This is a genomic window from Chitinophaga costaii (genome assembly GCF_900094705.1).
GTDB classification, from domain to species: Bacteria; Bacteroidota; Bacteroidia; order Chitinophagales; family Chitinophagaceae; genus Chitinophaga; species Chitinophaga costaii.
Genome location: NZ_FMAR01000005.1, coordinates 230,686 through 288,356, shown reverse-complemented (window position 1 = coordinate 288,356; position 57,671 = coordinate 230,686). Strand labels below are relative to the sequence as shown.

37 protein-coding genes (2 of these 37 only partly in view) are annotated in these 57,671 nt (G+C 48.5%); 22 read left to right on the top strand and 15 right to left on the bottom strand.

All coding sequences use genetic code 11. The features are described from left to right. The 4 genes from GA0116948_RS09860 to GA0116948_RS09845 all read left to right on the top strand — a co-directional run. Positions 1-299, top strand: the 3' end of a protein-coding gene (locus GA0116948_RS09860; RefSeq protein WP_089711588.1) for a hypothetical protein. Its footprint begins 568 nt before the window's first position; 299 of the gene's 867 nt are visible here — the last part of the coding sequence; the start codon falls outside the window, past its left edge; its stop codon occupies positions 297-299. A gap of 728 nt (positions 300-1,027) precedes the next feature. Further along, positions 1,028-2,383 carry a TlpA family protein disulfide reductase gene (locus GA0116948_RS09855; RefSeq protein WP_089711586.1) on the top strand — a complete coding sequence of 452 codons (1,356 nt, stop codon included), beginning with the start codon at positions 1,028-1,030 and terminating at the stop codon, positions 2,381-2,383. A gap of 77 nt (positions 2,384-2,460) precedes the next feature. Continuing rightward, positions 2,461-5,946, top strand: a complete 3,486-nt coding sequence (locus GA0116948_RS09850; protein WP_165798427.1) for a SusC/RagA family TonB-linked outer membrane protein — start codon at positions 2,461-2,463, stop codon at positions 5,944-5,946. A gap of 18 nt (positions 5,947-5,964) precedes the next feature. After that, positions 5,965-7,320 carry a RagB/SusD family nutrient uptake outer membrane protein gene (locus GA0116948_RS09845; RefSeq protein ID WP_089711581.1) on the top strand — a complete coding sequence of 452 codons (1,356 nt, stop codon included), beginning with the start codon at positions 5,965-5,967 and terminating at the stop codon, positions 7,318-7,320. A 167-nt stretch (positions 7,321-7,487) separates the two neighbouring features. On the opposite strand, the gene GA0116948_RS09840 is transcribed toward GA0116948_RS09845, so the two are convergent. The 3 genes from GA0116948_RS09840 to GA0116948_RS09835 form a co-directional block, all read right to left on the bottom strand. Next, positions 7,488-7,859 carry a hypothetical protein gene (locus tag GA0116948_RS09840; protein WP_089711579.1) on the bottom strand — a complete coding sequence of 124 codons (372 nt, stop codon included), beginning with the start codon at positions 7,857-7,859 and terminating at the stop codon, positions 7,488-7,490. Positions 7,860-7,990: 131 nt separating this feature from the next. Next, on the bottom strand, positions 7,991-8,452 hold the full coding sequence (locus tag GA0116948_RS21050; RefSeq protein ID WP_108675038.1) for a MauE/DoxX family redox-associated membrane protein: 462 nt from the start codon (positions 8,450-8,452) through the stop codon (positions 7,991-7,993). A 1,020-nt stretch (positions 8,453-9,472) separates the two neighbouring features. Then, on the bottom strand, positions 9,473-9,850 hold the full coding sequence (locus tag GA0116948_RS09835; protein ID WP_089711577.1) for a hypothetical protein: 378 nt from the start codon (positions 9,848-9,850) through the stop codon (positions 9,473-9,475). 347 nt (positions 9,851-10,197) lie between these two features. Here GA0116948_RS09835 and GA0116948_RS09830 point away from each other — a divergent pair, with 347 nt between their 5' ends. Then, positions 10,198-12,771: a lanthionine synthetase LanC family protein gene (locus GA0116948_RS09830; RefSeq protein WP_165798426.1), complete on the top strand. Its 2,574-nt coding sequence runs from the start codon at positions 10,198-10,200 to the stop codon at positions 12,769-12,771. A gap of 26 nt (positions 12,772-12,797) precedes the next feature. On the opposite strand, the gene GA0116948_RS09825 is transcribed toward GA0116948_RS09830, so the two are convergent. From GA0116948_RS09825 to GA0116948_RS09815, 3 genes are all read right to left on the bottom strand, one after another. Then, complete coding sequence (locus GA0116948_RS09825; protein WP_165798425.1) at positions 12,798-13,769, bottom strand: helix-turn-helix transcriptional regulator; 972 nt, start codon at positions 13,767-13,769, stop codon at positions 12,798-12,800. A 246-nt stretch (positions 13,770-14,015) separates the two neighbouring features. Further along, entirely contained in the window at positions 14,016-15,011 is a 996-nt protein-coding gene (locus tag GA0116948_RS09820) for an alpha/beta hydrolase (RefSeq protein ID WP_089711571.1), read from the bottom strand. A gap of 48 nt (positions 15,012-15,059) precedes the next feature. After that, positions 15,060-16,022: an alpha/beta hydrolase gene (locus tag GA0116948_RS09815; RefSeq protein WP_165798424.1), complete on the bottom strand. Its 963-nt coding sequence runs from the start codon at positions 16,020-16,022 to the stop codon at positions 15,060-15,062. A 724-nt stretch (positions 16,023-16,746) separates the two neighbouring features. On the opposite strand from GA0116948_RS09815, the gene GA0116948_RS09800 reads away from it, so the two are divergent. Together GA0116948_RS09800 and GA0116948_RS09790 are read left to right on the top strand one after the other, a co-directional pair. Beyond that, the gene (locus GA0116948_RS09800; protein WP_089711563.1) at positions 16,747-19,392 is read left to right on the top strand and encodes an outer membrane beta-barrel family protein; all 2,646 of its coding nucleotides are present in this window, start codon (positions 16,747-16,749) and stop codon (positions 19,390-19,392) included. Between the two features lie 1,459 nt (positions 19,393-20,851). Further along, a complete protein-coding gene (locus GA0116948_RS09790) occupies positions 20,852-24,085 on the top strand; it encodes a S41 family peptidase (RefSeq protein ID WP_089711558.1) in 3,234 nt (1,077 codons plus the stop codon). A gap of 1,086 nt (positions 24,086-25,171) precedes the next feature. Here GA0116948_RS09790 and GA0116948_RS09785 read toward each other — a convergent pair. The 4 genes from GA0116948_RS09785 to proB form a co-directional block, all read right to left on the bottom strand. Continuing rightward, positions 25,172-25,927 carry an MBL fold metallo-hydrolase gene (locus tag GA0116948_RS09785; protein WP_089711556.1) on the bottom strand — a complete coding sequence of 252 codons (756 nt, stop codon included), beginning with the start codon at positions 25,925-25,927 and terminating at the stop codon, positions 25,172-25,174. A gap of 142 nt (positions 25,928-26,069) precedes the next feature. Continuing rightward, positions 26,070-27,176: a DUF6515 family protein gene (locus GA0116948_RS09780; RefSeq protein WP_089711554.1), complete on the bottom strand. Its 1,107-nt coding sequence runs from the start codon at positions 27,174-27,176 to the stop codon at positions 26,070-26,072. Between the two features lie 386 nt (positions 27,177-27,562). Continuing rightward, positions 27,563-28,825, bottom strand: a complete 1,263-nt coding sequence (locus GA0116948_RS09775; RefSeq protein ID WP_089711774.1) for a glutamate-5-semialdehyde dehydrogenase — start codon at positions 28,823-28,825, stop codon at positions 27,563-27,565. A gap of 29 nt (positions 28,826-28,854) precedes the next feature. Continuing rightward, positions 28,855-29,886 carry a glutamate 5-kinase gene (gene proB, locus GA0116948_RS09770; protein WP_089711552.1) on the bottom strand — a complete coding sequence of 344 codons (1,032 nt, stop codon included), beginning with the start codon at positions 29,884-29,886 and terminating at the stop codon, positions 28,855-28,857. Between the two features lie 161 nt (positions 29,887-30,047). Between proB and GA0116948_RS09765 the strand changes: the two genes are divergently transcribed. The 6 genes from GA0116948_RS09765 to GA0116948_RS09740 all read left to right on the top strand — a co-directional run bounded on the left by GA0116948_RS09765 (position 30,048) and on the right by GA0116948_RS09740 (position 36,327). Then, positions 30,048-31,376 carry a TolC family protein gene (locus GA0116948_RS09765; protein WP_089711550.1) on the top strand — a complete coding sequence of 443 codons (1,329 nt, stop codon included), beginning with the start codon at positions 30,048-30,050 and terminating at the stop codon, positions 31,374-31,376. Positions 31,377-31,388: 12 nt separating this feature from the next. Further along, entirely contained in the window at positions 31,389-32,669 is a 1,281-nt protein-coding gene (locus GA0116948_RS09760) for an efflux RND transporter periplasmic adaptor subunit (RefSeq protein WP_089711547.1), read from the top strand. Continuing rightward, the gene (locus GA0116948_RS09755; RefSeq protein ID WP_089711545.1) at positions 32,666-33,415 is read left to right on the top strand and encodes an ABC transporter ATP-binding protein; all 750 of its coding nucleotides are present in this window, start codon (positions 32,666-32,668) and stop codon (positions 33,413-33,415) included. Before GA0116948_RS09760 ends, GA0116948_RS09755 begins: the two co-directional genes overlap by 4 nt. A gap of 19 nt (positions 33,416-33,434) precedes the next feature. Beyond that, positions 33,435-34,655, top strand: a complete 1,221-nt coding sequence (locus GA0116948_RS09750) for an ABC transporter permease (RefSeq protein WP_089711543.1) — start codon at positions 33,435-33,437, stop codon at positions 34,653-34,655. 156 nt (positions 34,656-34,811) lie between these two features. Further along, positions 34,812-35,204, top strand: a complete 393-nt coding sequence (locus GA0116948_RS09745; RefSeq protein WP_165798423.1) for a response regulator — start codon at positions 34,812-34,814, stop codon at positions 35,202-35,204. 229 nt (positions 35,205-35,433) lie between these two features. Next, positions 35,434-36,327 carry a hypothetical protein gene (locus tag GA0116948_RS09740; protein WP_089711539.1) on the top strand — a complete coding sequence of 298 codons (894 nt, stop codon included), beginning with the start codon at positions 35,434-35,436 and terminating at the stop codon, positions 36,325-36,327. Between the two features lie 1,164 nt (positions 36,328-37,491). On the opposite strand, the gene GA0116948_RS09730 is transcribed toward GA0116948_RS09740, so the two are convergent. Next, positions 37,492-38,403, bottom strand: a complete 912-nt coding sequence (locus tag GA0116948_RS09730; protein ID WP_089711535.1) for a ribonuclease Z — start codon at positions 38,401-38,403, stop codon at positions 37,492-37,494. Between the two features lie 453 nt (positions 38,404-38,856). Continuing rightward, positions 38,857-39,252, bottom strand: a complete 396-nt coding sequence (locus GA0116948_RS21445; RefSeq protein ID WP_089711533.1) for a hypothetical protein — start codon at positions 39,250-39,252, stop codon at positions 38,857-38,859. Positions 39,253-39,469: 217 nt separating this feature from the next. Here GA0116948_RS21445 and GA0116948_RS09720 point away from each other — a divergent pair, with 217 nt between their 5' ends. The 4 genes from GA0116948_RS09720 (at position 39,470) to GA0116948_RS09705 (ending at position 46,210) form a co-directional block, all read left to right on the top strand. Further along, positions 39,470-42,001 carry an ATP-dependent Clp protease ATP-binding subunit gene (locus tag GA0116948_RS09720; RefSeq protein WP_089711531.1) on the top strand — a complete coding sequence of 844 codons (2,532 nt, stop codon included), beginning with the start codon at positions 39,470-39,472 and terminating at the stop codon, positions 41,999-42,001. Between the two features lie 137 nt (positions 42,002-42,138). Continuing rightward, positions 42,139-42,828 carry a (d)CMP kinase gene (gene cmk / locus GA0116948_RS09715; protein WP_089711529.1) on the top strand — a complete coding sequence of 230 codons (690 nt, stop codon included), beginning with the start codon at positions 42,139-42,141 and terminating at the stop codon, positions 42,826-42,828. Between the two features lie 647 nt (positions 42,829-43,475). Continuing rightward, a complete protein-coding gene (locus GA0116948_RS09710) occupies positions 43,476-45,422 on the top strand; it encodes a tetratricopeptide repeat-containing sensor histidine kinase (RefSeq protein WP_165798422.1) in 1,947 nt (648 codons plus the stop codon). A gap of 20 nt (positions 45,423-45,442) precedes the next feature. Beyond that, the gene (locus tag GA0116948_RS09705) at positions 45,443-46,210 is read left to right on the top strand and encodes a LytR/AlgR family response regulator transcription factor (RefSeq protein ID WP_089711525.1); all 768 of its coding nucleotides are present in this window, start codon (positions 45,443-45,445) and stop codon (positions 46,208-46,210) included. Positions 46,211-46,425: 215 nt separating this feature from the next. Here the strand turns inward: GA0116948_RS09705 and GA0116948_RS09700 are convergent, their stop codons facing one another. Continuing rightward, a complete protein-coding gene (locus GA0116948_RS09700) occupies positions 46,426-47,640 on the bottom strand; it encodes a 4-hydroxy-3-methylbut-2-enyl diphosphate reductase (RefSeq protein ID WP_089711524.1) in 1,215 nt (404 codons plus the stop codon). A gap of 133 nt (positions 47,641-47,773) precedes the next feature. Further along, positions 47,774-48,691: a rhomboid family intramembrane serine protease gene (locus GA0116948_RS09695; protein WP_089711522.1), complete on the bottom strand. Its 918-nt coding sequence runs from the start codon at positions 48,689-48,691 to the stop codon at positions 47,774-47,776. A gap of 501 nt (positions 48,692-49,192) precedes the next feature. On the opposite strand from GA0116948_RS09695, the gene rpsA reads away from it, so the two are divergent. Together rpsA and GA0116948_RS09685 are read left to right on the top strand one after the other, a co-directional pair. After that, a complete protein-coding gene (gene rpsA, locus GA0116948_RS09690; protein WP_089711520.1) occupies positions 49,193-51,121 on the top strand; it encodes a 30S ribosomal protein S1 in 1,929 nt (642 codons plus the stop codon). Positions 51,122-51,261: 140 nt separating this feature from the next. Next, positions 51,262-52,749 (top strand): hypothetical protein, encoded by a 1,488-nt coding sequence (locus tag GA0116948_RS09685; protein ID WP_089711518.1) that lies wholly within the window; start codon positions 51,262-51,264, stop codon positions 52,747-52,749. Positions 52,750-52,952: 203 nt separating this feature from the next. On the opposite strand, the gene hxpB is transcribed toward GA0116948_RS09685, so the two are convergent. Beyond that, positions 52,953-53,672 carry a hexitol phosphatase HxpB gene (hxpB, locus tag GA0116948_RS09680; protein ID WP_205686109.1) on the bottom strand — a complete coding sequence of 240 codons (720 nt, stop codon included), beginning with the start codon at positions 53,670-53,672 and terminating at the stop codon, positions 52,953-52,955. Between the two features lie 409 nt (positions 53,673-54,081). Here hxpB and GA0116948_RS09675 point away from each other — a divergent pair, with 409 nt between their 5' ends. From GA0116948_RS09675 to GA0116948_RS09665, 3 genes are all read left to right on the top strand, one after another. Further along, positions 54,082-56,196 (top strand): nitrite/sulfite reductase, encoded by a 2,115-nt coding sequence (locus GA0116948_RS09675; RefSeq protein WP_089711513.1) that lies wholly within the window; start codon positions 54,082-54,084, stop codon positions 56,194-56,196. 97 nt (positions 56,197-56,293) lie between these two features. Then, entirely contained in the window at positions 56,294-57,058 is a 765-nt protein-coding gene (cobA, locus tag GA0116948_RS09670; protein ID WP_089711512.1) for a uroporphyrinogen-III C-methyltransferase, read from the top strand. 70 nt (positions 57,059-57,128) lie between these two features. Then, positions 57,129-57,671 carry the 5' portion of a precorrin-2 dehydrogenase/sirohydrochlorin ferrochelatase family protein gene (locus GA0116948_RS09665; protein WP_089711511.1) on the top strand. It continues 51 nt past the right edge of the window, so only the first 543 of its 594 coding nucleotides appear in the window; it begins with the start codon at positions 57,129-57,131; its stop codon lies off the right edge, out of view.

The window sequence follows — 57,671 nt, the reverse complement described above, 5'->3', positions numbered from 1 at the left end:
TGATCACGGAGCCAATGGCCCAGCTCCTGGCCCTGCTGCAACGCCTGCCCTTGCAGGATGAGGGGCAGGAACAGGTGATCTTCAATAAAACGGTGGCCCTGGTGGAAGAAGCCATTACCCAGGCCGGCAGGGGCAACGCCCACATCCCACCGGTAAGCCACGGGATGGACGAGCTGTTTACCGGCGCGGAAGCCGGCTACCGGGAGCAGTTGCGCCAGGAAGCCCTGATGGCCTGGTGCCCGGCCTGGGTGCTGGCCGGGTGGAGATACATGCGCAAATTGAAGGGAATGCATTGGTAGTGAGGCGACTATTTTCTAGCGGGTGTTTGCTGCTGGAAATAGTGATGCATTTGTTGAAAGTTTTTTTGAAAATGGATGTTACCTTTTTGCGCATCGATTGTAAAGTACTCGAAGGGTCGGGAATGCAAAATTACGGCACCTGCCTCCGGAACGTTTCCCCGGAGTGATGATAATACTGCTACATCCGGAAGATGAAGCAGTGTTTACTTTCTCTTTTGATTGTTAATACCAAGCTTGATTTCGTTTTTCACTATCCTATAAGATCCCGGGATATGGATCGGAGGTGTTTTTTGCTGGCATTATAAGGTTTTATGATGAACGTTTTTACTTGTCAGTAAGGACATACATTGATCCATATGCCGATCTTGGCCTTTCTAGGCCAGGATGATTTTTTAAAATAGATGCTCAGATTTTATTTTGTACGGGTTAGTGGAAGGAATGCTTAGATGAGTATGTTTTAGTCTTATTGATAAGCTCAATATTATTTACAGAGGAAAATTTATTTTTTCCTGTAAAAGGGAAGCACGTGGAGTAACTATTTTTTGTATGGCGGATTACAATTGATTTATCCATCATGGGTGACCGGGATGATACCCTAGTTTTTTTAGCGTAATCTTTATAAAGTCTTTTCTATATGTTAATACTAAACGCCGCCCTGGCGTTTATTCATCCTGGTGTGATGTGATGCCCTGAATTAAACCATCATTACTAACTAACATCTGATTGTCATGAAGCTTTCCTTCTGCTGTTTGCTGCGCGCGAACTGCCTTGTGCTGTGGCTACCCCTTACGTTGGCAGCATCTTTTTTGTGTGAAAATCTTCATGCGGCTGCTGCTACGGATACTACGAAGGATAAGCCGGCAGCAAGTGTTGTGGTGGCTGGGCCCCAGCAGGTAAAGCCCCTGCAGGTGGGTGACAAGGTGCCGGACATGACGTTCCAGATGATGAATTATCCCTCGCCTACCGCACGGCTTTCTGATTTTAAGGGAAAGCTGGTGATATTGGATTTTTGGGCTACTTGGTGTACTACGTGTATTGGACACTTTCCGGAGAATGAAAGATTGCAGAAAGAATTTGGAGATAAGATCCAGATATTGCTGGTGAATGCTTCCAATACAGGAGATAAGCAAGAAAAGATTGAAAGCTTTTTAGCCAAGCAGCGCTCGATACACGGTAAAAATCTTTCATTGCCGATCGTGGTAAGCGATACCATGGCCAATAACTATTTCCCTCATAAATTTATTCCCCACTATGCCTGGATTGGGGAAGACGGAAATGTAATGGCCATTACGGCACCGGGTGATGTGAACGATAAAAATATTCAAGCCGTACTGGTTGGAAAGGCGGTGGACATGTTCACCAAAGATGATAAAAAAATAGTAGATGATTTTAGCACTCCTTTCCTGGTAAAGGATGTGGGTTTAATCAACGATTTACAAACTTTTTCCATTTTTACCGGCAAGCTGAATATGGATTTGCCCGTGCAAATCAATAAAATGGACGCGGATGCCCGGCTTTGTATGGGTACAAGAATGTTTAATACCCCACTAATTTCCTATTTTTCTACTGCTTATCCTGAAATGAATCCTATTCCATATAATAGGCTAATTGTAAATGTTTCGGATAGTTTGTTGAACAGAGATTTAACAGACTTCCAGCAATCCCGTGTTTTTTGTTATGAATTTATTACCAAAAAGGGACAGCCGCTGGATGTGGTATTGCACAAATATTTGAGGGAGGATCTATCCAGGACCTTTCATTGCCACGGTTATGTAGAAAACCGGACGGTTACCTGTTATGTGATATCTGGTATAGCCGCAAAAATAGCCGCTGGAAAAAAGAAAGATCCGGATAGTACGGCTCCGGGGGAATTAATGTTGTCTGATTTTTTGAACAAGGTAAATTATAATTGGAAAACCCCCATTGTCAGTGATATAACGATGCCTGATCGTGCTATCAACAAAATAAGGGTGCCGGAAAAGGTGGATGATTTTGCGGCCCTAAAGCGAAACTTGAATCTTGCAGGCTATGATATTACAGCCGATAAAAGAAGCCTCCCTTATTTTGTTATTGCAGATAATTAACCCCCATCCCTATCAGTAGACTCTATTTTTTTTAACGTATTATAGAAATAGCTGTAATGAATGTAAGCAAGAATTATTTGAGATGCTTTCTATGGAACGCGTTTCAGACTGCCATCCTATTCTTTGCCTTGCCGCTGTATGCCTTGGCCGCTGATAACGCCGATCCCAGGGTTACAATTATCGCGAAGCATATCGCCTTGCGGGAGGTCATAAAAAAGATAGAACAACAATCCAACCTGCGCTTCCAGGTAAATGTTAGCGCAGGAGAGTTAAGTGACCCGGTGAATTGCAATTTCAGCAATGCCCCCTTGTCTATCGTCATGGATTCCATATTTGGCACTAGGGGATATACCTGGAAGTATCTGAAGGAGGTGATCTATCTCCGGAAAACGGTGCCGGTGGCGGATGCCTTCCCTTCCACCCATCTTTTAGGGAATGATACAACCGCTACAACACTGGCATTGCAGGTGGTAGACGAAAAGGGCAATCCCGTTCCTGCTGCCACTATTGCGGTGCCTGGAAAAAATAGGGGCACTATTACAGACTCTTATGGAAGGGCGGTAATAAGCAACCTGGCAATGGGAGAAACGATCTGGGTCACCAGCCTGGGGTTCGAAAAATTTAAAATAGCCTTCAACGGCCAGCAATTTTTAAGCGTGCGTTTAAGGATTGCGTCCAATGCATTGAACGAGGTAAAGGTAGTATCCAATGGGTTCCAGGATATACCCAAAGAACGTTCAACGGGTTCCTTTGAGAAAATTGATACCAAGTTATTAAACCAGCAGGTAGGCACTAATATCCTGGACCGGCTGAACGGGGTGGCCAGCGGGGTGCTGTTTGATCCCGTTCATGCCAGTGGGGCTCAGGCCAATATTATGGTGCGGGGGTTAAGTACCATCAATGCCTCCAGGGATCCGTTAATCGTGGTAGACAATTTCGTGTATGCAGGTGATATTAACTCCATTAATCCCAACGATGTACTGTCTATTACCATCTTAAAGGACGCCGCTGCGTCTTCTATCTGGGGAGCGCGTGCAGGCAACGGGGTGATTGTGATCACGACTAAAAAGGGGGAATATAATCATGGCTTAAAAGTAGAACTAAATTCCAATATCGCGATCGGCAACAAGCCAGATCTTTATTCTATACCGCAAATGGCTTCTTCCGATATGGTAGACGTGCAAACCATGCTTTTTAATAACGGGGTGTACGCGGGTCCGGAACAGAGTCGTTCCCGGCCGGTACTACCGCCTGCCGTAGAAATATTGATCGCCCAAAGGGATGGCAAAATTACCGCAGACCAGGCGAATGCGCAACTAGATGTGTTAAGGGGGCATGATGGACGGAGCGATTACAATAAATATGTATACCAACCTTCCGTTAACCAGCAATATGCGTTGAGTGTAAGTGGCGGAAACGAGCGTGCCAATTATTATGTATCAGGAGGATATGATCATGGCCTGAGTACTTTAAAAGCACTGTCTGACCGGGTAAGTTTCCGATCAGGGTATGGATTTAAGGTGTTTAAAAAGGTAGATGTAAAGTTGAATATGAATTATACTACCAGTCGTTCCCAAAATGGGGAAATTGGCTACTCTGCAAGTGACTATCCTTACAGAATGCTGAAAGACGCATCCGGCAAGGAATTGCCTGTTTACAAGTATAGGGCGCCCTATATTGATACAGTGGGAGGAGGGAAGTTATTGGACTGGAATTATTATCCCCTGGAAGACTGGAAACATTCTACTTCCACGCAAAAAAATAATGATTTGGTATTGGGTGCTTCGCTGAGCTATAAGATATGGCGGGGTTTGGGCGTAAGCCTTTCCTATCAGTATGAAAGCCAGCAGGGAATTTCAAGAAGCCTGGATGATGTACAGAGTTTCAGTACACGGGATTTAATTAACCGATTTACGCAAATAGATCTGGGAACTGGAGTTATAAAGTATATTGTACCAAGGGGAGGGGTATTATCCTCCAGCAATAGTAATCTGGTGGCACAAAATATCCGGGGGCAGCTCAACTATACCAATGAATGGAATCAGAATGCGGTATCTGCGATCGTGGGTGCTGAAATTTCTAATGCGCGCACGGGGGGGGACCAATCCCGTATTTATGGCTACACGGAAGATCCGCTTCAGTTCACCACCGTGGACATTCTAAATCCTTATCCCACTTTTATCAACGGAAGGTATAGTTATATTGCTTCCTACTTATCCAGTGTATCGCCCTATAATATCACCCGGTTTTTATCCTTTTATGGCAATGCTTCCTATACCTATCATGAAAAATATACAGTTTCTATCAGTGGGCGAAAGGATGCTTCCAATATTTTTGGCGTAAATACCAATAATAAGTGGAAGCCATTGTGGTCAGCGGGCCTGAGCTGGAACCTGGGCAAGGAAAACTTTTATCACTGGGATTTCCTACCGGTATTAAGGCCCCGGGTTACCTACGGTTTTAGCGGCAACGTAAACACTGGCCTGGTGGCCAAGACGGTGACTCAATATCAAACAGGGGCCTATTATACAAATCTTCCTTATGTAACGGTGTCTCAATTTGGCGACCCTTCTTTGCGGTGGGAGACGGTGGGGATGTTGAATATTGGGTTGGATTTTGAAATTAAACGTCAAATATTGTCTGGTAGTATGGAGTATTATAGAAAGAAGGCTACAGACCTGTATGGGCCTGACCAGATAGACGCTACTGCAGGTTTAATGAAATCAACGATCACCAGGAATGTAGCGAACATGCGGGCGAATGGGGTGGATGTTACGCTGAACAGCCAGAATATCAGGGGGGTGTTTTCCTGGACCACTCGTTATTTGTTTAACTTTTACACGGATAAAATTACGAAATATAACAACCCGGTATATGCCAGCAGCAATTATGTAGGCGGAGGCAGTGTTACACCTATTGTGGGAAGGCCCGTGTATGCGGTTACCTCTTATAAATCGGCCGGCTTGGATCCGCAGACAGGTGATCCGAGGGGTATTTTAAATGGGAAACCCAGTGAGGACTACCGGGCCATTGCAAACGATAGTTCGCTGAAAAGTATTGCTTTTAACGGTACGAGCCTGCCACGCTTTAATGGTAGCCTGAGTAATTCTTTCACTTATAAAGGGATTAGCCTGGATGTGAACTTAGTGTACAAGGCGGGCTACAAATTTATCAGGAGTTCCATTGATTATGATCAATTGTTTAACGGGGGTGCCGGGCATGCAGATTTTTCCAAACGATGGCAAAAACCAGGAGATGAGTTAAAAACCACCGTGCCCTCCATGGTGTATCCTAATACTGCTGTTGGTAGGGCAACGTTTTATAATGTATCCTCTGATTTACTGACAAGTGGTGCCTTTATCCGGCTTCAATATATTAATCTTAATTACGACCTGATGTACAGCCTGATCAGGAAAAGCAGTCTTTCCCAGCTACAGCTTTATTTCAATGCCAGCAATCTAGGCCTCGTTTGGAAGGCAAATAAACAACATATTGATCCCGATTTTCCATCCGGTATGCCAACACCTGCTTCTTTTGCATGTGGTGTAAGAGCTGCTTTTTAAAAGAAAACAATACGACGTATGAAAAAAAAATATATTGCTGCCGGAATACTGTTTGTATGGATTTTTACAGGATGTACTGATTTTTTGAACCAAAAAAGCAATGGTAGTCTGACGGTTCCTAACGCTATATCTGACGCACAAGGACTCTTGGATGATGTTCTAAACATTAACTTAAGAATGCCCTCTTTCGGAGAAGCTTCTGCGGATAACTATTACCTTACTACAACGATATTCGATAGTTTTTCGGGGTCAGATTATGTCAATCTTTATACTTGGGGGCCGGACCTCTTTTTTACTCACACTAGTAATGATGAGTGGACTTTGGTATATGGCGCGGTTGAAAAAGTAAATATAGCGCTGGAAACATTGGCCAAGAACAAGAGAACGGATAAAAATGCAAAAGAATTTGATAACGCCAGGGGGTGTGCCCTGTTTTTCAGGGGATTTATTTTCTGGAAAATTGCCTGTATTTGGGCAAAGGCATATAGTGAAGCAACAAAGGACCAGGATCTAGGCATTCCGCTGCGGCTATCTTCCGATTATAATATAGTGTCGGTTAGAGGAACGGTTTCGGATACGTATAGCCAGGTATTGAAGGATCTTACCGAAGCCGTCTCTTTATTGCCAGCACAGGGTTTATTTGTACAACGGCCCTCTAAGGCCGCTGCATATGGCGCCTTAGCGGAGGTGTATTTATCTATGCGTCAATATGAAAGAGCGGGTAAATATGCAGATTCCTGTTTGCAATTGTCTAACGGGTTGATAGACTATAATACGATCAGCATATCGGAATCTACGCCTTTTCCTGCTGATAATAAAGAAGTAATAATGTACCTAGTGAGTCTGGGTATTATAACTAATCCTTACTATATGAGTGTTGATAGTACACTTTACAGGTCTTATAAAACCGGGGATCTGAGAAAAGATATTTTTTTTCAGCGGACATCTGATACAACCTTCACATTTAAAGGGAGTTATGGCTTAGATGGGGCTGGGTTTTCGGGAATTGCTACGGACGAAATGTACCTGGTAAGAGCGGAATGTTATGCAAGGGATGGGAAAATAGATATGGCAATAGAAGATCTGAATACGTTACTCAGCAAACGTTTTACACCTAGTACATTTGTTCCGGTTGTAGCGGATAATGCTCAAATAGCCATTAATCTTGTACTTGCAGAAAGGAGAAAAGAACTTCCCTTCAGGGACCTCAGATGGATTGATATTAAAAGGTTAAATCTTGAAGGGGCTAATATAGCACTCAAACGAGTGGAACATGGTATATCTTATGATTTGCCTCCAAATGACAATAGATTTGCGCTTCCGCTGCCGTTTTCAGTGGTAAATATATCCGGTATGAAGCAAAATCCGAGATGACGGATTCCTAGACATCAACTTGCGATCAGTCTATCAATTATGATACAAATGGATATAATTTCAAAAGATTGATTCGTTTCCTGATAAATGAATATGGTTTCAGAATTTTTATATTTGTTTCAGAGGTTACATTTTAGTAACCTCTGAAACAAATTGAGTTTTAAAGGCTATAAATCCTTGCTATGTGAGGCGATTACGTTAGTGCCAGGGTCTCCTGCTCCGGAAGGGAAAGAGCCAGTATTAGCAGTGAAATGCGTAGCATCTGTAGCAATGGCCGGTATTTTCTCTGTTGGTTTGTTTGAAGCGGATACTATAGTGGTGGTTATGCCACAAGCTTGAACGCTACCGATACATGAACTAGGTGTTGAAACCAAAGTCCAGTTATTCACATTAGTTACAAGAGATGCACTTGTTACTGGGGTGGTGCCAATATATCTGTACAGGTAAACGGCACGGTGAGTCTTGGTGTTAGCTTTAGTAGCGGCAACACCGGCAATGGCTGCAGTTACGGCCAGTGCGGAATAGATCACTTTTTTCATTTTAGTTTGTTTTAAAAGTTAAAAAATAATTGATGATTTGCCATTGATCGGATGGCACGTGCTGTTAACTGATCAGGTCAACAGTTCGGTATTCGCGAATCTTTTTTGTACGTCAATTGTCCGTGTTAAAATTATTCAGCCAGGCTTATGTTAAAGTCGTTTAATGGTATGTCTTTTTTGTTTAACCTTTTTTCAGTGTAAATACCCCAAATGGAAATAATAAGAAAGGCCATGTTAAAAAAGATATGTTGTGTCCACGTTAAGTATTTAATAATTCCGCCACAAGAGCAGGGGAGATGCTTTCCAGAAGTTACGAGTGCCGTTAAATAGATTTCAAAAGCTACCAGCAGTAATCCGCTAAACCAAAACCCTAATTTTCTGTATTTAGGTATTATTAACAGTATGCAGATTAAAACTTCCCCTATTGGTAATGCCCATGTAAACCAACTGCTGTTGTCTGCCAGCAATTTCCAAGGGGATTCCCTCAATTGAGAGATGAATCGTGCATGTTCTACTAGCTTAGAAAGACCTGTATACAAGAATAAAAAAATTAATAATGCGGATAGGATATCGGATACTTTTTGGGTGAACATATGATTACTTATTTTCCGTTTTAATTTAATACATCTGTTAATTTTTATTTTATGACATATATTAATCTGTTGTGTATATGTTGCCAAATCTGCGTGGTAATGCCTAAGCTGGTTAAACTAAAACTGTAGAATATTTAGGAAAATGGTGTGTCTTTAATTGCTAATTGCTTTTGTAAAGATGCATTGATTTTTGAACTGTTAATGATCTTATTGGTTTACTATACTGATCATTATGAAATGCGATGAAATTGAGATCTTATATGATAATACTGTAACGTGTATAATGGGTAGTTATACAACACATTAAGTTCCCCAGTTTGGCTAAGTGATATAGATGCTCTTTTTACCTGAAAAAATGAAAATATATCTGTATTAGACAATGAAAAGGCTGGCCTTGTTTTTAACATTGGCTATGGCAACAACTGCAATAGCCATTACAATTGCTAGTGCCGGATAAGGTACCTTTTTCATTGTTGTCTGATTTAATGAAATGAATGATTTAAAATATGCCTCAACGCATTATTATTGTCCATGTCTTTTAGAAATTACCAATTTCTAAAGATCCTCACTATAGCTAGCAATTACGTTAGTGCCAGAAGCGCCTATTGTTCCTGATGGGAAGCTGCCAGTGTTAGCCGTATAGTAAAAGGCTCCTGTAAAGATAGGGGGTATTTTAGCTGATGGATGGTTTGATGTGGCAGAGGGTGGTATAGTGGTAGTTACACCGCATGGCTGAAGAGTGCCTGTGCACCACAAAGCAGTTGTTGTCACAGTCCAGTTAGTCACGTTAGTTACCTGAGATGCGGTTGTTACTGGACGACTTCCAATATACCTGTACAGATAAACGGAGCGGTGAGTATTGTTGTTAGCTTTGGAAGCGGCAATACCAGCAATGGCTGTGGTTACTGCCAGCGCGGAATAAAATACCTTTTTCATTTTTTTTGTTTTAATGAGTGGATGAATATCATAATGATTCCTTATCAGGAGATTTAGTACAATTAGGCTCCATGTTCAAAAAATTCAATCATTTACATACGAAGCACTATATACTTCTGTAATGCCTTTATCCCAGTCGGGTGATACGGTAAACCTGGGAGAAGGACCACTAATTGTTTGCAGGGCAGGTAATTTCCTGGTAGGTCTTTTACCGAAAGGCCAGGTGTTCGTGATCGTTGTGTTTACTTCGCAGGCCTGTATTACATCCACGCAATCCTCTGAAGGTGGCCCTGCCACGTAGGTCCAATTATTAACATTGGTCACCAAAGACGCCGCACTGACCGGGTAAGCCCCTATATATTTGTACACATAGCTAAGCCTGTTATGGGTGGTGGCGCGGGCGCTGTGGCCGGCATAAACGGCTAATGCTGCCGCCAGGGTGGAATAGATGCTTATTTTCATGGTTTTTGTTTTTATTGTTTAGAGGTAATGTGTAAGGATAAAAAAGGAATGAGATCGCAATTTCTACGCAGATCAAAATACCGGTTTCTAATTTTCTTACCTGGCATAACATGTAAAAGTTTGCTACTTGCATCTTATTACCCTACATGGAATCGTTGTGCTGATGGCCTCTATAAATTTCTTCTACTAATGTATAAATACTAACTGCAATGTTATTTCAGTAGTTAGGTGTTTCCGGGATACCGGGATAAACCCTTTTTGGTGGCCAGTTTAGCTTTTTAAAACCACCTTCCAACACTGCAGCTGCATTGCAGTACACCATGCTTACTTTATCCGTAAAATACTTTATGGAAGCCTACTTAACCCGCACCGGCAATCCTTTCCTGGATTTGCTACATACCCATGCGCTTGTTGCAGAACAGATAGATCCTTATTTTATAGTAGGCGATCTGCCCGCGCGTGGTTGGGTGTTACATATATCCGTTGTTACGGCGGATGCGTATGAATTGTTGGCTGCTGTATTGCCTTTCTTAAAAGAGGCCGGTGTTGCATTTGCGATGCCTGTGGAACCCCTGCAAGTGATGAATATGTGTTCTGGCCTGTATGGCAATGCCAATATTGGTAAAGTGATCAGCATATACCCGGTGGAGGATGCACAGGCATTGGCCCTGGCGGAGCAACTGGTGGCCATGACCAAAGGAGTGGGCGGGCCACGGGTGCCTACAGGCATCTACCTGGGTGGAACAGTCTATGCATCAACGGAGCGGTTAGTCGCAGCAGATGCATCCAATCCGGTTAAGGACACCGGCCATCCGTCGTTATTGCCGGATGGCGTAACCTGGCCCTTTGCAAGCCTTGCTTCGCCCATCCGCCCAAAACGGCCCCGTAAATTAAAAGGGAAATATGTAGCCTTCGATGTGCTGAAACAAGATCCGAAAGGCAGTGTGATCAAAGCAATCCGCCGGAGGCATGTGTTAGACTTCAAGTGGGTGATTGTAAAAATGGGCAATAAACACATGTGTTCCGATTCGGCCAAGCAGGATATACGCACCCGGCTGCGTTGGCAACAAACGATAGCCGGCAGGGTAGGGAAACACATGCACACGCCGGCCGTATATGAGTATTTTGAAATAGACGACGACGGTTACCTGGTGATGGAATACATTAAAGGAACACCCTTGCGGCAGTTTGTGCTGGATTTTTATAAACGGAACATCTGGTTGCAGCTTCCCACCCCGGTGCATACCTCCCTGATCGATAAATTGATAGAAATCGTAGGCATAGCCCGCGCACTGCATGCGCTGGGATTGGTGCACCGGGACCTGACCACCATGAATTTTATGATGAAGAAAGGGCAGTTATACCTGCTGGACATGGAACTGGTGTATTCTTTGACAGACAACTATCCCATGCCGGTATTTGGTGTAGGCAGCAAAGGTTATATGTCGCCGGAGCAGGAAGCCCGGGCAGTACCCACCGTGAAAGAAGATATTTTCGCGATAGGCGGCATCATGCAGAAGTTCTTTACCGGCCTGGATTCTTATCGCCTCTGGACGCCTGATAAAGTGGCCTTGCAACAGCGCATGTACTTCTTCCTGCAGGATGAGGAGATGGCTGCCCTGGTGGCTGCCTGCCTGCAGGTAGATCCGCTGCAAAGGCCCACCCTCGACACGATAGAAGCAGGGTTGCAACAGTTTAAAACCCGCCTGCTGCAAAAAACATACAGTAATCCTGGCAGCAAAGCAGATGTGTCCACGATCCGTACTACCATTCAGGCTGCCATCACCGGGTTAAGTGGGGTACTCACTAACAACGGCTATTGGGCCTCCAAGAGCCAGGAGCAGGCCGTACTGAACCCGAATGAGCAAAGCGACTACCTGCTGTATGGAGGCCTGCATCATGGGGCGATGGGCGTTCTTTATTTGCTATCCAGGGTACAGGAAATGGGATTCGATATCAGCCCCTGCAAAGAAGTAATGCAAACAAGTTGGGCCCTCATCTCGGAACACTACCTGCAGCAGGCAGACCGGCAGGCACCCGGCCTGGGCGATGGCATGGCAGGCATTGCGGTGGCCCTCCTCGTTACGGCCAAAGCAGGATTGTTGCCCCCTGGATGGGATGCCCCGGCACTAATGCTGGCCTGCTTTCAAACCGTAGCGGCGGGGCTGGAATTGATGAAAGGGCTGTCTGGCCTGGGCCTGGGGGTGGCCTTGCTCGCACCCGCGCAACCCAAATTGCTGGTGCTTATACCCGAAATACTAGGCCCTATTCTTAACCAGCAAACCACAGCAGGTAACTGGCTTTTTCCCAACGCCGTTGCGGGAGATAGGCCCATGAGTTACCCAGGCCTTATGAATGGCAATGCAGGCATCACTTATTTCCTCTTGCTATATTGGGAAGCCACCCATGATGCAGCTGTGGAGCTACCCATCCGCAACGCCCTGCGTTACCAAAGGAATGATTTTAAGATGAAGCAGGGAAAGTTAATAAGCCATGAAGATCCCCCGCTCACGCTTTTTTATGGCATCAGCGGCGTGGCACTCACCTTCATCAAAGCCTTCGAAATTTTTAAAGACCCGGCAGATCGTAAAATGGCAGAAGACCTGCTGGGCTTTATGCCAGAGAAAGTTTTAGTGGATAACCTCACCACCTCCTACGGCATCACCGGCATCGGAGAAGTGTACCTGGAGGCTTACCGGATATTCGGCGATGAGCAGTGGTTGAACCGGGCAGATTACATTGCCCAGGCCCTCTTGCACATGACCAAAACCAGCGACGATGGCGGCAAGTACTGGCTTACCGACCCAAGCCTGGAACAATACCCCGTACCAGACCTGATGATTGGCAATGCCGGCATTGTACACTTTTTGTTGCGCTACCTGGAACCCGCAAAATATGGCTTCCCGATGTTGAGTATTTGATGAACAAAAAAAAATGGCGGTGCTTTTCACACCGCCATTTTCCTTTCATCACTCGGCAAATGATGAAAATACTTCTTATACTCCCGTGTAAAATTAGTAGGCTCCTCATACCCCACCTTAAACGCAATAAGCCCAATGGGCAGGTTCGTGGTGCGCAGCAACTCCCTCGCCTTCTCCATCCTTTTCCGGATCAGGTACTCCGAAAAATTCTCTCCTGTCAGCGCCTTAAACTGTTGTTTGATGCAGGACTCACTCAGCGCATAACCTTTCGCAATACGCGATAAAGTAAGCAGTTCATCCAAATGGGTATCAATATAAGCCTTGATCGTGGCCATCAGTTGTTGGGTGCGGGGCACTGGCTTATCCGGCTGGTACAGCGATTCCAGCACAATAGTGAGCAGTTGCAGTATCCGGCCCTGCAACCGGATCTGGGCCAGCACTCCTTTGTGGGGACACTGGCGGATGGCTTCAATTTCCTGGTAGATCTCCGGTAACAAAATACCGGCATCCGGCAGTACCGGCGAGCTTTCTACCTGCAAGGCTTTTTCCAGGAGGGTTTGCAACGCCGTGGCGGCAGGGGCTATTTTTTCCAACAGGTGCTGGGAAAGGTCTATGTGAAAAGACACATAACGTCCTGGCTTCACAAAAATGCGGTGGGGGGCGGGGGTGATCTCGAAGAAATTAAACTGTCCCTGTACCAGTTCCACGGGCATATCCGGTGCCAGCACGCAAGCCAGGTTGCCCTGCAGCATACAGTGCAAGGTAGCAATAGGCTCCACCACCACCGGATGCAGCACGGCATCCAGCTTCCCGATAATCGTATGCGAAGCAATGGTACATCCTTCGATCACAATTTGCTGGTCGATGATGTCCACGCCGGGAGAGCGCGTGCAGGTAGCTTTCGCAAATGGGTATAGCAATGACTGGTAATGTTTGGGCACATCGGGCGTGACATGGATCAACTTTGCCGGCACGTCCAGGATTTCAAATGTCATCATGGTTAACGGGTCTCTCGTGATGGTAAAATATGGAACGTTGTTATCTCCTGCTAATTTATTGTGCATCACTGCAATACCGCCACATCCTGCAATTTTTACCAACAATTTGGGAAATACTTTTTATACCGCGGTGGCTTGTTTTATTTGGGAGCAAACCTATTGTATGCCGGAGCAGGCAGGCCATGAAAAAGCCCGTGGGGGATAGTCCACGGGCAATGTAGGCGTACGAATGCGAAAATCAAAAAACTACAGCGCCACCTCCTTCGCCGAAATCGTGGCTGGCACCACGGCGGGTGCGCTGGGGGTGTACTCTGGCTCTATATCCTCCGGTGCCATATCCAGTATCCACCCGCTTTGCCGCATCCAGGCAAACAGGTTCTTCGTCCACTGTTCCGTAGGGATGGTACCGGCAAATGCATGGCCTACATTATCCAGTCCTTCTATGTGGGCATCCACCCCATGCATTTTCAGTTGATTGTAAAACACGATACTGTTGCGCGGCGATACGATCGAATCGTTCTTCGCATAGATCAGGTAAGTAGGCGGTGTTTGATCCGTAACATGGAGTTCATTGGAAAACTGCGCCTCTAGCGCCGCCGTGGGCGCGGTGCCCAGCAGTCGCTCCCGCGTGGCGGCGGGTGCCAATGGGTCTTTCATACTGATCACCGGGCATACCAGGATCATAAAATCTGGTCGCACGCTGTTGTTGTTCATGCGGGGTACGTACGCAGTATCGAACTGGGTGCCGGCCATGGCGGCCAGGTGTCCACCCGCGGAGAAGCCCATCACCCCAATGCGGTCTGGGTCCACCAGCAGGTCTTTGGCAGCCGAACGGGCCAGTTGAATGGCTTGCTGTGCATCCTGGATGGGGCCAATGCTGGGGTCTTTCATCGTAGTGCTGTCGGGCAGGCGATACCGCACAATAAACGCCGTAACATTCTGTTTCACCAGCTCCATGCCAATGGCCTTGCCTTCGCGTTCATACTCCTCATAGTTATACCCATCGCCGGGAAAAATAATCACCGCGCTGGTGCGCAGTTTGTGTTGTTTGGGGGTGAGGATAAGCAGGTATGGTTTGGACACCTGCCTAACCTGGGCGTAGTTATTACTCCAGGTCTCGTCCGTAAAATGCCCGGTAGAATTAGGGATGCCGGCTTCATACAGGGGCGTGTCAAAACCTTGTGCGTGGAGGTGCAGGGATGTGCATAGCAGTAACAGCCATGCACCGGATTGGAGTTGCATGAAAATAGGGTTTTAGAAAATGAAGATACGTAAAATAGCCAGCGCTCCCTACAGCGCCACTTCCTTGGCCGGTGTAGTAGCCGGTACCTGGGGTGGGGTGGGGGCTGCATCCGGCTCTAAGTCTTCCGGTGCCATGTCCAGTATCCACCCGCTTTGCCGCATCCAGGCAAACAGGTTCTTCATCCACTGCTCCGCGGGTATCCTCCCGGCAAACCCATGCCCGCCGTGTTCCAGCGCTTCGATGTGGGCATCTACCCCATGCATTTTTAATTGCTGGTAAAACACCGTACTGTTGCGCGGCGATACCATGTCATCGTCCTTCGCATAAATGAGATAGGTGGGCGGCGTTTTATCCGTAACATGCAATTCGTTGGAGAACTGCGCCTCCAGCGCCTCCGAAGGCGAGGCCCCCAGCAATCTTTTCCGCGAATCGGCATGTGCCAGCGGGTCTTTCATACTGATCACAGGGTATACCAGTATCATAAAATCGGGGCGCACGCTGCTGCCATCCAGGCGGGGGGCATACACCGAATCGAACTGGGTACCGGCCATGGCAGCCAGGTGTCCGCCGGCAGAGAAGCCCATCACCCCAATGCGGTCTGGGTCCAGCAGCAGGTTTTTGGCCTCCGCGCGTACCAGTTGCACTGCCTGTTGGGCGTCCTGTATGGGGCCAATGGCGGGGTTTAGCATCGTAGCGCTATCCGGCAGGCGGTAGCGCACAATAAAGGCTGTTACGTTTTGCTTTACCAGTTCCATCCCAATGGCTTTGCCCTCGCGTTCAAACACCTCGCTGCTATAACCGCCGCCCGGGAAAATAATCACGGCGCTGGTGAGCATCTTGTGTTGTTTCGGCGAGAGGATCAGCATGTAGGGTTTGGATACCATCCTTACTTCGCTGTAATCTTTGGTCCAGGAATCTGCTGTATAATGGCCGGTAGCATTAGGGATGCCGGTGGTGTACAGCGGGGTGTCAAAAATTTGTGCATGGATTTTCAGGGATGTGCAAAGCATGAACAGCAATGCACAGGTTTTAGGATACATTGTGTCGTGGTTTGTTCGGGGATGAAGATACGGCAAAAACCCTTTATACGCAGCATCATACGCCGCCGGATGCTAAAATGTAGCAGCCCGCGGTAGGGGATTTAAAAACTAAAGGGCCAGCTAAAAAGCCGGCCCTTGTTCCATGTGTGTTTCTATTTACTAACAAAAATTAAAATCGGTGTTGATGATGATCTTGCCGCCTGCACATGACCGCCAAAGCGGGATGTAAAGGGAAAAGCCAGTGGGAAGGTGGTGATTGGATCGTTCCTGTGGCGGTGGGCCACTGGAAACATAAGTTCAGCATAACGTTGAAATTTATCCAAATATTGCCGGCCCGGCTTGTTGGCAGATCGCTTGCTTCCTTGTTCCAACCACCGGCAAAGTGCTGAGTGTAACCTTTACTTCCGTCTGGTTGGAGAATCGGCGCCCCAAATTTACCATTCTGAACGTTAATTACGAAATAATATGCAATACCCCGGTGGCTAAGGCCTTTCCGCGGGATGAGCGGGCGCAGGGGGCTGTTGACGGGGTGTATAGGGCTGTCAGGCGGGGCATAAAAGGCCTATTGTGTCCAAGCGACGTAAAGGGCTGGATCATTCCTGCCTTTCGTCGTTACATTTTTACCTATCCTCTATTTCCCATGGGGTTTACAAAAATGGCGTACTAACTTTGGCGCTGTAAGTAAAAGACCTATATGAAAAGATTGTCGTTGCTGCTTGGCATGCTCTTGATCTGTTACGCTGCGTTCGCGCAATTTGGCGCCTTGCCCGGCGGGGGCAAAGGGGCGCAGGCGCCGCCCAAGATAGGCCATGTATTTGGCCGCGTGGTAGACCAGGACGGCAAACCCGTTCCTGAAGTGGCCGTCATCCTCCTGCAAAACCGCTACGATTCCATCACCAAAAAGAGAAAAGATTTCCTGTTTAAAGGCGTTAATACCACCGGCAAAGGCGAGTTTTCCTTTGAAGAGCTGCCCATCATGGGGCCGCCCATGAAACTGAAGATCTCCCTCATCGGTTACAAAACCATAGAACTGCCGGTGGCCTTCCAGTTAAAAATGCCCGCCGGCGGGATGAAGGCCCCCCAGGACCCTGCCAAGGCCATGGCCGCCGCCAGCGATGCACTCAGCCAGTTTGAAAAAGACCTGGGCGTCATCAAAATGGAAACCGACAGCCATACCCTGGAGGGCGTTACTGTAACCGGCAGTAAGCCACTCATGCAAATGGACATCGACAAAAAGGTGTTCAACGTAGAAAAAAACATCGTGAGCGTAGGCGGTACCGCGGTAGACGTGATGCGCAATGTGCCTTCCGTGCAGGTGGATATTGATGGCAATGTGAAACTGCGCAACGCCGTTCCCCAGATCTACGTAGAAGGTCGTCCCACCACCCTTTCCCTGGACCAGATCCCGGCAGACGCCATCGAAAGCGTGGAGGTGATCACCAACCCTTCCGCCAAGTACGACGCTTCTGGCGGTAATGCGGGCATCCTCAACATCATCCTTAAAAAGAACCGCAAGACCGGCTATAACGGCAACGTCATGGCCGGGGCAGATATCCGCGGCGGCTACAACGGAGGCGGTAGTTTTAACGTGCGCCAGGGTAAATTTAACGTCACCGCCACGGCCATGGTCAATGCCATGCGCAACAAAACTACCGGCACCACCGACCGGACCAACTTTGGCGATACTGCTGTACACATAGACCAGGAAAATAACAACAAGACCAACGGCCAGTTTGTTTTCGGTAACCTGGGCCTGGATTATTTTGCCACCAACCATACCTCCTTTTCCATCGCCGGCATTAAAGTGCATGGCAAGTTTAAACCAGGAGAGGTGATCGACATCAACACCGACAGCCTGCTGCCCAGCGGTACGGTGAACAACTTCAGCCAGCGCCTCACCCACAGCGCCCGCGAGTTCAATGCCAACGGCCTGCAAGCAGGCTTCAAACATTCTTTCGCCAAAGAAGGAGAGGAGTGGACGGCAGACCTTAACTATTTTTCCGGCCGCAGCAAGTTCAACGCAGATTATAATACCAATTACTACGATGCTTCCCACACCCTCGACGGCACCCAGTTGCAGCAGCAAATAGGCACCGGCAAAAATAAGTTCCTCACCATACAGACGGACTACGTAAAGCCATTTACCGCCAAAACCAAGCTGGAAGCAGGTTTGCGCGCACAGATACGCAACACCGAAAACTATAACGATACCTACGTGCAATACAACGGCATGGGCACCCCCGTACTCCTGGCCGGCGCCACCAGCGATTATAAGAACCACGACAACGTGTACGCCGCCTATGCATCCGTAACCAGTGGATTCGGGAACTTCGGCTACCAACTGGGCCTGCGGGGAGAAAGTTCTAACTACGATGGTAAGCTCACTAACACCGGTCAAAAATTCAGTAACCGCTATCCCATTAGCCTGTTTCCCTCCGTGTTCCTGAGCCAGAAACTGAAACACGACCAGGAGTTGCAACTGAGTTACACCCGCCGCGTGAACCGGCCCAATTTCTTCCAGTTGATCCCGTACACCGATTTCACCGACAGCCTCAATATCACCCGTGGTAATCCCGACCTGGTGCCGGAATTTACCAACAGCGTGGAAGGCTCTTACAGCAAGACGTTCAAGGGAAACCACAACATCCTTTTTTCCTTGTATTACAAACATACCAACGACCTGATCACCCGCTACCTGCAAGCTGGCATCAACCCCGGCACTGGCAAAAGTGATATCATCAATACCTACATCAACGCCAGTTCCAGCTACACCACCGGTGCAGAATTTACCTCCACAAACCCCGTGACCAAGTGGCTGGACATCACCACCAATGTGAACGTGTACAACGGCAAGATCAACGCCCCCGACAGCCTGGCCTCTGTAGAACAGGATGCGATGTGGAGCTGGTTTGGTAAATTCAACAGCAATGTGAAATTGCCGAAGAACTTTTCCGTACAAATATCGGCCGACTACCAGTCCAAGACTAACCTGCCTATCAACAACAACCAGCAGCAGTTTGGCCCGCCCAGCTCCGCGCAAAGTGCTTCCCAGGGTTACATCCGTTCCTTCTGGGGCATGGACGCCGCCGTGAAGAAAACCTTCCTGAAAAACAATGCCGCAGCGGTAACGCTTAGTATCAGTGACATCTTCCGCACCCGTTTAAACAGCCAATTTTCCCAAAGCGAGTACTTCGTTCAGAACTACGCCCGCCTGGCCAACCCCCAGCTCGTGAAGCTGAACTTCACCTACCGCTTTGGTAAAATCGACACCGCCGTATTTAAGCGCAAGAACATGAAGATGCAAGGAGAGGGCATGCAGGGGGCTTCTATGGGGCAGTAAGGGGGAGGCTGTAGCGGAGCCTAATTGCTATGGCTTCGGCTTGCGCCGGGAGTTACATTCCGCTGCCGCGGGGGCCTTCTTTTTTGCTGGTGCAAAAGCAGTAACCTGGAGTTACATAAAATGTTTTTCATTATCCTCCGCTAACATCTTTTGTGGTAATCCGGCTTGCGCCGGGAGGGTATTCCGCTGCCGCGGGGGCCTTCTTTTTTGCTGGTGCAAAAAAGAAGCAAATGAGCGTAAGCGAATTCATAAGGCCCCGTAAAAAATAAAAATGACCCGAATAAAAAAGCACCTGCGGCTGCGGAAAATGGCTAAAATTTACTGCGCTTCGCTACGGCAAACGAAGCTTACTATTAAGCGTTGGATTTCTATTGAGCGAATGTGCGCTTGGGCTGCTGTGCTATCTTCTGCCCGTTTGCCGCTTTACGCTCCGCTGCGTAAATTTCTTCACGCCATTTTCCTAAGGCCGCTAAATGCTTTGCATACTAGCGGCTTCCATCTTGCTGCTATCCTGCATCAACATGAATCCTTTGAAATCCGGCATGGTGGCTCCGCTGCATTTGTTCCCTTTTGAAGGGGGTAGGGGGATGACCTTCGCGCCTATCACGCATATATCAGCCGCTACCATCAATAAAGTGCATGCAGTATACACCAGGAGATGTATTCCGAGGCTGCGAAGACTTATCATCTTGCTGGTACATAGCGTAGCAAATAAGCGTAAGAAAATTCATGGGGAGTTGTAAAAAGATAAAATGATCAGCATAAAAATTCTGAGAAAGTGGATAACTTTTTTTTATATATCAACAGGTTGTCTGCTGTATCGAAACGTTAGTATTTAAATAAATAGAAAAGATCAAAGCGGATGATCAGTGCGCGTGATAAGCGCGAAGGTCATCCCCCTACCCCCTTCAAAGGGGAACAAATGCAGCGGAGCCACCATGCCGGATTTCAAAGGATTCATGTTGATGCAGGATAGCAGCAAGATGGAAGCCGCTAGTATGCAAAGCATTTAGCGGCCTTAGGAAAATGGCGTCAAGAAATTTACGCAGTGGAGCGTAAAGCGGCAAACGGGCAGAAGAAAGAACAGCGGCCCAGCCGCACTATCGCAAAATAGAAAACGAAACGCTAAATAGTAAGCTTCGTTTGCCGTAGCGAAGCGCAGTAAATTTTAGCCATTTTCCGCAGCCGCAGGTGCTTTTTTGCTTCTTTTTTGCACCAGCAAAAAAGAAGGCCCCCGCGGCAGCGGAATGTAACTCCCGGCGCAAGCCGGATTACCCACAAAGTATGTGGATAATCTCCCCAAAGAAAAACCCCCACAAGATAATCTCCATAACCCCTCTCTCCCCACAAACAAAATTCCCATCACCACTCATCCCAAAACCCCTCCTATTTCTAACACAAAACAATAGATTTACGACTTACCCAATACAGTCAACTAAAATCTTGCTCAAAACCGCTCATGAAAAAAGTAATATTGCTACTGGCCGGATGGGCCATAGCCACGGGTGCCTATGCCCAGGATAACGCGCTGTGGCTGCGCCACCCCGCCATTTCCCCCGATGGTCAAACCATTGCCGTAGGCTTCAAAGGAGACATCTATTTGGTGCCGGTAGCTGGTGGCACCGCTGTACCTCTTACCGTACATCCCGCCATGGACATGACACCCGTGTGGAGCCACGATGGTAAAAGCATCGCCTTTGCCAGCGATCGTTTTGGCAACTTCGATGTATTTGTCATCCCGGTAACCGGCGGTACGCCCAAGCGGCTCACCTACAACAGTATGCCGGATTACCCCTACGACTTTACCCCGGATAATAAAGCCGTGTTATTTGGCAGTCCGCGTACCACTACGGCGGCCAGCATCCGTTTCAACAACCGTATCTTCAACAACCTGTACACCGTGCCGGTAACGGGGGGCAGTCCGCAGTTGCTCAGCGCTGCCGGTGCGGAACTGGCGCATTACAATGCCAGCGGCACCCAGGTGATTTTCCAAGACCGCAAGGGCTATGAAGATGCCTACCGCAAACATCACCTTTCCGCCGTAACCCGTGATATCTGGGTGTACGACCTGAATAAAAAATCCTACACGCAGATATCTTCTTATGCGGGGGAAGACCGGGAGCCGGTATTTTCCGGCAAGGAAAGCGCGTATTACCTGAGCGAACGCAATGGCATTTCCCAAAACATCTATAAAGTATCCCTCGCCGATACCAGCAAAATAACACAGCTCACCCACTTCGATAAACATCCTGTGCGTGACTTGTCGGTATCCGCCAACAACACAATATGTTTCACCTATAACGGGGAAGTATACACGCTTCAACCCGGTGCCCAGCCACAGAAGCTATCCATCCGGGTGCAGAACGATGGCGGTGATATGGTAGAGAAAAACATTCCCGTGACCGGCAACCTTACCGAATTTGCGTTGAGTCCTAATGGCAAAGAGATCGCCTTCGTATCGCGGGGAGAAGTGTATGTGACCAACGTAGAAGGTTCGCTCACCAAAAGGATTACCAACACGCCGCAACAGGAGCGCATGGTGGCCTGGAGCCCTGATGGGAAGTCGTTGGTCTATGCGGCAGAGCGCCGGCACAACTGGGATATCTATCGTGCTACCCTGGCCCGCGCCGATGAGCCTTATTTTTATGCCTCCACGGTGATCCACGAAGAACCGCTTATTGCCACCAAAGCGGAAGAATTTCAACCTTCGTTTTCGCCGGATGGCAAGGAACTGGCCTATGTGGAAGACCGCAACGTACTGCGCGTGTACAACCTGGCCAGCAAACAAACCCGCACTGTATTGCCCAAAGGACATAATCACTCTTACTCCGATGGCGATTGGGATTTCAGTTGGAGTCCCGATGGTAAGTGGCTGCTGGCCGATGACCAGCAGGATCGCTTTGGCAACAGCAATGCCGCCCTCATTCCCGCAGACGGCAAAGGCAGCATCAATTACCCAGTAAACAGTGGCTTTGGAGAAGGCAATGCCAAGTGGAGTGCCGATGGTAAAGTACTAACCTGGGAAAGCGCCCGCGAAGGCCGTAAATCCCTGGCCATCCAGGGCAGCCGCGAAGTAGATATTTACGCCGCATTTTTTGATAAAGAGGCCTACGACCGGTTCAATTTATCCAAAGATGAATTTAACCTGCTGTTGGAAAAAGAAGAGCAGGCCAAAAAATCCGGCAACGCCGATTCCCTCCGTAAAGTGAAAACGGATACCACCGCTAAAAAGAGTACACCGCTGGATCTGGAACACCTGGACGACCGCCAATTGCGTTTCACCATCAACAGCGCCAGCATCAGCGATTATGTGCTGAATAAAGATGCCAGTAAAGTTTTTTACCTGGCCGCTTTTGAGAAAGGCTTCGACCTATGGGTCACCGAGCCGCGTACGCATGAAACAAAAATCCTCGCCAAATTGGGTGGCACCGGCACCAGCCTTGCACTGAGCAAAGACGGCAAAACCCTCTACGCCAGCAACCACGGTTCGTTGGTAAAAGTAGATGTAGAATCGGGCAAGATAACCCCCATTGCTACCAATGCGGAAATGGTGTTGAATGCTGCCGAAGAACGCGCCTATATATTTGAACACGCCTGGCGCCAGGTGAAGGAGAAATTCTACGATCCCAACATTCATGGCATCGATTGGGAAATGTACCGCGATAATTACGCGCGTTTCCTGCCCTACATCAATAACAACTACGACTTCCAGGAACTACTGAGCGAACTACTCGGAGAGCTGAACGGATCGCATACGGGTGGCCGTTATTCACCGGTACGGCCCGATGGCGATGCCACCGCCAGCCTGGGACTTTTCTACGACGAAAACGGTGCCAGCAAAGGCCTCCTGATTACGGATGTGATGGAAGGTGGACCTTTCGATAAGGCCAGCAGTAAAGTGAAAAAGGGCGACATCATAGAGCAGATCGATGGACAGCCAATAGCCGATGCCCCCGACTGGGCCCAGCTACTGAACCGCAAGGCTGGCAAAAACACGCTGGTAGCCCTGTACAATCCTGCTACCGGCACCCGCTGGTTTGAAACCGTAAAACCGGTCACGGTAGGCGAAGAGAGCGAGTTGCTTTACAAACGTTGGGTAAACCGGCAGCGGGCCATCGTAGAAAAACTCAGTGGCGGCAAAGTAGGTTATATCCATGTACGCGCCATGAACGACGCCAGTTTCCGCGCCGTGTTCGACGAAGCCATGGGGCGCAACCGCAACAAGCAAGCCCTCATCATCGACACCCGCTTTAACGGGGGCGGATGGCTGCATGATGACCTGAACACCTTCCTGAGCGGCAAAAAATACCTGTCCTTCGCCCCGCAGGGCGACCTGCTAAAAGGCGGAGAACCTATGAACCGCTGGCAGCAGCCAAGTTGCGTGTTGATCAGCCAGGGTAACTACAGCGATGCCTTCATATTCCCTTATGTGTACAAACAGAATGGGGTAGGTAAGCTTATTGGTATGCCCGTAGCTGGCACTGGCACAGCCGTATGGTGGGAAACCCAGATAGATCCAACCATCGTATTTGGTATCCCCATGGTAGCCACCATCGGCAAAGAAGGCCGCCCCACGGAGAACCTGCAAGTAGAACCCGACATCCGCGTACCCCTGCCTTACAACGACTTCCTGGAAGGGAAAGATCCCCAACTGGAAGCAGCCGTAAAAGAGATGTTGCAGGAAATAAAATAGGAGTTGTTTTTAGATTAAATAGAAGGGGCGCCACTGCAAAGTGGTGCCTTTTTGTTTTTTGGAGCAATTCATAATTTGGATATAAGTCCTGCTTCAAAATCAGTGAATAGGGTTAAATAATTTTTTATTACGGCCATTAACCATTTGAAGGATTTACTTCCTTTAACATACCAGATGCTTCGCGTAGATCTCCGCTGCGCTTGAAGGGGGATTTGAGAAGATGACAGCTGTTTTCCGGCATGCGCCGGGAGGGGTGCCGCTGCCGCGGGGGCCTACTTTTTGCTGGTGCAAAAAGTAGCAAAAAGCACCTGGCGGCTGCGGAAAATGGCTGAAATTTACTCCATTACGCTACGGCAAACGAGCTAACTATTAAGCGGCGGGATTTCTATTTTGCGATGGTGCGCTTGGGCTTCTGTACTACCCTCGGCCCGTTTGCCGCTTTACGCTCCATTGCGTAAATTCCTGAACGCCATTTTCCTAAGGCCGCAAGTCTTCACATACCATTCCCTTCAATCTTCATCACTGCAAAGTCTTCGCATACCATTCCCTTCAATCTTCATCACTGCAAAGTCTTCGCATACCATTCCCTTTAATAAATTCGATATTATAAAGCCACCATGGCGGATTTGAGTAGAATAATTATTAAAAAAAATGTAAGCAAGATGGAAGTAGATAGTATGCAAAGATTTAGCGGCCTTAGGAAAATGGCGTAAAGAAATTTACGGTGTGGAGCGTAAAGCGGCAAACGGGTAGAGGGTAGTACAAAAGCCCAAGCGCACCTTCGCAAAATAGAAATCCCTCCGCTTAATAGTAAGCTTCGTTTGCCGTAGCGGAGCGCCGTAAATTTCAGCCATTTTCCGCAGCCGCCAGGTGCTTTTTTATTCGGGTCATTTTTATTTTTTACGGGGCCTTATGAATTCGCTTACGCTCATTTGCTTCTTTTTTGCACCAGCAAAAAAGAAGGCCCCCGCGGCAGCGGAATGCCCCTCCCGGCGCACGCCGGGAAACAACACCGGAAAACAACACCAGAAAACAACACCGGAAAACATGCGCTGATAAAACCACCACAAAAACAAACAAAGCTTGCTACAACACAATCTCCTCCCCATCATCCGGCACCAGCACCTGCTCCACCAGATCCTGCTCCAGCAAATACTCCCGTAAAATCTCCCGGGTCAAAAAACAATGATTCACCGTATCCATGTGCACGGCAATGACGTGGGCTTGTGGTGCGGCTTGCGTTACAGCAAGAATATCTTCCGCCGTCATGGTAATAGGGCCGCCTTCCAGGAATTGTGCAGCGCCTGCATTCACAATAATATAATCGGGTTGGTACAACGTAATGGCGGCAGCCACTTCGGGACACCAAATGGTATCGCCGGCCAAATACACCGTCATTTCCGGTGTTTTAAAAATTACGCCCGATACGGCACCCATGCGCTGACCTACGGCGCCGGTTCCATGCTGGCCGCTGGTGCGGAACAACTGTACTGCGCCCAGCTTTGTGCCCTGTACATCTTGTACGTTGGTATATCCCTGTGCTTGCAGCAAAGCAATACTCTCCGGCTGCGTGAGCAACAATTTATCTTTCGAAATGAGTGCCTTCGCGGCATCGTCCCAATGATCGCGGTGCAGGTGCGTAACGATCACCGCGTCGGCAGCAATGAGGAGGGATTGTATTTGTGCGGGGGGCAGTGGCAGGTCCAGCATGGGAATGGGGATATCATTGCCGGCCTGCGGTATGGGTGGATAGGCGTTTCGGTCGCCCAGAAAAGGATCTATCAAAAAACGTTGTCCATGAAGTTGCAGCAATAAGGTGGCGTGCCGTATTAATTGTAGCATGTAGATATAGTGACTTTTGAATGGTGATACGCATTTAAAGATATCAAAATAAGGAAATAGCTGTATGCATTAATAAATAAACAAAAAGGCCTTCTCAAAAAATGAGAAGGCCCTTACTGCTTTTGTCAACTGCACGGATGTCTTAATTGTTAGCAGATTGCTTGCCTACAACTTGATATTCTACCCCGTTGCCCTGGTTAATCTGCTGGTAGTACATCCCATCAGGTGCCAGGAAAAGCGTTTGCCCGTTGATGGTTACTTCCCGGCAACCTTCCGGCAGTTCCGGTATAGTAGGAGTGGTATTATTGTCATATTGACCCTGGGCGGCTTGTTCCTGTTGTTGCACATTATCGCCCGGATCTAGGTGGCCATTTTTACCGGCAATCACGTAACCCTGGTTGCCATTGGCATCGGTGCTGGGATAATAGAACGTGCCGTTAAAGAAATAGTACACGGTGCCGTTTACATCCACTTGCTCTGCGCGGCTGGGCAGGGTGGGTACAAAGGAACCTACCGGTGCATCTACTATTTCGTAGATGTTATTATAATTGCGGTAGTAAATACCATCGTAATAATAATACGGACCATATCCCGTAGAGATAGTGAAAAAGCCCAAGGGTAAAATGCTTAAGTGAAATCCGATAGAAGGACCCCACCAGCGGAACGGGTGGTAATATGGGTGGTAAATGTAAGGACGGGGATAAAAATACGGGCGATAGCCGTGATAATAACCAGGTCCGCCATTAAAATGACCACCACCATGATAGTAGCCCCCACCCCCATAAAATCCACGGGGACGATTATTAGCAAAAGAACGGGCAGGAGGCGAATAGCTGCGCACGGAAGACATTCCTCCTGGACGGCCACCGGCAAAATCACGGCCACCGCCGCCACCGCCTACATTACCACGGGAGGGTGCAGAAAAATTACCACCTCCCGGATTGCCCACACGGGAAGGTGATGGTGAAAAACTACGGCCACCGCCACCGCCGCCAAAATTGCCCCCACGGGAAGGAGCGGGTGAAAAACTACGGCCTCCACCGCCGCCGCCAGCATTGCCGCCACGGGAAGGGGCCGGAGAAAAACTACGGCCACCACCGCCGCCCATACTACGGCCACCGCCACCACCGCCGCCGCGATTGCCGCCGCCGCCCCCGCCACGGTTTCCACCGTCACGCTGGGCATCTACATTGGTAAAGGAAAGAGAGAGCACTAATATACTGCTGAGGATAATATTTAACTTTTTCATTAGACAGAAATTTAAACGGTACACTTTGTAGTGGTAGTAATCCGGTGATGCTATGCGGATCACTACTTATTAAGACCTGCTACAGGAAGGGAAGTTACATGCTTAAACGTATTTTAATCTTTCTTTAGCATTTAAGCAGGCGTTTTTAAGTGCTTTTTAAGTTATGGCGGATGCATAGTATAATTTTAATAGCAAGTGATAATATGCAAAATCATTGCCGGATTTGCCCATTTTTTCCACCATGGGCTTGCACGCTTGCAAATGCTTTGTAATCAAGCACTACAGAGATTGTTATTTACTGTTAATGCCGTTGATCAGCGCTGGTAAAAAAAAATGCGATCGCTGCGATCGCATTTTCAGGTGTATAAAATCGTTTTAAGCCCACTTTAATTTCTTACTTGTCCATTGCCATACACAAACCATTTTTCCGTGACCAGTTTTTCCAATGCAAAAGGACCACGGGCGTGCAGTTTTTGGGTAGAAATACCAATCTCCGCGCCCAGTCCAAATACGCCTCCATCAGTAAATCGCGTGGAAGCGTTCACGTAAACGGCAGCGGCGTCCAGCTCATGCAGGAAACGTTCGGTGGCGGCAGCATCTTTTGAGAGAATGGCTTCCGAATGTTTGGAAGAATGCTGGCGGATATGTGCTAACGCTGCTTCCAGGCCACTTGTCACTTTTATAGAACACTTGAAGTCCAGGAATTCCCTGCCAAAGTCTCCGGGTGCGGCGGCTTGCAGGAAAGGGTATTGTGCGGTTTGTAAAATGGGTAATGCAATTTCATCGGCAAATATTTCCACCTTGTACGCAGCCAGTTGCGGTGCCAGCAGGGGCAGGAAATCTGCTGCCACCTCGGCATCCACGAGTACCGTATCCAGCGCGTTGCAAGCAGAAGGGCGTGATACTTTGGCGTTGGTTACCACGGCGGCTGCCTGTTCCAGATCGGCGGTTTTCTCCACGTAGGTATGGCATACGCCTGCACCGGTTTCTATGACCGGCACCTTGGCATGATCGCGTACAAACTGTATTAACTGTTGAGAGCCACGTGGGATAATGATATCAATATAACCGTTGGCTTCCAGCATTTCCTTCACCAGTTCCCGGTCGGTAGGCATGAGTTGCACGGCGGCTGGATGTATGCCCTGCTTTTGTAGCGCCTCTTGTAAAATAGCTACGAGAATGGTGTTGGTATAAAATGCATCCGATCCGCCGCGCAGCAGGCAGGCATTGCCGGAGCGCAGGCAAAGCCCTGCTACATCAATAGTTACATTGGGTCGCGATTCATAAATTACTCCTACTACGCCCAGGGGTACCGTCTTTTTTTGCACCAGCAGGCCGTTGTCCAGCTTTTTTTCGCTGATCAGTTGGTGGGCCGGGTCGGGTAGCTTGCTGATATCGATCATCGTGTCTGCCAGCGCAGCAATGCGGGCAGCATCCAATAGTAAGCGGTCTTTTTTAGGATCGCTGTCTGGTATGCGATCCAGGTCTTTTTTATTCTCCGCCACAATGGCATCGCTTTGTTGTAATAGCAAGGCAGCTACTTGGCGCAGGAGCTGCTGCTTCTGCGCATCTGCCAGCGTGCGCAGCGCGGTGGCTGCCTGCTGGGCGTTTTCAAGTAAGGGGAGCAGTTGAATACTGGTAGGTTCCATGGTAAAAAATGTAACAGGTAATTTAATCATTACAACAACACGATATCATCGGCATGTGCTACCTCCACCTGTTGCAAATGCCCGAGGTGCAGCGAGGAGGAGGCTACCTTGGCCCTGGCCACGGCAAATACGTTTTTCTCCAGGTCCACAATTTCGAATACTTCACCGCAGTCGAACGGCTCCAATACCGCTTTAATGCCTACGGCCAAGAGGCTATGCCGCTTGTGCAGGGCAGTGGCGGCGCCGCTGTCTACCTGCACCCTGCCGGTTACCAGGCTGCCGCTGGCCAGCCATTTTTTGCGGGCGGGCATGCTACAGGGCTGGGGCAGGCAGCGGGTGCCTGCCTTGCCGGCCATGGCGTTCAGGATGCCGTCGGGGGTATTGATGCCGAAGATCACAACTTCAATACCCATGCGGGTGGCCAGGCGGGCAAAGGTAAGTTTAGACACCATGCCGCCCAGTCCGAGCGACGATTTTTTCGTGTCTGCCAATCCCAGTGCCGCTTCGTCTATCACATCGATCTGGGGTACTATCTGGCCGGAGGCATCCAGCACGCCGGCCACAGAGGTGCTAAACAGCAGCTTCTCCGCCCCAAAACCCACGGCAATGAGGGTGGCCAGTTCATCGTTGTCCGAAAACTTTAACTCCGTATCGCTCACCACATCGTTTTCGTTGGCAATAGGAATGAGTCCATTAGACCATAATTCTTCGTATGTTTTTTTAAGCTGCAGGAATTGCGGTCGGTTAGAAAAGTGGGTACGTTCGCAAAGGCTTTGGGCAATGGCAATGCCATACGGGGCAAAATACGCCGCATATTGCTGGAGCAAAATAGGATTGCCAATAGCGGCAGCCGCTTTGCGCTCGCTGATGGTGCCGCTGTATGATTGGAGGTGCTTCCTGCCCGCCGCTACCGCGCCAGACGATACCAGCACAATGTTGAATTGCGGTTGCAACGCCGCCGACTGGCGGGCAATTTCCGCGATCATCGTGGCATTCAGCTCTCCCTGTGGCCCCGTAATGGAGGCCGTTCCAAATTTTATGACGAGTATAGGCTTATTCATGGGCGTACAAAATATTGAAAAGCAGCCACAAATTCAAAGATCATCCTACATGGCGGTAAGCCCGGCAAGATGGGTTAACAGTAAATAACAGTCTGGTAGCGGCCTGCGGCATGATTTGTGGGTGCTTGGCTGTGGTTCAATTCCTTTTTCACGTACTAATTATGAAGCATATAACCTTCAAATGCATATTTCTTTTTACCATCCTCTGTTGCTGCTACTGTAAGCCGCTACAAGCACAGGATACCGCCAAATGGAGCTTGCAACAGTGCCTGGACTATGCAGCGCGCAATAACATCACCATTAACACCCTTCGTTTGCAGCAACGGTCCGGCGAGCAGGATGTGCTGCTGGCCAAGGCGGCCAAACTGCCCAATCTTACCGGTAGCGGCACCCAAAACCTGCAACATGGCAAAGTATTCAGCGTAGACGGCAGCGCCGAATCGCAATGGACGCTCTCCGGCAGTTATGGCCTAAGTAGTGGCATCACTATTTTTAACGGGCAGTACCTCAACAACGATATCCGGCAAAAACAACTCCTCTTACAACAAGCCGCTTACAATATTGAACAAGGCATGAATGATATTACCATGAATATCACCACTGCCTACCTGAATATATTACTGGCCAAAGAAACCATCCTTTACCAGCAGGATCTGCTCAACACCGCCGTGGCCCAGGTGAAACAAAGCCAGGACCGTTACAATGTAGGCAGCATTGCCCTCCGCGACCTGGCAGAACTACAGGCGCAGCAGGCCAACGACCGCTACCAACTGGTGAACGCCCTGAACCAACACCGCCAGTACCTGCTAAACCTGAAGCAACTGCTGCAACTGCCCTACGACTCTACCTTCGACATTGTGTCGCCCGATACGCTGATGGCCAATGCATTGCCCACCCCCTTGCGCCAAGCGCAGGAAACCGCCCTGGCCCAACGCCCGGAAGTGAAGAGCAGTGAACTGAATGTTCAGGCCGCGCAGTTAGATTTGGCCAAGGCACGATCAGGCTACCTGCCCACCCTGACCGCCGGCGCTAATGTAGCCACCAGCTACGCCCGCGATCCGGATTATACCTACCTCAAACAACTGGACAACAACTTCTACCAGCAAATAGGCCTCACCTTGTCCGTACCCATTTTTACGCGGCGGGTGGTGAAGACCAACGTAGAAAAATCGAAAATAGAAATTGCGCAGGCCCAACTGGATTTACAAAATACCAGGACCACGCTGGCCCAAAACGTAGAGCAGGCCTACATCAACGTGCAGGGGGCGCAAAGCCAGTACGATGCGGCCGTAGAGCAGTTGCGCTACTCCCAGGAAAGCTACCGCATTGCTACCGCTGCCTTGCAGGTAGGGCAATACAACACCGTTGATTACCTGCTGCAAAAAAACCTGTACGTACAAGCTTTGCAGAACTACATACAGGCTAAATACAATGCAGCATTAAGCATCCGCATTTATGACTTTTACCGGGGCATCCCCATCAAATTATAAAAGAAAGGCACTATGAAAAAATACCGGCGTGTCATCATCATTGTAAGTATCATCGTGGCGCTGCTGCTGGTGTGGGTGTTCTTCTTCCGCAAGAAGGCCCAGCCCGTGGTATTGGATACCGAACAGCCCACCACGGGTTACATCGCCACCAGCGTAACCGCCACCGGCACCGTACAGCCCGTGGATACGGTGGCCGTAGGTACCCAGGTATCCGGCACCGCAGCAAAAATTTATGCCGACTTCAACTCCACCGTGAAGCAGGGTCAGATATTGGCAGAACTGGATAAGTCGTTGTTCCAGGCACAGGTAGATCAGTACCGGGCCAACCTGGCCAATGCTCAGAGCAACGTGGTGTACCAGCAAAGTAATTACGCCCGCCAGGAACAGTTGTACAAGCTGGGCGCCATCAGCCGTGCGGATTACGACAACGCTACCTATGCCATCAACGCTGCAAAGGCCAGCGTGGAAAGCGTGCGGGCCCAGTTGCAATCCGCAGTAAAGAACCTATCTTTTGCCACCATTTACTCCCCCATAGATGGCGTGGTACTGTCGCGCAACATCAGCGTGGGACAAACCGTGGCGGCCAGTTTCAATACACCCACTCTCTTCATCATCGCCAAAGACATTTCTAAAATGCAGGTGCAGGCCAATGTAGACGAAGCCGATATTGGCGAGGTACAAAAAGACCAGCGGGTTACCTTTACGGTGGATGCTTACCTGGAGGATGTGTTCACCGGAGGTGTGCAGGAAATCCGGCTGAAACCTACAGTAAGTTCCAACGTGGTAACTTATACCACCATCATCAACGCTACCAACAACGACCAGAAGCTGAAACCCGGTATGACGGCCAATGTGACCATCTATACCAAAGAGGTGGAAAATGCCTTACTCATTTCCGTGAAAGCCCTCAAATTCACACCAGACGAATCGCTCGCAAAAGAATACACCATCTTGCCGGCAGATACCGCCGCCAAGCGTCACCATGGCGATATTGCCCACAAAATGCGCCCGCCCGCCCTCAGCGATACAGCCGGCACCAAACATAAAGACACCACCATCTTGCAGGCCTCCGAAACGGCCTACGTATGGGTATTACACGATAAAACACTCACCGAAAAAAGAATACGCACGGGGCTAAACGACGATACCCGGGTGCAGGTATTAAAGGGCTTATCCACCGGTGATGTAGTCGTAGACGGGATACAGATCCCGCAGGCGAAAGGCGCTGCTGTTCCCGCAGCCAAGAGTCCCTTTATGCCTGCACGCAGAGGCGGGGGAGGCCGGCCACGATGAGCAAAAAGATTTTAGAACTGCATGAACTGAAACGCGAATTTCACATGGGCACCGAAATTGTACGGGCGTTGAAGGGCGTTACCTTCGATGTATTTGCCGGCGAATTCGTGACCATCATGGGCAGCAGCGGCTCTGGCAAAACCACCCTGCTCAACACCCTGGGTTGCCTGGATAAGCCCACCAGTGGCTCCTACCTGCTGGATGGCGTAAACGTGGGTCAACAATCACGCAATGAACTGGCGCTGCTGCGCAACCGTAAAATAGGGTTCGTATTTCAAGCCTATAATTTACTGGCACGTACCACAGCCCTGGAAAATGTAGAACTACCCTTGCTGTATAATCCCGACATCAAACACCACGACCGTCGCGAGAAGGCCATAAAAGCCCTGGAAGCAGTAAAATTGGGCGATCGCCTGGATCACCTGCCCAACCAGCTTTCCGGCGGGCAGCAGCAGCGTGTGGCCATTGCCCGCGCCCTGGTAAACGAGCCGGTAATGATACTGGCCGACGAAGCCACCGGCAACCTGGATACCCGCACCTCTTACGAAATCATGGCGCTCATGCAGGAACTAAACCAAACGCAGGGCAAAACCATCGTATTCGTGACCCATGAGCCAGACATCGCCGCCTTCAGCAGCCGCACGATCATGCTGAAAGATGGGAGAGTGGTGAAAGATGCCAAAAATGAAAACGTGCGCAATGCGAAGGAAGCCCTGGCGGCACTGCCGGTGGCGGAGGATTATTAATCTTTAATTTTTGCCCGCAATGAATGTCTTAAACCTGTTCCGCATAGCCCTTATAGCCCTGCAACGCAACAAGCTGCGGGCCTTCCTTACCATGCTCGGCATCATCATCGGTGTGGCGGCAGTAATAGCCATGGTGGCCATCGGGCAGGGGTCTAAACAGAGCATTCACGACCAGTTGTCTAACATGGGTTCTAACATGATCACCATCCTGCCGGCCAGTAACCTTACCGGTGGGGCGCGTATAGACGCCTCCAGCTTGCAAACCCTGACCATAGACGATATCAATGCCCTGCAAAGAAAGGCCGAATACCTGAGCGCCATTTCACCCGTGTCTAGCACGAAAGGGCAGTCTATTAACGGTGCCCTGAACTGGCCTACCAGCATGCAGGGCGTAGCCCCCGAATATTTCGACATCCGCAAGCTGGTGCTCAAAGACGGCATCCTTTTTTCCGACAACGATGTGAAGGCAGCTGCCAAGGTATGCGTACTGGGGCAAACGGTGGTCAGCAACCTGTTTCCCAACGGCGAAGATCCCATTGGCAAAGTGATCCGCTTTAACCGGATTCCCTTCACCGTTATCGGCGTGCTGGTGGCCAAAGGCGAAAGTGCTTTCGGGCAAGACCAGGACGATATTATCGTGGCACCCTATACCACTGTGCAAAAGCGTATCCTGGCCACCATTTATTTTCAGAACATTGTAGCCTCTTCCACCAGCGAAGAAACTAGCGATGCCGCCACCACCGAGATCAACGACATATTGCGGACTACCCACCGGCTAAAAGCAGCAGATGAAAATGATTTTTCCGTGCGCACCATGGCCGAGTTAATCAGCACCCTCAGTTCCACCAGCCAGTTACTCACCGTACTGCTCACCGCTATTGCCGGCATTTCTTTGGTCATTGGCGGCATTGGCATTATGAATATCATGTACGTGAGTGTTACGGAACGTACCAAAGAAATTGGGCTGCGCATGTCTATCGGGGCCAGGGGCATCGATATTTTACTGCAATTCCTGATAGAAGCCATTGTGATCAGCGTTACCGGTGGATTGATCGGTATTTTGCTGGGCGTAACCGTTTCTGTACTGATCAATGTATTACTGAGCTGGCCTACCCTGATCTCCGAATCATCCATCATTTTATCTTTCCTGGTATGCGCCATTACCGGCGTATTTTTCGGCTATTACCCTGCGCAGAAGGCCTCCCGCCTGGATCCTATAGAGGCATTGCGCTACGAATAAAATTGCACCGGCCTAAGAATCGCTATTTCGCGACAATAGATAAATATGATTTTTTATGTATATTGTGCCTTGAAAGTCCTATTGTCAGGTATTTTAAAGAAGATAACGCCTACGATAATCCTGGAGATCCTAACACATCCAACGATCCTATTGCCCATGAGTAACAATTATGATCCCGTATTAGCGAGCGGTAAAAAAATTCTCTGCATAGAAGATAATCCACTGGAGCAAATGTTGCTGACCCGTGTTCTGAAGATCATCGGTCTCGATGCTTGTATGGCCTCTACCGCATTGGAAGGACTGAATATGGCCGCCGCCATTGATCCCGGCCTGATCCTCCTGGATATGCACCTGCCCGAAATGGATGGCAGCGAAGTGTTGCAACGCCTCCGCAAACAAACCCATCTCAATAAAGTGCCGGTGGTGATGGTCACCGCCAATGTATGGGGCAATGAAAAGCAGGAACTGCTGGACGCTGGTGCCAGTGAGGTTCTCACTAAACCGATTTTGCCCGAAGTATTAAGGCAAACGTTACACCGGTTGATGTAATGCCTTCCCCATTTTTAAAGGCGGACAACTGCTTCCCCGTAACTGCTTTTAATGGTAAGTCACTTATCTTCCTTCTCGCCAAGGCCTTTTGCTAAATCGATTTTACCACTGGCATGTACCCGCAACCACTAATCCCGTTTTTACGCAGATAGTGTAACCCTCCCGTACCTCCATTATCCTTGCGCTATTTTGGTAGTGAAATTTTACCAATCATTTAAAGCAATCCGCCATGAAGAAAATGTTGCTGCTACTGGGTGTGCCGGTGTCGTTACTGGCCCTCCGCGTACAAGCGCAAACCCAGCCAGCCCAGGCATCCACCGGCCATTGGAAAGAACACTGGTTCGAACACAAAGAAGACCTCCAGCTTAAGTTTCAAAACGAAGAAGTAAAGGTGTATTTTGACAGCGGTATGCCCAATGTAACCTGGCCCTTCGATTATATGAGCCAGGTATGGGCCTACACCAAAAAGACTTATGGCAATTTTGGCAAAGATCCGCAGTTATACTGCATCTTTCACGCCACAACCTATAGCGGTGGCCATCCTAGCACCTACTTCGATGCCAGCCATGACTACCACAATACCATCGACGTAGGTTACACCGCGCCCAACGCGTGGACCACCGGCGCTGGCAATGATTTAGACATGTGTACCCATGAAGTAGGGCACATCGTGGAAGGCGCCACCCATGGCATTCATAACTCCCCGGCTTTTCATATTTGGGGCGATAGCAAATGGATGGAGATCTACATCTACGACGTATACAAAGGCCTGGGCCGCACTGCCGACGCCACCCGTTGGTACAACATGATGATGAAGGGTACCGACAACCGCCCCCGTGCCGGCACTCACTGGTTTAAGGATTGGTTTTTCCCGATTTACGACCAGTATGGGGGCACCCAAGTATTGCAACAATACTTCCTGTTGCAAGCCCGCTATTTTCCTAAAAATGGCCAGCAATATAGCCGCGACATGAACATGGGTGAATTTGTTCACTTCTGGAGTGGCGCTGCCGGCCAGGACCTCCAACCCCTGGCTGCCCAAGCCTTCGGTTGGAACGACGACCTGACCCGTGAACTGGCCGCCGCCCGCAAGGACTTTCCGGATTTGCAGTATAAAAAATAATTGCTTTTTACAGCCACTAAAAAAGCCGCCGCATTTTATTGGGGCGGCCTTTTTTGTGGTTACTGGTTTCCGGCTTGCGCCGGGAGGGGCGCCGCTGCCGCGGTGGGCCTTCTTTTTTGACGCCATTTTTCTAAGGCCGCTAAATGCTTTGCATACCATCTACTTCCATCTTGCTTCTATCCCGCATCAACATAAATTCGCTGAAATCCCATGGCGGATTTGATCGCTTCAAATGATGGAAGAGATGGTATGCGAAGACTTTACAATTTTAGAAAATGAAGGCGGATGGACTGCGAAGACTTTCCAGTTAGCAAGATTATAGCAGATAGTATGCAAAGCATTTAGCGGCTTTAGGAAAATGGCGTCAAGAAATTTACGCAGTGGAGCGTAAAGCGGCAAACGGGCCGAGGGTAGTACAAAAGCCCAAGCGCACATTCGCCCAATAGAAATATCGCCGCTAAATAGTAAGCTTCGTTTGCCGTAGCGAAGCGCAGTAAATTTTAGCCATTTTCCGCAGCCGCCAGGTGCTTTTTTGCTTCTTTTTTGCACCAGCAAAAAAGAAGGCCCCCGCGGCATCGGAATGCCCCTCCCGGCGCAAGCCGGATTGCCACAAAAGATGATAGATGATACACGCGAAGCTCATCCCCCAGCCCCCTTCAAATGGGGACCAAATGCAGCGGAGCTACCAGCGCGGGTTTGATGGCCTTGTAGGAATGAAGCGGATGGTATACGAAGACTTTCCAGTTAGCAAGATTATAGCAGATAGTATGCAAAGCATTTAGCGGCTTTAGGAAAATGGCGTCAAGAAATTTACGCAGTGGAGCGTAAAGCGGCAAACGGGGCGAGGGTAGTACAAAAGCCCAAGCGCACCATCGCAAAATAGAAATCCCGCCGCTAAATAGTAAGCTTCGTTTGCCGTAGCGCAACGGAGTAAATTTTAGCCATTTCCCGCAGCCGCCAGGTGCTTTTTTATTCGGGTCATTTTTATTTTTTTACGGGGCCTTATGAATTCGCTTACGCTCATTTGCTTCTTTTTTGCACCAGCAAAAAAGAAGGCCCCCGCGGCAGCGGAATGCGCCTCCCGGCGCACGCCGAAAAACGCAACCAAATTCCCAAAACGCAACAATAAAAAATGCGAAGCCCCAACAAAACAACCAAGCGTAATTACACCAAATAAGTAACCCCTTCCCGCGCAATATCTGTTTGCGGAAACACAGGCCTGCTCTCTGTCAGGAACACCTCTACCTCTGCATATTTCGAAGAAAAATGCCCCAACAATAAACGACCCACCTTTCCGTGCGCCGCGAGGGTAGCGGCCTGGAATGCAGTACTGTGGTATCGTTCCCAGGCCCGGGTTTCCATGTCGTGCAGGTAAGTAGCTTCATGGTAAACAAGGTCGGCACCGCTAATGTGTGGCAGCAGCAGCTCCTCGTTATAGCGGGTATCGGCGCAGAATACATAGCTTTTGCCTTTGGGGGGGGCAGTTGTCACCCAATCATTTTGCACTACCGTGCCATCTTTGCGGGTATAGTCTAGTCCTTCCGAGAGTTTGCTATAATAAGCAGACGGTACTTCGTACAGGCGTGCCTGTTCGGCATTAATTCGGCGTTTGTGTTTTACAAAATCGAAGCGGAAACCATAGCAGGGAATGCGGTGATCGGTAGGAAAATAACTCACCTCTAGATCCTTTTCGCGGAAGAGGATGCCGGCACCTTCCGGGGTGAGAGGGGTAAAATGCAATTCAAAATTGAGCGTAGTGTTTGCCACATCCATTTGTATTTGAAGAATGGCTTGCAATGCTGGTGGACCATATAAAAAAAGGGGTTCGGTGCGGCCCAGCAGGCTGATGGTATTAATAAATCCAATCAGACCAAAATAATGATCGCCGTGGAGATGGCTGATGAAGATACGTTGAATACGGCTACGACGAACTTTGTACCGGGCCATTTGTAATTGGGTACCTTCTCCGCAGTCTACCAGCATCAATTGGTCATTGCAGGTAATCACTTGGGCTGTAGGATGCCTGTCTAAAGTAGGTAGCGCAGAATTATTTCCTAAAATCGTAACAGCGAACATAAGGCAATGTAATAAAAATTGTAGAAGGTGCGATGGAACAGGCAGTTATGCAGGCCAAATTGAGTGATTTCAAAAGAAAATAAAACAAATTATCCACTCATTTTGCACTATTCCGAAAGATAGTAGTAGAGAAAATAAGCACGGTGATGCGAATAATTAATCAGCCTGAAAGGCTGTATGGTGGCCATTTTGATAAAGCAGGCCACAAAATTAATGTGGCGGTAGATTACTTGATACAGTACAGTTCGCAATGTATTTTTTTCCCTAATTCCGTGTTAATAATACAGTTTCACCTGTACGTGTTAATAAAAGTTCAGTAAGGAATCGTAAATTAGTTTAACGCCGCTATGCTATGAAAACCATCCGGGGAAAGACCGGTCTGAAACGCATAACTGCCTGTACATTTTCATTCACCCATTGTAATACTCAAAACAGGCAAACCGAATAGCTTACTTATTCTTTAGATGATGCGTTGTCATCATCTTCCAGGCTTAGTTCCCTTTCCAGCTCTTCCATCATAATGATGTCGACAGCTTCTGAAAGGGTGGGCGTAATATTCAGGAAACCAGGATAGGCAGCTTCCAGTTGGGAGGCAATAGCAGGGGCTACACCAGTCAGGCAGCTAGAATGCCCTTGGTCGTAAGCATGCTGGTAAACTGCTAAAATGGCTTTTACCCCTTCCGGCGTGGCCGATGTTACTGAGGATAAGTCCAGCAGCAGGTTTTGGTCAACATAAATGGGATCGGAAATGGTGATTTCGAGCAGGCAGGCTGCCATATTAGCATCCATTACAGCCATTTCCGGCCTAAAGATCACCAGTTTTTCTTTGGTATCAATTTTGAACTTCATGAATCAATTGGTTGTTTTTTTTAAAGCTTCCCGTCTTAATTTGCCGCAAAAAGATTGTATGTCTCACCCTTTCTTTGAACGACCAATTACCCCGGTTACCAAGGGCACAAAAGTATAGCTTATGTGTAATGTTTAATGGTAAAGTAAATCAAATTTATTCGCTAATATTGTATTAACCAGCCCCTGTAAGGGAATTCATAATTTAATAATTGCTACAATGGACCAGAATTTTTCACCGCAAGTAAAGGAGATCATTTCGTTCAGCAGGGAGGAGGCTTTACGCTTAGGAAATGATTTCATCGGTACCGAGCACCTCCTGCTGGGTGTCATCCGGGAAGGAGAGGGGACGGCTGTCAAAATTTTGCAAGCGCTGAATGTAGACTTATATGAACTTCGCAAAGAAGTAGAACTGGCTGTGAAAGATAAGACAGGCAAGAACATTGCGAACATCAATAGTTTACCACTCACCAAGCAGGCAGAAAAGGTCATCCGTGTTACTGTTCTGGAAGCAAAGGCCCTCAAAAGCCCTACCGTGGAAACAGAACACCTGATGCTTTCCATACTCAAAAATAAAGAAAACGTTTGCACACAGATCTTACAACAGTTCGACGTGGACTACGATACTTTTAAAAATGAACTGGGCTTCGTGAAATCATCCGAGCCGAAAGCAGAATTTGACGATCCCGGAGAGGAAGAATTTGAAGACGAACGCAAAAGCTATTCCTCCAAAGCCAAACAAGCCAATACCAAATCTAAAACACCGGTACTGGATAACTTTGGCCGCGACATCACCAAACTCGCCGAAAGCGGCAGCCTCGATCCCATCGTAGGCCGTGAGCAGGAAATAGAACGCGTATCGCAGATACTTTCCCGCCGTAAAAAGAATAACCCTATCCTGATCGGGGAACCCGGTGTAGGTAAAACCGCCATCGTGGAAGGCCTGGCCCTCCGCATTGTGCAGCGCAAGGTAAGCCGTGTGCTGTTCGACAAAAGGGTGGTAAGCCTGGATCTGGCCGCCCTGGTGGCCGGTACCAAGTACCGCGGACAGTTTGAAGAAAGGATGAAAGCCATCATGAACGAACTGGAAAAGAACCGCGACGTGATCCTCTTTATTGATGAGATTCACACGATTGTGGGTGCAGGTGGCGCTTCCGGCTCGCTAGACGCTTCCAATATCTTTAAACCAGCCCTGGCCCGTGGGGAACTCCAGTGCATTGGCGCTTCCACCCTCGACGAGTACCGCATGTACATCGAAAAAGATGGCGCCCTGGACCGTCGCTTCCAGAAAGTAATGGTAGATCCGCCTACCGTGGAAGAAACCATACAGATCCTCAACAACATCAAGCCGCGTTATGAAGAATACCATAACGTAAGCTATAATCAGGAAGCCATCGACGCCTGCGTGAAGCTGAGCGACCGTTACATGACGGACCGCCTGCTGCCCGATAAAGCCATAGACGTGCTGGATGAAGTAGGCGCCCGCGTGCACTTGAAGAACATTAACGTGCCGCAGACTATCCTCGACCTGGAAAAACAGATCGAAGACATCAAGCAGGAAAAAAATAAGGTAGTGAAGAGCCAGCGCTTTGAAGAAGCTGCCGCCCTCCGCGATACCGAAAAGAAACTGGGCGAAGATCTCGAGAAGGCCAAAGCCAATTGGGAAGAAGAAGTAAAACACAAACGCTACCCGATAGACGAAGAGGCCATTGCCGAGGTAGTCAGCATGATGACCGGCATCCCGGTGAAACGGATGGTGCAGGCAGAAACCGACAAGCTGCGTCGCATGGGTGAAGACCTGAAAGGTGCAGTAGTAGGCCAGGACGAGGCTATCCTGAAAGTAACCAAGGCTATACAGCGTAACCGCGTGGGCCTGAAAGATCCGAAGAAACCAATCGGTACCTTCATCTTCCTCGGACCTACCGGTGTGGGTAAAACGGAATTGGCCAAATCACTGGCCCGCTATATGTTCGACTCCGAAGATGCGTTGATCCGCATAGACATGAGCGAATACATGGAGAAATTCTCCGTAAGCCGCCTGATCGGTGCCCCTCCGGGATATGTAGGTTACGAAGAAGGCGGTCAGCTCACCGAAAAAGTGCGCCGCAAACCTTACTCCGTGATCCTGCTGGATGAAATCGAAAAAGCCCACCCGGACATCTATAACCTGCTGTTGCAGGTACTGGACGATGGTATCCTAACCGATGGCCTGGGCCGTAAGGTGGACTTTAAGAATACCCTCATCATCATGACTTCCAACATTGGTGCCCGCCAGTTGAAAGACTTCGGTGCCGGCGTAGGGTTCTCTACGACCAACCGGATTGCCAACGAGGAAGAAAATACCAAGGCGGTGATCGAGAAAGCGCTGAAACGCACCTTCTCCCCAGAGTTCCTGAATAGAATTGACGATGTGATCATCTTCAATTCCTTGTCTAAAGAGCATATCTACACCATCATCGATATTACGATGCAGAGTGTGTTGAAACGCTTGATCAACCTGGGTTTCAGCCTGGAGCTGACCGAAGAGGCCAAAGGCTTCCTCGCAGAAAAAGGATACGACCAGCAGTTTGGCGCAAGGCCGCTGCACCGGGCTATCCAGAAATACCTGGAAGATCCCTTGGCCGAAGAGATCCTTAACATGAATATTCACAATGGAGATATTCTGATCGCCGACCTGGATAAAGAAAATCAGAAATTGATCTTTACGCTGAAGAATCCTTCTAAGAGTAAATCAGAGAAATCAGAAGCATAATTTTCAAATAAAAAATAATCCTGCAAATGGCTGCTCCCGCTAAAAATGGAGGCAGCCATTTTTTTTAACCCGGCCCTTCCTGCATCTCCCACCTGCCTTGTACCCACTATAATTTTTTCCTACTTTTGTAGCTGCTGATGAAAAAAATTGTAATTACGATAGATGGTTACTCTTCCTGTGGAAAGAGTACCCTGGCCCGCCAACTAGCCCGCCAGTTGAATTATGTGTATATCGATAGCGGTGCCATGTACCGTGCCATAACCCTGTATTTCATATACAATGGGGTGCAGTGGGAACAGCCGGAAGCAGTTGCCGCTGCCCTGTCTAATATAGAATTGGAATTCTTGCCCAATGATCAAACCGGCTTTTCTGAAATACATCTCAACGGAGAAAATGTAGAGCACCAAATCCGCGAAATGCTGGTGGCAGACAAAGTGAGCGATGTAGCCGCCATTGGCGCGGTGCGCAGCTTTGCCGTGGCCCAGCAGCAAAAAATGGGCATTCACAAAGGCATTATCATGGATGGGCGCGACATTGGCACCACTGTATTTCCCCTGGCGGAGCTCAAGATCTTCATGACAGCAGATACCGCCATCCGTGTAGAACGCCGCTTCAGGGAGCTATTTGCTAACAACCCCCTGATCACCATCCAGGAAGTAAAAGAAAATCTGGAGCGCCGGGATTATATTGATACTAACCGCGCCATAAGCCCCCTGCGTAAAGCTGAGGACGCTATCGTGTTGGATAACAGTAACTTAACCATGGACGAGCAATTAGTGCTAGCCATGCAGTGGGTAGAAGATATCTTACTCCTGCAATCTTCCTGAAATTTATTTTCGTAATTGTTAAAAAGAGTTTTTACATTTGTCATGTCACCCGCCCACGCGATGGTGAGTATAACCTTAATAGTTTTCCCACATCCTCTCGAAAAAACTTACCCGTACTACCGCCGGTAAATATAATGATGCCTGAAATAGCTCGTTCCCGGAATGTTGTAGCACCCGTACCTAATTCACAAGCTTAAGCATTGGTCTTATAATTTGTTACGTAATCCGTGATATAGTGTTACAATGGCCCTGTGACGTATGAAATTTACAAGTATCGTTCAAGATAACTTCACCTGATTTGAAGCCGTATCCTGACTACTATATCCAACAAAAGACCCTTTGCTATTAACCGTATTAGAATTTGACACTTTATAAAAGAACAAGCTACAGCAGTATGCTGCATACGTAGTTGAAAGTTTAATGTGGAGTAGGGCCACTGCGCCCGCTCCATGTTTTCAGTAGGTGTATTCGGTTAATAGGAAGAAGGGGCGAATTCTTTCGCCCTTTCGCTTTTTTAAAACCGTTCTGTCCAGATACTGCCTCCAACGGCCACCATAAAAAAAGCCATGCCACACTATGTTGCACTCGGAAAGGGTAGGTGCGTATCAATAAAAAATTTAACTTGTGAGCGCACTATACACCATTTCATGTCCGCTAAGTTCTTATTATGGTTCGGGCTGCTATTCCTCGTTTCTCTAACGGTTATCGCCCAGGATGAAGCTACCGTTATGCACAGTATTGATTCCGTCCACAAGATGGCTGCCGATACCAATCGTGTGCGTGCCTTACTCTCCTTAGGCCGCAAATGGGCTGCTTATTTCGATAATAAAAAAACGGATAATATTTGCTGGCAGGAAGCCATCGCCTTGTCGCAACAGTTGCGTTATAACCGTGGCCTGGCCGATGCCTATAACGAAATTGGTACCGACAAAAGAAACCGCTCCCAATACATCCTGGCTGCCGACTACCACGAAAAGGCCATGAAATATGCAGAAGAAACCCATGACGATCACCTCATTGCCAGTTCCCTGAACAGCATTGGCGTAGACTACCGCCGCCTGGACAATCTCGAAAAAGCATTCGACTTTCATTACCGCGCCTTACAGGTGGCAGAGAAAATAAATGATACCCGCAACATTTGTGTGGCTACCAACAGTATTGGGAACATTGAGCTAACTGATGGTAAGAACGAAGACGCCATTGCCCAATTTAATCGCTCCCTGCACCTGGAAGAAGCGGCCAACAACCCGTTGGGCATCGCCATTAACCTGGGTAACCTGGGCTACGCCTACCAGGCTTTGAAAAAGACCGACCTGGCCATCGATTACTTTAAACGCTCCCTGGCGGTAAACCAGGGGATGAAAAATAACATCGGCATCGCCATTTGCTACAATGCCCTTGGATCGGCCTACCAGGACAAAAAAGACTATGCCACAGCCATGGATTATTTGCAAAAAGCCCTGACGGTGAATGACCATGTAGACGATAAAATACACATCGCCGAAAGTTACCTGAGCATCGGCAAGTTGCTGGCCAAGCAGGGCAAACACGAAGAAGCCCTCACCAATATGCAACAATCCGTAGACATCAGCCGCCAGTGGGGTTTTAAGGCCATGCTGATAGATGCTTACCAGGCCCTGGCCGGGGAATACAAAAGCAGCCGCGATTTTGAAAAATCGCTGGAAGCCATGAATCACTCTCTTACTTACAAAGATAGCCTGATCGCTGATAAATCGGCCACCGCCCTGGCCCAGATGCATACGATTTATGCAGTAGACCGGAAAGACAGCCAGATTAAATCCCTGGAACATGATAAACAGGTGAGTGAACTAAAACGGAAACGTAACGTGATCGTGGTATTTTCACTGGTGATCTTTACCATAGCGCTGATTGTAGGCGGTTTCTTTTACATCCGCCACCGCAACCTGAAGGTGAATCGCCGTACCTTGCAATTAGAACTGCGTTCCTTGCGTGCACAGATGAACCCCCACTTTATATTTAACTCCCTTAGTTCCATTCATCGGTATATTTGGAGCAATAACCAGGAAGAGGCTTCCGATTACCTGACCAAGTTTTCCCGCCTTATGCGCATGATACTGGATAATACCCAGCATACTTTTATATCGCTGAATAAAGAACTGGAATCATTGCAGCTTTACCTGGACCTGGAATCGCTGCGCTGCAACAACGCTTTTGAATATCACATTAATGTGGCCGACCAGCTAAATGGGGAAGAGGTGCTTATTCCACCCATGATCATCCAGCCATACGTGGAAAACGCCATCTGGCACGGCCTGGTACACCGCCCCGAAAAAGGCCGGTTAGACATAGACATCAAAGTAGAGAATAGGCTGATGACCTGCAAGGTAACCGACAATGGTATAGGCCGTAAATTGGCCATGGAAATAAAGGAACGGAAAGGTAAAACACATCATTCCATGGGCATGAAAGTGACCATGGGCCGGATAGAATTGATCCGCAAGATGAATAACTCTAAAGATGCCAATGTAAAGATCAACGACCTGGCAGATAACCAGGGAAACCCCACCGGCACTGAGGTTGTGGTAGTGCTACCCGTGGAGTTTATTTTTTAAAACTATTATTCTACTCCACTATGAGCGAAATTAAAGCCATTATCGTAGATGACGAGCAGCATTGCATTGAAGCACTGCAAACCATGCTGCAAAAAAAATGTCCTGGCGTAACCGTACTGGCAGGGGCCCGTAGTGTAAAAGAGGCCCGCAACCTGGTAGAAGAAATGCAGCCTGACCTGGTATTCCTGGACGTGGAAATGCCTCACCAAAACGGGTTTGAGCTGTTAAAACTCTTTGATAAAATCAATTTCGACGTAATTTTTACCACCGCTTATGAGCAGTACGCCCTCAAAGCCATTAAATTCAATGCCCTTGATTACCTGCTGAAACCTTTCAGCATCAAGGAACTGCAGGATGCCCTTGAAAAGTTCCGCGAAAAACGTAACAGTGGCGCGCCCCGGGAAACCAACGACTCACCGCTGGAGGTATTTTTGCAAAACATGAAGACACTGCAACAAAACCATAAAAAAATAGCCCTGCCCACCATCAATGGGTTGGTATTTATGCCGGTGCAGAATATCGTGCGCTGCGAGTCAACGGGCAATTATACTAAAATCTTTTTTACCGATAAGAAACACCTGATGGTGTCTAAGCCACTCAAGGAGTTCGAAGAGCTGCTGACGGATATAAATTTCTTCAGGATACACAACAGCCATCTCATAAACTTGCAGCAAATGCAGTCTTACATACAAGGAGAGGGCGGTTTTGCCCTGATGAGCGATGGAACACAGGTAGAAGTGTCGCGGCGCAGAAAGGCAGAATTTTTGAAGAAAGCAATGCATTTTTAGGCCGGATATCCGCAATTACCAACCAGTTACGTTAAATAATCCGCCAGTTACGAATTAATGGTTGTACTACCCTGAATCAAAGTATACTTTTGAAACGCGAATCTATGTAACACTGCATATATAAAATTTTTTCACTGCATACGTGCAAACTACCCCCAAAGAAGAAAGGCACCTCCGGGTGTCTTTTTTGTTAGCAGCAAATCAGCCCCCTTTACTTAAATCGCCGCTTCCAGTTTTTCCTCCGCGTTATAAAACCGCGCAATCTTACGGATTACGCCTTCTACCAACGCGTCGGGGCAGGAGGCCCCGCTGGTGAGCAGGATACTGACCGGGCCTTGCTCCGGCAAAAAAGTATTGGATTGCAATTCTTGCTTATGATGAAAATCATAGTGCAGGATCGCTGCACGAGAGAGTATCTTTTCCTCAGAAGAAATAAAGTAAGTAGGTAAACGTGCTTCGCACAATTCCACAAGGTGGGAGGTGTTGGAACTATTGTATCCGCCTACTACGATGGCCAGATCGGCCGGTTGCTGCAGCATGCCGGTTACGGCGCTCTGGTTATCATTGGTGGCGTAGCAAAGCGTATCGCGGGTATCTGCAAAACGTTCATGAATGGTGGCCGGCGTAAGCTGGTAGTGTTGCTGCATCACATCACGGATGTAATCGGCAATGGCCTGAGTTTCGGTGGCCAGCATGGTAGTTTGGTTTACCACGCCTACTCGCTGCAGGTGCTGCACAACATCGAAACCGGTGGAATACTGCCCTTTAAACCGTTCGTAAAACAGGGAGGCGGGCTGGGTTCCGGTGATGAAATCGGCCAGCAACCGGGCTTCGCTAATGTCTTTCACCACCACCGTAGGTGTGCCTGCCTGGCTGTGGGAGAAGGTGGCGCGGGTTTCTTCGTGGCCTGGCTTGCCATGCACGATCACGGTATAATCTTTCTGGCCTATCTGCCCGGCCTTGTTCCAAACTCTTTCCACGAAAGGACAGGTGGTATTGTATTGCAGGGGTATTATGCCCAGGGATGTTAGTTTTGCTTCTATCTCCAGGGTGGTGCCAAAGGCGGGGATAATCACCACATCGGCTGCTTTCAGTTGCTCCCAGGGAATGAGCTGGCGGCCGGAAGTGTCCATGAGAAATTGTACACCACGGCTTAGCAAGTCGTTATTTACATGCGGGTTGTGGATCATTTCACTGAGCAGGAAAATGCGTTTGTCCGGGTTTTCTTCAATGGTGCGGAAGGCGATTTCAATAGCGTTTTCCACCCCGTAACAGAAGCCGAAGTGACGGGCCAGCAAAATGCGTACGGCACCCAGGTCCAGCACCGTGGGCGTAAAATCTTTTTTCATGCGGTCCTGCTCCTTGCGCTTGTTTTTAATAGCGCTGATGAGCGGGCTGCGGTATATGACAGGAACTTCAAATGTTTTCATGTTACAAACTATCGGCCTGCAAGATACGAAATCACTTATTGCACATTTAGCAAAAAGGCGCTCCGTGATGGGGCGCCTTTTTGATTGGAAGAAGGCTCCTGGCTAAGGGCATTGTTCCACTTATGCATAAAGTTTAGTTTTCTTTACTAAATTTTTCAAGGAAGGCTTTTTCATCGGAACTAAGGCTATGGTAGCCCCGCTCATTGATCTTGTCCAGCAGTTCATCCAGGTGACGCTGTGGGTTTTCCTCTTTTTTTATCACGCGCAGCGGTGATTTCTTCGGCTTAAAATTGCCGGCTTTGCGGTGCTGCTGCACTTTAGGTTTTAGGGTAATGCGGGGGCGGTTGCCCAGTTTATCAAAAAGATATACCAAGGGAGCGGCCATGTCCCGGCCACCCTGTAATAACTTAATATAACTGAATCCCAGCAGGGCTCCTCCCAGATGGGCAAACATGCCGCCAGGATTGGCGTAAGGAATGGTGATCAGGTCCAGCACCACGATAGCCAGCGCCAGCCATTTCAAGCGGATGGAGCCAATGAACAACAACCCGATCTCGTAATTGGGGGTAAGGGTAGCACAGGATACCAGCAAACACATAACCGATGCGGAAGCCCCGATCAGGGTAGCATGGGCTACGAATGGCTGCAGGGTGGGCAGGTAATTAAATGCCAGTACAAACGCCAGCGCCCCCGCCAAGCTGCCGAGGATGTATACCGGCAGCACCCGCTGATTGCCAAGGAAAGAGCGGAACAAATTACCAAACCAGTAAAGATTGAGCATATTAAAAAAGAGGTGGAAAAGGCCTTCGTGGGTAAACATATAGGTAAATACACCCCAGGGTTGCCGCAGCAGGGTGGGATAGAAGCTATGAAGCGCCAGTTTATCCGACAAAAAAACACTTACCATGCCGAAGCTGCCACTAAAAAAAGCCAGTACATTTACAAGCCCTACCACCACGAAAACCAGGATGTTCCAAAAAAGCAGGTGGTTAACTGCATTGCCTTGCTTAAGCCAATACTTTATATCAGATTGAAAAGAAGTCCCGTTCATATTATATGGGAAATTAGCATAAATAACTTGAATTCTAATGCGGAGAGCGGCTAAAAAAATGCCAAACTTTCACCAGGGTTGTGGCCTGCCGGATAGCCCATTTTTGCCTGCCATATTTACACGGCTTTGTACAGAAAAAGTAAACTGGGGCGGTTTTTCCTGGGGCTGCCAGCTAAGATTTAAGTTACGAAAAATGCGCGGTAGGCAGATGGAAAATTTTACACCATGCCTAACCGGGCCTGCGGGTAAATGACGCCGGGACCATCATGGGCAAACGGTCCTATATCCATTGAACACAAAATAAAATCAGGGCGTAAGCAAAGTTTCGATGAGCAACAGAAACTATTAAATCTTACATTGTTTCGTATAATATTGATAATTAAATAGTTATGAGGATGAAAAAGTGGAGGGATTTCGGCGGAAAGGCGTATCTTTGCAGTCCTTTTGAAACCCGGTACGGACAAAACCGTGCTGCACTAAAACTCTCAAAAGGTTTATATTTTGGAAGAAAACAACATTGCTAACAATGAAAACGCTGAACAACAGGCGCCTGCGGAAGTAATTGCCCCGGCTGCTACAGCGACAACAAAAGCTCCTGAACCTGTTGTAGAAACCGCCCACGATGATTTTGACTGGAGCGTAGACAAAAGAAACGTTTCTTCTTACACCAAAGAAGAAAAAATCAAGTACGACAAAACTTACGAGAACACTTTCAAAGTGATCGAGGAGAATGGTCTGCTGACGGGTACGATAGTAGGTTTAACAAAGACCGACGTAGTGATCAACATCGGTTTTAAATCTGATGGTCTTATTTCCCTCAACGAATTCCGTGACCTGCAAGGTAGTATCCACATCGGCGACGAAGTGGAAGTGCTGGTAGTAGAGAAAGAAGATAGAGACGGCAACTTGCACCTGAGCCGCAAACAAGCCCGCCAACAGCGTGCCTGGGAGCGCATCGTGGAAGTGTATCGCACTGGCGAAGTGGTTACGGGTACCGTTACCAGCAAAACTAAAGGCGGCCTGATCGTGGACGTTTATGGCATGGAAACCTTCCTGCCAGGTTCTCAGATCGATGTGAAACCGGTAACTGATTACGATCAGTTCGTAGGTAAAACCATGGAGTTTAAGGTGGTGAAAGTAAATGAAGCCATCCGCAACGCCGTAGTATCTCACAAAGCCCTGATCGAAAGCGACATCGAACAACAACGTGTAGACATCATCTCCAAACTGGAAAAAGGCCAGGTATTGGAAGGTACGATCAAGAATATCACCGACTTCGGTGCCTTCATCGATCTGGGTGGTCTGGACGGCCTGTTGTACATTACTGATATTAGCTGGGGCCGTATTTCTCACCCAAGCGAAGTGCTGGCCATGGATCAGAAGATCAACGTGGTGGTACTGGACTTTGATGATGAGAAAAAACGCATCAGCCTGGGCTACAAACAACTGACCCCGCATCCGTGGGATACTTTGCCAGCTACCATTTCTGAAGGTGCCAAAGTAAAAGGTAAAGTAGTGAACATCGAAGATTACGGAGCATTCCTGGAAATTCTGCCTGGTGTAGAAGGACTGGTACACGTATCCGAAATCTCCTGGGCTTCTACCCCGATCAATGCGAAGGAATTCTTCAAATTGGGCGAAGAGTATGAAGCAGTGGTAGTAACCCTGAGCAAGGAAGAACGCAAAATGAGCTTGTCTATCAAGCAACTGACCGAAGACCCATGGTCTACGATCGAAGTGAAATTCCCGCTCGAAAGCCGTCACAAAGGTATCGTGAAGAACATCACACCTTATGGCGTATTCGTAGAATTGCAGACCGGCATCGGTGGTATGATCCATATCTCCGACCTGAGCTGGATCAAACGTTTCAATCACCCGAGCGAATACACGAAAGTGGGCAACGAGATTGATATCGTGATCCTGGGCATTGACAAGGACAACCGCAAATTGAGCCTTGGCCACAAACAAATCGAAGAAGATCCATGGAATACTTTTGAAACCATCTTCCCGATTGGATCTATCCATGAAGGTACCGTGGTGAAGAAAGATGAGAAAGGCGCTACCGTTCAGTTGCAATATGGCCTGGAAGCTTACGCTCCCGCCCGTCATCTGCGCACTGAAGACGACAAGCCTATCAACGTGGAAGATGTGAAACCTTTCCAGATCATCGAATTCGATCGCAGCGAAAAACGCATCCTGGTTTCTCACACCAAGGTTTGGGAACAAGCTAAACACGAAGAAAAAGAAGCGGTGCAGAAAGAAAAACGTGTAGAAGCAGACAAAACCCGCAAGGCAGTGAAGACCATCCAGAGCAAAGTAGAAAAAACTACTTTAGGCGACCTGGGTGCCCTGGCTGAACTGAGAGAAAAACTCAAACAGAACGAAGGCGACGAGAAGCCTGCTGCTGGTACTGAACCCGCTGCTGAGTAATCGGTATAGCTTTCTTGAAATAGTTTACATGAAAAGGCCCGGGCATTTGTCCGGGCCTTTTTTGTTTCCAGGATTTTGCTGCTTCTGTTTTTTGAGGTTTAGTAACAATGTTATAAATTAGGCACTTAATCCCTATACCCATGCGCAGTATGTTGCTAGCCCTATTCCTTTGTGTAGGAACCTTTTCTGTATTTGCCCAAAAGACGGTTTTAAAATACCCGTTTGAATTTCGTAAAGTCTATTTCCTCGATCCGGGAACTTACGATGCTAATTTTCTTAATAACGGTCAGTCAGACCGCTTTGCGCTGGTGCTCAAAGACCAGAAACATTGCAGCTATGTGCTGGTGGATGGCGATTTTAAAGTAGTGAACAAATTTGACCAGGACCTTGACCTGAAGTTCTTTAGCGCTGGAGCGGATCGTTATGAAGGCGGCACCAGCGATGGCAATGTGTACAATTTTGCTTTCAGCAATGGCGAAAAAACCTATAAGCTGGAACAAGTGGATTTTGATAAGAACAGCATCACCCACAAGCCACTTTTTGAGCTCATGAAAAGTGAAAAACAGGTAGCTGCTTTCAGCGAGCAAAATGTATTTTACGTGATAGGTGCTAACGATGATGCCGGCCAGCTGCAGTTCCATATGATGGATGGTAAAGGTAAGGTGGTGGTAAAACGGGTAGCGCTAAAGGTTCCTGCCGATGCCGGTAAAAAGCGGGATCAGGTATCGGAATACCTGAAGAACTCCCGGTTGATACAGGGCAGCATGGAACCGGATTTTTCATTGGTTACTACAGATTCAAAAATATTTAGTCAGGCAGGTAAACTCTATATTGTGGTAAACGTAAAGGACCACCCCACCCATGTAACCACCATAGACCTGGTAGATTTCAAGGTGCAGGAAAAGTTTTATGATTACAAAAGTGTGCTGGCTGGGGATGACAAGGGCGGTGTTTATGTAAATTCCTATGTAAAAGACAATACACTTTTTTCGTTGGTGCTGAACAAAAAGAATATTCATATTGTGCAGTTCAACCTGGAAAGTGGCCAATTGATAGACAATCTGGAAATTAATAGCGAAAATTACCAGTCGCTCATGTCGCAGCTGCCGGCCACGGAAACCCGCAAGGGAAAGAAAGAATCGGAGAAGGAAGTGAGCAGCTTTAATAGCCTCCTGAAAACCATGAATAAAGGTACGGAAGGATTAATGGTAACTGCTGACAAAGATGGTCAGTACGTACTCACCGTGGGTACTTACGATTTCCTCAAAGTACCTGTGGGGTCGGGGTCGGGCCACTATGGACCATATGCTGGTCCAGGAGCAAGGGATGCAGGCTCGCCACAGACGCCCTTTTATTACACACCCGGTAAAACGATCTATAGTTCCAATAATGCTAAATACTATACCGCTACTACATTCAGTCTGCTGATGGACCCTGCATCCGGTAAGGTTAAACGGGGCAAGGTGCCCCCGCCCGTTTCAGACAAGGTTAAGGATTATCTAGAAACAGTTGATCAGCAGAATGCCAAAGCCCAGATTCAGTTCAATATCGGAGACAAACAATATTTCGGGTATTATAATAAGGAAGCGAAAGCCTATATCATAGCCCAGATCAAGGTGTCGATGTAAAACATACTGCACGGAGCATGCTGAAAAGAATGTTCTATAAAGCCTTTCAAATGGAAAAAGGCGGCGCATATGGTGAGGGTAGTGAAAAAGTATCCTATTAAATTATGAACATTCATAAAGGGGCAGCAGCAGTTATTTTCTGCCCCTTTTGTTATTTTATACAACAGTAATATGCCGGAGAAATTTACCCTTTTGCAGTATACTTACTGCAACCCTGCCAGCACCGTTTCATTAAAATCCAGCAAACTTTTCAGCTTCACATCTGCCAGTCCAAACCTGGGCTGGTCGCGTACATGTTCGTCTGGTACCACCACTACTTTCATGCGGGCAGCTTTGGCGGCCGTCATGCCTGCGGCAGAATCTTCAAACGCCAGGCATTGCAGCACGTCGCTGCCCAGTGCTTTGGCACAGGCAATGTATACGGCGGGATGGGGTTTTCCATGGCTTTCAAATTCTGCGGAGGTTACCGCATCGAAGTAGTTGCGGATCTTAAAATGATCCAGCACTGCATCGATGAGGCGAATGGGAGAGGAGGAGGCCAGGCCCACCTTGAATGGGCGTTGCTTAAAAAAATCCAGGATATAGGTCATGCCTTCCATGGGGCGACCCTGTTCAATGATCTTGCGGGTTACGGTATCCAAAATATCATTGGTCACCTTGTCGGGCGAGGCGCTATCCCATTTAAAATGATTGTGCCAGTAGGTTACCACCTCCTGGGTGCGTAGCCCGGTGGTCTGTGCATATTGTTCCTGGGTCAAGTTTACGCCCAGTTTTGCAAATACTTCCTGCATGGCTGCGCCCCAGAGTGGTTCTGAATCTATCAGCAGCCCGTCCATGTCAAATATTACCGTATTGATCATTGTGTAAGTCTTTTCGTGATTGCCGCCGCAAAGATAATCCGAAGTTTTTCCGCTTTTTGTCATTTTAGTGGGCGCAAGTTATTTTACCTGGAATAGGATAACCGGAAGTTATACACCATAACTAAAACGAATGTGGCTACCAATACCCGGGAACGGAGTCTCTCTCTAAAATGGAAATGCAGTATGGTGGCCGCTTTTGAGCCTATCACATTCCCTCCTCAGCCCTGCTGCCGGGGGCGGTTGAACAAATCGCAAAAACACCCCCCTTTTTTTAAGCATATTTCTTTTGCATTGTACCCACCGTTCCTTACATTTGTATTAGTCTACAAACTAGATGGGGAATATGGGGAGGCAGCAAAGATCATATACCAGCTCACCGATATTGAAAGAGCCTTCCTTCCCGATAAGGAGGCTTTTATTTTTTAGTGCAATCGAACACCGATATAAAATTTACCACCAAATCTGATTTATCATGCAAAGTTTCAGAACCGAACTCGAAAACCCGGTCGTGGAGCGCGATATTATCGAACTCGAAAAGAAAATACGCCTCTACCGTGAAGGACAGATCCCGGACGAAAAGTTCCGAAGCCTGCGCCTGGCCCGGGGTGTATACGGCCAACGCCAGGCTGGCGTGCAGATGGTGCGCATTAAACTTCCTTATGGTAAGATGACGCTGGCCCAGTGGAAGCGCATTGCCGACGTATCGGACGAATATTCTACCGGCAATCTTCACCTCACTACCCGCCAGGATGTACAGATTCATTTTGTAAGCCTGGAGCGTACCCCTGAATTATGGTCTAAACTAGACCTCGACGATATTACTATCCGCGAAGCCTGTGGCAATACGGTGCGCAATATTACCGCGTCCGACAGGGCCGGTATAGACCCGCAGGAGCCTTTCGACATAACGCCTTATGCTGATGCAGCTTTCCGTTACTTCCTGCGCAATCCCATATGCCAGGACATGGGGCGTAAGGTGAAAATTGCCTTTTCTTCCAGCGATGCCGATACTGCCTGGTCTTTTATGCACGATATTGGCCTGATACCCAAGATACAGGATGTAAAGGGCGTACCTACCCGTGGTTTTAAGGTGATGGTAGGCGGTGGCCTGGGCGCACAGCCCCATTTGGCCAAGGTAGCTTTTGACTTCCTGGAAGCCGACTTGCTCCTGCCTTATATTGAAAACGTACTGCGCGTGTTTGACCGTTATGGAGAGCGCGCCAGCCGCCACAAGGCCCGTTTGAAATTCCTGATCCAGAAAATTGGGATGGAAGAATTTGTACGCCTGGTAGAAGAAGAACATTTGGCCCTGAAGGCCCAGCGCCTGCCCATAGACGCTGCCGCCTGGCCAGACACCCAGGCTCCGCAAGGCACGCCCGGCACAGCTTACAGCATTAAAAACCCGGTAAAATATGAGGCCTGGAAACGCAGTAATGTGATCCAGCAAAAACAAGCCGGCTACCTGGCGGCCTACATTAAAGTACCGCTGGGCAACATTCGCTCCGACGAATCGCGTTACCTGATCGGCAAACTGCATGGCGTAATAGCCGACGACGTGCGCGTGACGGCCAACCAGGGCCTGCTGCTAAAATTCATTCAACCTGGTAACCTTCCTTATGTGTACAGCGTGTTGGAAGAAGTGGGGTATGCCACTCCCGGTTTTGACAGTGTGTCCGACATTACGGCCTGCCCTGGTACCGACACCTGTAACCTGGCTATTTCCAGCAGCACCGGCATTGCGGCGGCCCTGGAACAGGTGATTGAAGAGGAGTTTCCCGAACTGGTATTTAATAAAGACATTAAGATTAAAATAAGCGGCTGTATGAATAGCTGCGGCCAGCATAGTATTGCCAGCATTGGCTTTCATGGCTCTTCCCTGAAAAGCGCGGGTAAGGTACTACCTGCCCTGCAAGTACTCTTGGGCGGCGGTATAGTGGGTAATGGCGAAGGCCGGGTAGCCGACAAGGTGATTAAAGTGCCCAGCAAACGCGGTCCGGATGTGCTGCGCACGCTGCTGAACGACTATGGTACCCATGCGCTGGATGCCGAAAAATTTAACGAATACTACGATCGTAAGACCGAGAAATATTTTTACGAGCTGCTGAAGCCCCTCACTGAGCTGCAAAGCTTGTCAGAGGAGGATTTCGTAGACTGGGGCCAGGCGCAAGACTATGCCACCGCTATAGGAGTAGGCGAGTGCGCCGGTGTGGTAATAGACCTGGTGGCCACCCTGCTTTATGAAGCAGAGGAAAAGCTGGAACTCGGCATGGAAGCTATTGGCAAGGGGCAGTATGCAGACGGCATTTACCATGCCTACTCCGTATTTGTACAAGCTGCCAAGGCCCTGCTGCTGGGCGAAGGGGTAGCCTGCAACACCCAGATCGGCATTATCAACGATTTTGAGAAAAACCTAGTGGCCACAGGCCGCTTTGATGTGGCCGATTTTAAGGAGCAGGTATTGCAGATCAATGCACAGGCACCCACCGCGGCTTTTGCCAGACAATATTTTCAACAGGCCCAGGCCTTTTATAAACAAGCGCAGTTGTTCCGCGAAAACAACGCCGTAGGTTCCGTGATCGCACAATAAAATACTGCTATCCGGTTGCGCAAAGAAGCATTACATTCAGTGGGGAACGATGCCCATCGTCGTTCCCCCATTTATAACTTAATCTAAAGCCGGACGTATGCAAAACATTCAACCCAAACTTACCCTCGTAGGAGCTGGTCCTGGTGACCCGGATCTCATTACGGTAAAGGGATTCAAAGCCATCCAGCAGGCCCGCGTGATCTTATACGATGCGCTGTCTAACAACGAATTGCTGGAGCATGCACCGGCCAACTGCCTGAAACGTTTTGTAGGCAAGCGCGCAGGCATGTATGTGTATACACAAGATGAGATCAACCGGATGATCGTTAAATATGCCCTCACTTACGGCAGCGTGGTGCGCCTTAAGGGTGGCGACGCCTTTGTGTTTGGCCGTGGCCAGGAAGAACTGTCCTTTGCCCAGCAGTTCGATATTGCCGTGGAAGTGATTCCCGGCATCACTTCCGCCATTGCTGTTCCGGGGATCAACAAAATACCCGTCACTGCGCGCAACGTGAGCGAAGGTTTTTGGGTCATTACAGGTACCACCCAGCGCGGCGAATTATCCCGCGACCTGGAAAATGCCATTCATGCTAACACCACTGTAGTAGTGCTGATGGGGATGAGCAAGCTGGATGATATTGCCGCCGAGTACCTGCGCCATGGTAAGGGAAATACTCCCGCCGCCATTATCCAGGACGGCACCCTACCAGCTCAGAAAATAGGGGTAGGCAATGTTAGCGACCTGCAGGAAATAGCCCGCAAGCAAGACCTGCGTAATCCCGCCATTATTGTGATAGGGGAGGTAGTTCGATTTCATGAGGCATTCCAGCATGTTGTAAAAGAAATTAAAATGGCTGTTTAAAACTTGCATATGACCGTTTAAATGAATAGATTAGAGTAGTGTTGCAACAAATCAATTAAATACCTGTGTGATGGCCGATAATAACTTGTTTCCCGTGTTTTTCAAGGTAGACCGCCTCAATGTGCTGGTGGTAGGAGGGGGTAATGTGGGTGTGGAGAAGGTAGGAGCTTTGTTGAGCAACTGTCCCACCGCCAGGCTAACCATCGTAGCCACTTGGTTTCGCCCAGAACTGGATGCGCTAGTGAAAGATTATCCGCACGTAACCGTTATTCAAAAGCCTTTTTCCTGCGGCGACCTTTTTGGGAAAGACCTGGTGATTGCCGCCACCAATGATCATGCGCTTAATGTAGAGATCTGGGAAAAAGCCCGTTCCTGCAAAGTACTCATTAACGTTGCCGATACCCCCGAGTTATGCGATTTTTATTTAGGGGCCGTGGTACAGAAGGGAAACCTTAAGATCGCCATCTCCACCAATGGCAAATCTCCCACCGTGGCCAAACGCTTGCGCCAGGTGCTACAAGAATGCCTGCCCGACTCACTGGACCAGGTACTGGAAAAACTTCACCTTATCCGCAACCGCCTCGCCGGCGATTTTACCGCCAAGGTAGACAAA

Coding starts and splice junctions, on each gene's coding strand:
- GA0116948_RS09750 (WP_089711543.1), top strand. CDS start 33,435: ATGAATGTCTTAAACCTGTTCCGCATAGCCCTTATAGCCCTGCAACGC.
- GA0116948_RS09710 (WP_165798422.1), top strand. CDS start 43,476: ATGTCCGCTAAGTTCTTATTATGGTTCGGGCTGCTATTCCTCGTTTCT.
- GA0116948_RS09785 (WP_089711556.1), bottom strand. CDS start 25,927: ATGCTACAATTAATACGGCACGCCACCTTATTGCTGCAACTTCATGGA.
- GA0116948_RS09835 (WP_089711577.1), bottom strand. CDS start 9,850: ATGAAAATAAGCATCTATTCCACCCTGGCGGCAGCATTAGCCGTTTAT.
- GA0116948_RS09845 (WP_089711581.1), top strand. CDS start 5,965: ATGAAAAAAAAATATATTGCTGCCGGAATACTGTTTGTATGGATTTTT.
- GA0116948_RS09700 (WP_089711524.1), bottom strand. CDS start 47,640: ATGAAAACATTTGAAGTTCCTGTCATATACCGCAGCCCGCTCATCAGC.
- cobA (WP_089711512.1), top strand. CDS start 56,294: ATGCAAAACATTCAACCCAAACTTACCCTCGTAGGAGCTGGTCCTGGT.
- GA0116948_RS09790 (WP_089711558.1), top strand. CDS start 20,852: ATGAAAAAAGTAATATTGCTACTGGCCGGATGGGCCATAGCCACGGGT.
- GA0116948_RS09695 (WP_089711522.1), bottom strand. CDS start 48,691: ATGAACGGGACTTCTTTTCAATCTGATATAAAGTATTGGCTTAAGCAA.
- GA0116948_RS09775 (WP_089711774.1), bottom strand. CDS start 28,825: ATGGAACCTACCAGTATTCAACTGCTCCCCTTACTTGAAAACGCCCAG.
- proB (WP_089711552.1), bottom strand. CDS start 29,886: ATGAATAAGCCTATACTCGTCATAAAATTTGGAACGGCCTCCATTACG.
- cmk (WP_089711529.1), top strand. CDS start 42,139: ATGAAAAAAATTGTAATTACGATAGATGGTTACTCTTCCTGTGGAAAG.
- GA0116948_RS09780 (WP_089711554.1), bottom strand. CDS start 27,176: ATGAAAAAGTTAAATATTATCCTCAGCAGTATATTAGTGCTCTCTCTT.
- GA0116948_RS09755 (WP_089711545.1), top strand. CDS start 32,666: ATGAGCAAAAAGATTTTAGAACTGCATGAACTGAAACGCGAATTTCAC.
- GA0116948_RS09685 (WP_089711518.1), top strand. CDS start 51,262: ATGCGCAGTATGTTGCTAGCCCTATTCCTTTGTGTAGGAACCTTTTCT.
- GA0116948_RS09855 (WP_089711586.1), top strand. CDS start 1,028: ATGAAGCTTTCCTTCTGCTGTTTGCTGCGCGCGAACTGCCTTGTGCTG.
- GA0116948_RS21445 (WP_089711533.1), bottom strand. CDS start 39,252: ATGAAGTTCAAAATTGATACCAAAGAAAAACTGGTGATCTTTAGGCCG.
- GA0116948_RS09800 (WP_089711563.1), top strand. CDS start 16,747: ATGAAAAGATTGTCGTTGCTGCTTGGCATGCTCTTGATCTGTTACGCT.
- GA0116948_RS09745 (WP_165798423.1), top strand. CDS start 34,812: ATGAGTAACAATTATGATCCCGTATTAGCGAGCGGTAAAAAAATTCTC.
- GA0116948_RS09720 (WP_089711531.1), top strand. CDS start 39,470: ATGGACCAGAATTTTTCACCGCAAGTAAAGGAGATCATTTCGTTCAGC.
- hxpB (WP_205686109.1), bottom strand. CDS start 53,672: ATGACAAAAAGCGGAAAAACTTCGGATTATCTTTGCGGCGGCAATCAC.
- GA0116948_RS09675 (WP_089711513.1), top strand. CDS start 54,082: ATGCAAAGTTTCAGAACCGAACTCGAAAACCCGGTCGTGGAGCGCGAT.
- GA0116948_RS09740 (WP_089711539.1), top strand. CDS start 35,434: ATGAAGAAAATGTTGCTGCTACTGGGTGTGCCGGTGTCGTTACTGGCC.
- GA0116948_RS09815 (WP_165798424.1), bottom strand. CDS start 16,022: ATGCTTTGCACATCCCTGAAAATCCATGCACAAATTTTTGACACCCCG.
- GA0116948_RS09820 (WP_089711571.1), bottom strand. CDS start 15,011: ATGCAACTCCAATCCGGTGCATGGCTGTTACTGCTATGCACATCCCTG.
- GA0116948_RS09840 (WP_089711579.1), bottom strand. CDS start 7,859: ATGAAAAAAGTGATCTATTCCGCACTGGCCGTAACTGCAGCCATTGCC.
- GA0116948_RS09730 (WP_089711535.1), bottom strand. CDS start 38,403: ATGTTCGCTGTTACGATTTTAGGAAATAATTCTGCGCTACCTACTTTA.
- GA0116948_RS09830 (WP_165798426.1), top strand. CDS start 10,198: ATGGAAGCCTACTTAACCCGCACCGGCAATCCTTTCCTGGATTTGCTA.
- GA0116948_RS09705 (WP_089711525.1), top strand. CDS start 45,443: ATGAGCGAAATTAAAGCCATTATCGTAGATGACGAGCAGCATTGCATT.
- GA0116948_RS21050 (WP_108675038.1), bottom strand. CDS start 8,452: ATGTTCACCCAAAAAGTATCCGATATCCTATCCGCATTATTAATTTTT.
- GA0116948_RS09825 (WP_165798425.1), bottom strand. CDS start 13,769: ATGATGACATTTGAAATCCTGGACGTGCCGGCAAAGTTGATCCATGTC.
- GA0116948_RS09765 (WP_089711550.1), top strand. CDS start 30,048: ATGAAGCATATAACCTTCAAATGCATATTTCTTTTTACCATCCTCTGT.
- GA0116948_RS09760 (WP_089711547.1), top strand. CDS start 31,389: ATGAAAAAATACCGGCGTGTCATCATCATTGTAAGTATCATCGTGGCG.